A 57,671-nucleotide genomic window follows, 5' to 3' on the forward strand; every position below is an offset into this window, starting at 1 on the left:
TTAGAAAACTAATGTTGCAATGCTTTCTAGTAGTAGCTAATTCCTTTAAGTTGAAAATCCTCTAAATAGTAACATTGTCAGATTAATTAACTGTAAAATTAGTTGAATTTCATATTTGGAGATACCATTTGAACAAATTCGGAGCCATTGTACTTCCCTTTTGGGACAGTTTTAAAAAAAGATTTAAGCAAAATAAAATTTTTGCCTTTCTACTTTTTCTATTTTGCATAAAATGACCAACTTAGCAATAAAAGTCGTTAGATTTTCTGACGGTTACGTTTCGGAATCATCATTTTTCTTGTACATTATACACAATGACATACATTAGAAGAGGTGGACAAAATGAGGTTACTAGACATATTAAACCTGCCAACCTTTCAAGAAACGACTGTAGTTGCAGGGGAACATGGATTAACGAAAACCGTTCAATCTGTCAACCTTATGGATGCTCCAGATATTATTCACTATTTAACTGGTGAACAATTATTGCTCACAACGGCATATTCCATAAAAAACAACCCAAATGCACTTATTGAACTAGTGAAACAAATGGCAAAACAAGGTTGTGCAGGGCTTGGGTTAAAGACAAAAAGATTCATCGAGGAAATTCCGGTTGAAGTGATTGAAATAGCAAACGAACTACATTTCCCAATTATCGAAATCCCTTTAAATTACTCTTTAGGCGAGATGTTAAATGAGGCATTAGGATGCATTCTAAAGGAACGAACGCATGAACTAAATTACGCCCTTACTATCCACCGTGAATTTACTGATATCGTTATTTCAGGTGGAGGCTTCTCAAACATCATTGAGAGTTTAGCATCGATATTAGACCTTCCTGTTATTCTATTAAATTATCGTTTAGATATCATGGCCTATTCTCACGATATCGACAAAGAGGCTTTCTTTGATATTTATTGGTATATTCACGAGCGTATTCACCAAGAACACCTTGATACATACAAGGTGTTAACACTCCCAAGAGAAGACGGAAATAGCAAGTTTACAGATTTCTCTATTTATCCAATCAGTACGACCAATCAACAAAAGGGCTATATTATTATTTTTGGGAAAACGTTGTCAAATGAATCTTCCTTTACTCTCGCCGTTGAGCAAGCTGCCAATGTCATTTCATTTGAATTTATGAAACTTCACGCACTTGAACAACACTCTAGAAGATTAAAAAATGAATTTTTTGCTGACCTTGTTGATGGAGCGATTCCAAATGAAGAAGAAATTATTAACCGAGGAAAATCCTATGAATTAAATAAGTCTCTTCAATACATTTGTATCACATGCAAAATGGATGATTCTTCTGACTTTTATCAAGACTCACATCCTCTTCAAACGGAAAAAGAAATTAGTTTAAGAAGAGATCGAATTTACGAGTTGATGGAATCCGGATTAACGAAGAAATTTGAGAACTGTATTGTTTTTACAAAAGGAGATCTATTTACAACGTTACTAGGCTTCGATTTTTATAATGATGAAATTGAAAAAGCAGTATTAGGTTCGATTAGCGAACTCCAGTCCGATCTGTTTCAAGCTCTAGACTCGTCGATGTCATTTGGCATCAGCAACTATATAGAGAACTTAAAAGACATCCCAACCTCTTTCCAAGAAGCCGTTGATGCCTTACGAGCTGGTTACAGAGAAAACAAAAAGCGGTTTGTTAAAACATATCGTATTAAAGAGCTGGCAGAAATCTTTAAAACGATCCCCTCGCAAAAGCTTAAAGAATTTTATAAATCAACTTTACGAGAGTTAGCCTATCCAAAAGATAAAGAAAAAGAAGATCTCGTACAAACGTTATCTGTCTTTCTAAACAACAATTGTAACATATCAGAAACAGCCAAAAGTCTATTTATTCACCGAAATACGGTAATTTACCGCATCAAGAAATGTGAAGAAATTCTCGGAATTGAGTTAAAAGGCGCCGATGAAACACTAACGCTCAGAATTGCCCTTTTCATCCGCTCATTTTTCAACAACCGAATCGAAAAACAAAAGATCTAAATATACATTACTTGTTTCAATATACTTATATTGATATCGTTCAAAATTGCCTTACCTTTTAAAAAACAATGACACTCCCTAGCTCATCTCTTTAGGGTCGCGTCATTGTTTTTTCATTAAAGCCTTTTGATAATCTGCTAGCGTATCAATATCAAAAAGAATATTAGGATCATCAATATGAAGACAGTGTTTTTTTACTGAGCTTAGTAACCCTTTACCTCCTTTATCACCTGATAGCGTGGAGAGATCTAATGCTTTAACATTCCCCCAAAAAACAGGATGACCAGGTTGATTTTCATAGAAAGGTCTAATAACAAATGGACTCGTCATTCGTTTCTCCTTTTTATACCCCTCCTCAAACACTGTCTTAATAGTCTCAGCCTTTAGAAACGGCTGGTCTCCTAAGAAAAACATTGCTGAGCGGAACGTAGAATCAATGTTTTCCATGGCCGTTAAAAACGATGTACTCTGTCCAAGGTGATACTTATGATTGATAATCCAGCTGCAATGTGACGAAGGAATTGAAATACGTTCCATAATGTCATCTGCCTTATGACCTATGACAATCATTACTTTTTCAAAAGACTGAGCTACAACGTTACGAATCACATGCTCAAGCATACACTTCCCATCTAATTGCAATAACTGTTTAGCTGTACCCATACGAGTTGATGAGCCCGCTGCTAAAATCACTGCACAAACATCCTTATTTTTCAAAAAGTCCCTCCCTCTTTAATCCAATTGACTTTTCATTCTTTTTTCTTTTTTTATTTACTGCCTTCTTTTGATTTCTCACCTTTATCAACTCACCGACAATGCTAATACTGATTTCTTCTGCTCCCTCAGCATCAATATCCGTTCCAACTGGAGAGTGTATCCATTCAGGTACTTCACCTTGGTACAGCAAGCGTTCTGTCCTTCTTTTAGGTCCGAGTATCCCTAAATATTTCGGTTGGTCCTTGATAAAAAAAGAGACGATATGCCGATCACGAATGAAGCTATGCGTCATGATTAGAACATAACTATTTTCCTTAATGGAGTTTTTCGCTAAGAACGTTTCAGGATGTTCAGTGACTAATAAACTAGCTTGTGGAAAATTGGAGACGTTGCACCTGCTCTCTCTCGGGTCGATGACAATCGGACAGAAATCAAACTCTGCTACTCTTCTTACAATCGGTTCTACATCTGGACCTGCTCCAAAAATATAAATTATATCTTTCGATTCATGTAGTTCGAAAATGAAATGAGTTTTTAATTCAACATTGAATCGGTACTCAAATACCCGATCATCTTTGTAGAATTGTTCAACATCCTTACTTAATAATCGCGCAAATTGAGGTGAACAACACGAACCAACCATTTCTCCATCCGTTGTAAAGAAAAAACGTGCGCCTTCCATATCCCCACCCACACCTCTTACGGAAATGATAGGGTCTCCTTGATCAAACGTAGCTAGAACTTGAGGCCATAGTAGCGAGCCATCACCACCTACTTCCTGCCAATAAAATGGTTCTACCAAAACTTTAATTCTGCCATTACACCCCGCACCCTGGCCCCAACCAAGATCATCTTCTGAATGCAAATCGTATGTTAGCGTTTTTGAGCTTTTTTCCGAAATAACATTCATAGCGTGGATCTGCAAGTCCTCCTCCAGACAGCCACCACTAATCATTCCAAACTGCTTACAATTTCCCATAAACAGCATTTTTGCTCCCTCATGGCGATATGCTGACCCCTCCACCTCAATAACAGTCGCTAAAGCGCATGTACTATAAGGATGTTCGTTTAAAATTCTAAGATATTTATAAAATTCTTTCATAACATTCCTCTCCTTTAGCGAATCTGCTATGAATTATTAGTTATTATCAGAACTTAATCTCCTTATCACACGGTAGATTCCACCATAACCAGTACACCGACATAGATTACCAGACAAACCTTCTTTCAGTTCTTCAAACGTCGACTCAGGGTGTTCATTTAATAATGCTTTTAATGAAACAATCATTCCTGGAGTACAGTACCCACATTGGAATCCCCCTTCTTCTAAGAAAGCCTGTTGAATAGGGTCTAGTTTCTCCTCACTAATTCCTTCTATTGTTTCTATTTTCTTTCCTTCGCACTGATAAGCCATAGTCAAACACGAATTCTGTTGTTTTCCATCAACCATAACCATACATGCCCCGCATCTACCAATCTCGCAAGAAATTTTCGTACCGGTTAAATCTAAATCAGTCCGAATAATATCTACAAGACGTCTCGACGGGTTTACATTAATATTTACTGATTTTCCATTTAATTCAAAAGACAGGCTGTAATCAGCTACTTCTTCAATCTCAATTGGTTTTACTTTATGACTCATTCCATCCCCCTCCTCCATACTATTTATCTACTAAGAAAAACCGCCAACGGTCTTTTCTTAGTCCTTGAATAGCTTTCATACTTCTTTGGAACTACTTTAATATTCGCTCATATTTTAAAATTCTGATCTTTTGATAAAAACTTAACCTTAACTGCTATGAAGGTGTCTTTGCTATTTCCTCTTCTAAAACAGGCAACTGTTGCAAGAGCATTTCTGGCTTAAGGGGCAATTCAGTAACCCAAACCCCTGTTGCCTGTTTAATCGCAGAAACAATGGCAGGAGCTAAAGCGACCGATCCCACTTCTCCAACCCCACGTGGACCAAATGGATCACCTTCTGGAAGTTCGTCAATCGCTTTTACATAATGGGCTTCCGGCACGTCGAAAATAGTTGGAATTAAATACGTATCTAAGTTTTTCGTAACGTATTTACCAGAACTCATCACTGCATCCTCTGTAAGCGTGAATCCAAGCGCCATAACGCTTCCGCCTTCAATTTGACCTAGATACCCCATTGGATTAATGACAGGACCGGCCGCAACCGTGTGGTCAATTCTTTTCACAACAACCATTCCTGTTAATACATTAACCTCCACTTCGGCAATAACCGATGTACTCGTATAAAGATAATGCCCTCCCATTATTGGGTCTGGTGTAACAGGATAGTGAAATTCCGTCGTACATTCAAAGTCATTAGTGCCATTTGCTAATTGCATATATGTGATGACCTGTTTTAATGGCTTTTCTTTATGAGGGGATTCAGCCCATATGCCACCTAATCCTGTTCGTAACGCTTCTTTCGGATAACCTGTTAGTTGACTCGTTTTTGAAAACAAAGCTTCTAAAAACGGTCCTTTTAGGCGATTAAGTGCTTGCCATACCATATTCGTCGTTCTTGATGCCGTCGAGGAGCCACTTGGAGGAACAAGGTCGGTATCCCCGATAATGATATGAATGTCTTCCTTGCTGCACCCGAAATGATCGAGCATCAAAATTTCCAATGTTCCTAAAAGCCCTTGCCCAAATTCTTCGTGACCGAAGGCAACTTCAATCTTTCCTTCTTTATTTAATCTGATCGTTCCACCAGCATGATCAGGTATTCCATAGCCTAAACCTGACCCATGCATCGCAAGTGAAACTCCTATTCCACATTTAATCCATGGTTTCGTTGAATCACTGCTTGCTTCTCTCTTTTCCCAAAGCGGGGACTGTTTAATAGCTTCCCATACTTGTTCCGGACCATTTGTTGGAACAATTCGTTGTCCCATCGGACCAAGATCGGTGGCTTTCCGTAAATTCTTCTTTCTTAACTCCCAAGGGTCGATGTTCATTTTTTCTGCAAGTCGATCCAACTGACCTTCCAATGCAAAAATAACTTGATTCCCACCGAAGCCTCTGAATTCACCAGACACACCATTATTTGTATATACAGCCTTGCCTTTCACATCAACATGAGCGATACGATATGGTCCTACAGCATGTTCTGTTGCAAAGTTTAAAACTGGACCTCCAAGTGTGGAATAAGCACCAGTATCTGAGAGGATCGTAACTTGGTGAGCAATAAGCTCCCCTTCAATGTTCATACCGGTTTTCATCGTCACTTTCATCGGATGTCGTTTTAATCCCGCTACTACTGACTCCCATCTTGAATAGTGCATTTTGACTGGTTTTTGACAATGAAGGGCTAGCAATGCACCATATGGTTGAACATTCAGCTCATCTTTTCCACCAAATGATCCTCCAATTGGACTTGAAATTACCCGAATTCTTTCCTCATCCATATCTAAAATACGAGACAACTGCATTCGATCTTTATATCCATGCTGCGTTGGAGCATATACAGTTAACTTTCCATCTTCTGGAACAAATATGCCACCCTCTGTTTCAAGGTACGTATGCATTTGCCTCGGAGTCAAATACGTCTCCTCGACAACATACGCACATTGTCCAAACCCGACTTCAAGATCCCCTCGGGAATAATCGGTTTGATGAAGGATATTGCCATCTTTGTGCAGCAATGGGGCTCCCTCTTGAAGAGATGCTTCTGGTGTATCAAGTATCGGCAATTCCTCATAATCTACTTGAATTAATTGAAGAGCATGTTCAGCTGCTTCCTCAGATGTTGCAGCAACAGCCGCTACTGCATCTCCTTCAAACCGAACAACATGCTCACAAAATACGGGCTGATCAGGAGTACTAATTCCAAAGCCATTTAATCCAGGAATATTACGATACGTTAGAACAGCGATGACACCAGGTGACCTGAGAGCTGCCGACATATCAATTGAGAGGATCCGCGCATATGGCACTGTACTTCTTAACACTCTTCCATACAACAGATCAGGAAACTTCATATCCGTTAGATATCTTAGCTTACCTGTTACTTTCTCCGCTCCATCTGGTCTTACTTTCCACTTATCACCACTTGAATTACGATCCAGCCACATTGATGCAACCCCCTCCTTGAGTTTGATCCCATCTAGTAACCAATTCACTCACTAACAGATTGGCTACAACTGATTTCTTATAATTTGAAGAAGCAAAAGCATCCGTAATTGCTTCAAACTCGTTCATAATCGATTTATGAATGATTTTAAGCAAATCAGTTGAACAGCTCTGATTCTGAAGTTCTAATTCTGTTGCAGAAAGTCTTATAGGGACAGGTCCTCCACTTGCTGCAAGTAAAACATTTCGAAATATCCCATCATGGTCAACGGTTCCTCTACTAGCTACAGTAACTAGTGAAGCCGTAAAAGTTTCTCTCCTTCCGACTTTCGTAAAGAAAGAGAAATCGCCTTTATTCTCTTTGTCCTCCACTTCAATCACCACATCAACTAAAATTCGGTTATCTCTTTTAAAATTATTTGCTTGTAGTGTAATGAGCCATTGTTCCAGTGATTCTGTTTCAATAGTTTGACCATTAAACCATCGCAATTTTGTATTAAATATAAGAAAAACAGGAAGAGTGTCTCCTGCAGCTGTATAAATATTTCCACCAATAGTCCCTTGATTACGGATAGACGGAGCTGCAATGCGATGACAAGCCTTTACAAGTGGAGATAAATATTTCTGTATAATTTCACTTTGAATACAGCTTGCTAAAGTGACTTGTGATCCGATAACGATCTCTCTTTTACCAAACGATAACTGTTCTTTCACTTCTTGCATTTCCGATACCTTTTCCAAGCTTATAAGATTAGAAGACATTTTTCGTAATTTTGCCTCCCATTGTGCACGTAACCAAGTCCCACCTGATACAAAGCAGTATTCTCCTGGTTTAAGATTATTCTGGATCTCCCATGCTTCATTTAAGTCAGCTGGACTCCAGATTTTTTGCGTTGTCACCATTTCCAAAAACACCTCTTTCTCTAAATGAATCTATTAAGGAAATCAATGTTATACACGCATTATTTTTTTAAAAAATTTCGCCATATTTCAAATGATAAGGTAAGAAGCTCACTGCGTCATTGTTCACACTACCTGAAATTTAATTGTCATATTGTTAATAAGAACTAAATTAAAAGGCTTATAATTTTGTAAACCAGTGAAGCTTTGAAATGCTTTCCTGCTGCGTCACCTTCTTGTTCACTTTTTCAAAAAAAGTGCCAATCCTTTCATACAATGTCACATTTCTTCACTATCATTTTTTTGAAGCATTTAACCATCAAGTTACCTTTCATATTTCTCAAGTTAAAGCAGTTAAAATACCTAAGTCGATTAATATACTTTTATCTATTTTGGATGATTTAACTAATTCAAACAGTTAATTCGGGAGATAAACTCACATGGAATTTCTTAATAGAGTTGTATAATAACTGTCAACACTCCTTAGTCCAACTAAATGGATATTAATCAAAATAGATAAGATGACAAATCTGTCTCCAGTCCAAATAATCAATCATTGACTGAAAAATTCCTGTACTTGATTAATAACTTATTTATCTCTTCACCAATTAATGAACGAGTAAAAAAACCACTTTGGAATACAGTCAGTATTCCAAAGTGGTTTTTTTTAACTTAGTACAACTATTTACAATCTAAAATACTTTCGTCAATTCCCATTTTTTCAATTTAAACCTACTCATTTTAGATGCTCCGAATCGGATCGTCTCGTTATTTGGTGCTGGGTAAAAACGAGCGGTAAAGGTTTCTTCTCCGCCATTCACAAAGATTTCAAGAGAAGATGTATCAATAAATAGATGTAGCGAGTGTAGATTCTCAAGATAACATTGACGCTTTTCCACTACCCCATCAACATAACTTTGTCTTTCAAGTGTAATCGTATTTTGTTTTTTTGAATACGTTACTCTAGCAGCTCCGCCAATTGTTAGATCAAACCAACCGTCTGAGACGACGATGTTCTCTAATATCAATTCGACAGCCTTCCCGCTCACACCCTCAAGCTGTAGGGATTCATGCTGCATTTCCACCTCATGTTCAATTGCTATTCCTGCCCGTAAATCCTTCAGCTCTTGTACCGGGACTTGAAAAACCTTTCCATCTATGAGTTTCAACTCACGAGGGATTGTCATGTTGTGTAACCACTGATGTCCAATCGTTGGATGGTCTTGTTCATCTTGATCTGGCACACTCATCCACGCAAACAATAGTCTTCTCCCCAAATGATCCTCTGTCGTTTGAGGAGCATAGAAATCAAAACCTCTATCCAACTCCTCAAATTCACCATGATCATAAGTACCGTTGCTTGGATTAAACGTCCCAATTACATAACCAGCTTGATATACATTTTGATATTTCATTCCCTCAGCCTCTAGTCCTTGAGGAGAGAAAATCAGTACTTCCTTATCATCCAGTCGGAACAAATCGGGACACTCAAACATATAACCAAAATTCTTAAGTTCTCCTGATCCTCCACCAGTCAAAATCCCGACATGAGTCCAATCAACTAAATCATTTGAACGAAGAAGCGCAACTGCCCCTTTTAATTCAGTCGTTTGAGCCCCCACTACCATAAAATAACGTTCATCTTGTTTCCAAACTTTAGGGTCGCGAAAATGCGCCGTATATTCTGTTGGTAATTCGACAACGGGCCCCTTTTTTTCAAATTGAATGCCATCTTCAGAAATCGCAAGACATTGGTATGATTCTCGATCCCCATTGTCATCCTTCACGTTTCCTGTATAGAAAACGTACATGTTTCCTTCATGTTCAATGGCACTTCCGGAATAGCAACCATTTTTTTCATACCATTCTGAGGGCGTTAGAGCCACTTCTTCATGCTTCCAATTCACTAAATCCTCAGAAGAATAATGACCCCAAAATTTTGCTCCATGTCCCGTTTTAAATGGCATCCATTGGTAAAAAAGATGATACGTTCCATTCCACTGAATGAAGCCATTTGGGTCATTTAATAATCCGACTGGAGGCATGATATGATAATGCAGGCGATAGGAGTCCTGTTCTACCAACTCCTTATGCTTCGTTACCTCTTCAAAGGCTTTGCGACGGAATTGATCATCACTCAACATCATTCACTCTCCTACTTCCTGAAGATGATTTTGTACTTCCTCAAGTGTAGGAAGTGCAGTCATAGCCCCTTTCGTTGAAGCAGCTAACGCTCCAGAAATAGAAGCAAACTTAGCCATTTGAACAGCCTCGTCTAGTGAAAGGGATTCAATATCTCCTTCGTACTCATTTAACGAATACAACATACCTGAAACAAATGCATCCCCAGCACCAGTCGTATCGATTGCTTTCACTTCCATAGCCGGGACATGTTGATGTCCTTCCGAGGTATAGACATAACTACCCTCTGCTCCTAACGTAATTAACATAAAAGGTATGTTATATTGATTTAATTTTTCAACACCTTTATCGATATCTTTTTCACCCGTAATAAATTCTAATTCCTCTTCTGATATTTTCAGTAAATCAGCCTGAGAGAGCATGGACTTAATCGTTTCTCTCGCTTGTTCATTTGTGTCCCAAAGGCTTATGCGTAAATTCGGGTCATATGAAACAAGCATTCCTTTTTCTTTCGCTATTTTCACGGCATGATGAGTAGCTTCTTTTGCGGGGCTGCTAATCATTGAGATTGATCCAAAGTGCAAAATTTTGTGGTTTTCAAAATCATCTTCAACTATCTCATCAGCGTTTAAAAAGCGATCTGCACTTGGGTCTATGTAAAAATCGAAGCTTCGTTCCCCGTCTTCTGCATTTGTGACAAATACAACGCCAGTCCGCACTTCTGGCGTTAATAGCATGCGATTCGTATGTACTCCGTAATGATGAAGTGTGTCCCGTAAGAACTTCCCTAACACATCATCTCCAACTTTCCCTATAAATGTTGACTTCACTCCTAATCGAGCTACACCTACAGCAACATTGGCAGGAGCCCCACCAGGGCTTTTTTGATAGGACGTGTTGGTCTGATCCAACGGTATAAAATCAATCAGTGCTTCACCTAAAGTAATAATCCCTTTTTTCATCATCATTTTCCTCCTTACTCTTGTTCTACCTATATTATCATCTCTTAGATAGAAAATAAAAAAAAATTTAAAAAAGAGAGTATCTCAGGAAAGATCTGCCCGATTACCTATCCATCGGGATCAGATCCTTGAGTATTGAGCTACCCTCTAAGTTTTTTGATTCATCAATCGACTTTAGACCATACTTATTTTGTTTCTTCTTTCCACCCAAGCAAAAGAGTTGCAATAAAAGCACCTACTATTGCAATCAAAAACCCAATTCCATAGTTCAGTGGATCTTGAGCAATTGCAAACAGTGGGATACCAGTTAAACCAATTCCATTAGCCATCACTTGAGTGAAAACAACATATGCTCCCCCAAGAGCACCTCCAATAGCTGCCCCAATAAATGGACGACGGTACTTCAAGTTTACACCGAAGATCGCCGGTTCGGTAATTCCAAGAAAAGCAGAAACAGCTGCTGGAAGGGCAATTCCTTTTGTTTTTTTATTTTTCGTTCTAAAGAATACAGCTAAAGTTGCTCCACCTTGGGCTACATTAGCCATCGCCCATATCGGTAGCAAGTAATTCCCACCGATTTTCGCTAATAATTCCGCTTCAATCGCATGAAAACTGTGATGAACTCCTGTTAATACGATTGTTGAATAAAGTCCTCCGAATATAAGTCCCGCAATAGGGCCTGCTGTATCATAAATAACACCTAATACTGAAGTTATTCCATTACCAAGAGAGCGACCTAATGGACCTATGACTAATAATGCGACAAAACCTGTCAAAATAATCGTTAAGAACGGGGTTAAAAGTAAGTCAACTACATTTGGAATAACCTTACGTAACCCTTTCTCGATTTTCGACATAATATACACAGTTAACAATACTGGAATAACAGTACCTTGGTAACCTAGCATTTCTACACCAAAACCAAAAAAGTCTAATGTCGTTGGCTCTGCACCTGCAAGTCCCCATGGATTTAGAAGTGCTGGATGTGTCATAATACCACCAATAACAGCCCCTAAATAAGTGTTTCCGCCAAATTCTTTGGCTGCACTAAATCCAATTAAGATAGGTAAAATAATAAAGGCGGCTGATGAAAACATGTCCAACATAACAAAGAGACCACTTTCTGGGTCAACCCAGTTATACGTATTCATCATTCCAAGCAGACCCATCAACATACCTGCTGCAACAATGGCTGGAATGATTGGAACAAATATGTTTGAAAGCGTGCGTGCGAACCTTGCAAAAGGGTTCATCTTTCTTTTAGCTGCATCACTATGAGAAACCGGTGCCTTCTCTTCCTCTTCGGATACACCTACAAGTGGACCAAAATCTGCAAACACTTTGTTTACCGTTCCTGTCCCAAATATAATTTGGAATTGACCAGAACTAGAAAAAGCTCCTTTTACTCCGTCTAGTTCCTCTATTCTTTCTTTGTTAATTTGACTTTCATCCGAAATAACAAGACGAAGACGAGTCGCGCAATGTGTCGCACTAACGACGTTATCTTTTCCACCTAATAGAGAGACAAGTTGTTTTGCAACTTCACTATGATTCATGATGTATTCCTCCTATAAACTTTATAAAATGAAAAAAGACCTAAAATATATAAAGTACACATGGGTAATTCGAGAGCGAACTACCCATGTCGCTTTATACATTTTAGGTCTTGCCTGCTTCACCAGTTACAATCCTACGATATGATATTTTCATTAGCTCTTATCTTACATTATGTAAACGTTATCGTCAACATAAAACGACAAAATTCTAACTGCCTATTTTTCATTTACCAACCTTTGGATGTGTAAAGAAATATAGGCGATTTCAGATTCTGGAAATGTAATACCGTATTCATTGTATAAGTATTCTGCTACCGCTTCGGAACATTCGTAAGCGGTTTGATATTTTAATTTGATAAGGTTAAGCATATCTTCATCAATTGGGTCAAACTCACTTCCTTGCTCGATCCGATTTATCGCAAAACGCAAATGTGTAATTAACCTTTGATAATTGATACTTGATTCCTCAATTTTCACTTTCATTGTCGTTTCCACTTGCTCAATAAAATCACGCAAAATCGTAGCTTTTTCCATGGAATCACTCATTGAATGCCCACCTATTTTGGCTGTATGAATATGAAGAGCAATATGTGCTACTTCATCTAAAGGAATTTCAACTCCTAGATCCTTTTTTATTTCCTCTTTTGCCCAAAAACCGATTTCAAACTCTTTTTTATAGAGAAGCTTAATTTCGTTCGTTAATTTGTTTTGAATTGTAAAGCCTTGTTCAAGTCTTTCTAATGCAAAAGAGAGATGGTCTGTTAAGGCGATGTGAATATGATCATTTAATGGTTCTTTTAAATGACCTTCCGCATAACTTATGATTTTTTCTGCAAGATCTATATGTGTTTCAGGTAACGTAGCAAGTAGCTGTTGAAATTTTTCAGATGATTGTTCATGTAAAACAAAGATTTTCTCTATTTTACCTTTTGGAATAATGTCATTCTTTCTTTTTTGAAAAGCAATACCATTACCCATTACAATTTTTTCATTTGGCCCATCAATGACAACCACAGCATTATTGTTTAAAATTCTAAAAATACGCATATAAATCCTCCGGTTAAATGATATTTATCATGTTACCACATAATAGCCTGAAATGAACGTTCACCATTTGAAAGTGGGTCGCCTTTAGTACCACTTCTTGGAATATACAATGTCCCTACTTATACAATAATTAATGAATAGATAAAAAATAAATAAGGTGCTACTATCTTGTAATATCACGCTTTCTATATCCTATAAATCCTACTACTATTAGAACGGCGGCAATACAAGTTAGCATAAGAACACTTGAACTATCCATCTCTTCCACTGGCAATTGCGGTACATGGCCGAAAGGTGATAGTTTTCCCATCCATTCAGGGAATTGTAGTAATCCACCTAAATAAACGACTAGAAACGAATAACCTAAATACAACCAAGAGAAACCTGTTAATTGTGGGAAGAAGCCAATAAACAACACAGCCAATCCAACCATCATCCACATAGCCGGTAAATAAACCATTGCTGCTTCAAACATCATCGGAAACAAAATAGCTTCATCCATCACTGCTATTGAAGCAGACCACAACCCTAATAAAGCTAGAAATAGCATCACAGAACCAAAGAACATCGATAAAATCAAATAACTCCCCATCACTCTCATGCGAGATACCGCACGAGATAGTAAATGGTCCATACGCTCTTTTTTTTCCTCGGCTTTTAGTTTTAACATGAACATCAAAGCTGGAACTGTACAAATCATCGAGATTACAGACATGAGCATCGCTAAAAACTGTTCGGTTAACGATAGTCCCTCAACAGGTGACAGCATCTCACTCATCATTTCATTATTAGTAAAAAATGATTCTAAGTCACCAAATACAGAGCCATAGGATACTCCTAACACATACATACCAATCGCCCAAGCAATGATACCTGTTCGCTGTAGTCTAAATGCAAGACCAATTGGACTTTGCAACAAGCGTGATGCATATTTCCTACCCGGTTTAGATGGGAAAAATCCTGATTCCAAGTCACGATTTTCATTTAAAAATAAGGTGATAACGACCACGACTATTGCAGCTCCAACTGTTAAAATAACCGGCCACCAATCATTATTCACATATACCTCTGTTTTCAAAATCCATCCAAAAGGAGAGAACCAAGAAATTGTTTCATTGCTTACATCCCCAACTGCACGAATGAGATAAGCGACTCCTAATACCGTAAAGGAAAAGCCAATCGTCCATCTAGAATTTTCAGACAGTTGAGCAAAGAGAGCGGTGATGGCTGTAAAGAAAATACCGGTAGCCCCTAAAGCAGCTCCGTATAAGAGGGAGCCTTCTAAATCCATACTTTCAATTTGAAGACTAGATAGTCCAAAGCCGGTTAATAAGGATAACACTACATTTGCACTAACCATCACAATGATCGTCGCACTCACATTTGACAGACGGCCAACAGGGAGTGAACGGATTAACTCAATTCGACCTTCTTCTTCATCTGCCCGTGTATGACGGGTAACGATTAAAATACTCATGAGCGCAACCACAATTGCCGTAAATAGCAACATTTGATGAGCCATCATCGGGCCAGCTGTATAATCGTCTAAGCCGTACCCAATCCCAATCATTGCTGTCATCGCAGGGTTCCTCATCGTTTCAGCGATCGCTTGTCTTTCCTGTTCAGATGAATATAAACCTGTAAATGCCGAAGCAGTTACGATCGTAATTAATAAGAAAGAGATTAACCAAATCAGCAGACGAATACGATCACGACGGATAATGAAACGAGCCATTGTTCCTGTTTGACTGAACAGCTGCTTCCACATTATGATTCACCCCCCACTCCTGTATTCAAAGTGTGTACTGCTCCTTCATAATGACGCATAAATAACTCTTCTAATGTAGGTGGCGAACTCTCTAACTTGATTAGTCCGAACTGACTAACATGCTGCATCACCGTATCGAGTTCTTCTGCATCTACTTGGAAAGAAAGACCTTGATCTTTCTCCGCTATATCATGAACTCCTTTTAAATCATATAAAGCATTAATTGGTCGTTTCGTCTCGACAAGTAGACTCGTTCGTGTTAAGTGACGTAGCTCATTCAACGTTCCTGTTTCGATAATTCTTCCTTGGCGAATAATACCAACTCTGTCACATAGCCGTTCAACTTCTGATAAAATATGACTAGAAAGTAGAACACTTTTCCCCGCTCGTTTTGCATCCATCACACAATCTTGGAACACTTTTTCCATTAATGGATCAAGACCTGATGTCGGTTCATCTAAAATATATAAATCGGCACCAGAGGCAAAAGCAGCGACTAACGCCACCTTTTGTCTGTTTCCTTTTGAATAAGTTCGACATTTTTTTGATGGGTCTAAATTGAATTTTTGGATTAATTCTTTTCGACGATTTTTGTTAGTTGCCCCGCGCAATTTCATAAATAAATCAATGACTTCTCCACCTGTTAAATTAGGCCAGAGATTCACATCACCTGGCACATAGGCAATTTGCTTATGAATATCAACCGCATCTTTCCAAGCATCCTTGCCAAAAATCTTTACCTCGCCTTCAGATGCTTTTATAATCCCTAGTAATATCCGAATGGTCGTTGATTTCCCGGCTCCATTGGGGCCAATGAATCCATACACTTCTCCACTGCTCACTTCCATGTTCACACCATTTATCGCGGTAAACTTACCAAATCTCTTTGTCACATTGACTGTTTTTACAATCGGCATGTCAAATCCCCCTCTTTGGATCCAATTTTATTTTTCAACTCTCTACTGATACATTCTTAAAGATCAAGCTATAATTATGAAATATTTTAACTTATATAGTTCATAATATACAAAAAACAACCCATCAGGCAAGAGTTTATGAACTATATCATTTGTTTTATTACATAATTTTCATTACACTAACATTGAGGTGAAAGAATTGGACGGATTTAAGCGACGTAAAGAGCAAAAGAAGCGAAATATATTAGAGGCTTCATTAGCCTTATTTATGGAATATGGCATTCAAAAGGTTTCGATTTCAGAAATTGCCAAACAAGCTAATGTCTCACAGGTGACAATCTATAACTACTTCGAAAATAAACATACGTTAATCCATGAAGTGTTTCTCTATTATATTGATAAAGCATCAAGTGATTTTGAAAAAATCGTACATGATAACATACCTTTTCCCGAGAAAATAAAGAAAATTATCTTTAATAAAAGGGAAATAGCAAATCAAATTCATATGGAGTTTTACCAATATATGATGAAAGAGTATTCAACCGAAGGCAATTATATCGAAAAAATATATGTCGAGAAGGCAGTCCCCTACTTTACCCAGTTATTTAAAGATGGCAAAGAACAAGGATATGTTGATCCAAACTTATCGGATGAAGCGATTCTGTTTTATGTCCAAATGCTAAAAGACTATATACAACGAGAAGAGGTTTATCAAAAAATATTGCCTTTGACAGAGGATATTACGAGCATTTTCTTTTATGGGATTATTGGAAAAAAGGAAAAAGACGGGTCGTAGGGGTTAATTTATAAAGGGAATCAAATGATACAGCAATATGACAACCTTCCCTATTTTCTAATTTTTAATAGAGGGTGTCGAACGGGCATTTTTGTATCTTTTATTTTCATTGAAACTGGTCTTATTATACACAGACAAGACGGTCAATCGAACGACAACAAAATTTCACACGATAGTTAGTACCACTTAACATGTTAGAGAAAGCCTCATCAGAGGATTGGACACTTTGGCCAATCAATGAGAATGACTGTAGCAAGTTTAATGCTAATTGCTACCTCTAAGTTTCAAAGGATTTTCAGCATTAGATAACCGGGTATAGCATTATACACCTTCAAAAAAGTAGAGGAGGGTTCTAAAGATGAATCGAAATGTTGATATCGAGAGAAAAAGTGTGTAGAAAAGAAAAATGATGTAAGCAAAGTAGCCTCTACCTTATCAAATATGCTTTCTACTTAATCATGCTCATAGTTCTATTATGGTTTTTAGTCAACCATGTCTTCCCATTATTTTAGTAAATTGATAAAAACCGTTCGAATTGACGAACGGTTTTTATCTTCGGTGTCTTAGTTAGCAGCCATTTTAGGATAGAGTAAAAGCTACTACTATTAACTGAGACATTTATCTTCTACAACATAGCTTTCATTTCATGTTTATCTCTATATCTAAAACTCAATCTTTTCTAAGTACAGCCCACCTGCATCAGCCAGACGACCTGTTTGTATTCGTTCTTTTGCATGTAAGATACTTGGTATCATTTCAGCCTCTATTTCACCTAACCCAACTTCTATCAATGTTCCGACCATCTTTCTAACCATATTATAAAGAAATCCATTGCCCCTCACTCTAATTTGAATGAAGCCATCATTTTCTTCTATATCAATAGAATGTATGTTACGCACCATTGACTTTTTCTTAGACTTGGCATTTGAAAACGCTGTGAAGTCATGTTCGCCTGTAAAATATTGACTAGCTTGTTTCATTTTTGCGATATCTAGCTTCTTCTCAACATGCATGCTGTACTTTCGCATGAAAGGATTTGTATAATCTTCGTTCCAAATCTTATACAAATACGTTTTATCCCCTGCATTATACCGAGCATGAAAACGTTCAGGAATGGTCGTAACCTTGGAAATGCTAATATCTTGCGGTAAATATCGATTCAAATAAGTCTTAATTTCGGACTCATCCAAATCCGTACTGGTCTTAAAATTCGCTATTTGAGCAAGTGCATGTACACCCGCATCTGTTCGGCTGCATCCAATAATTTCTACTTTTTTTCCTACCATCTCCGTTAACACGTTTTCAATTTTCCCTTGGATCGTATTTTCATTATTTCCAAGTCGTTGCCAACCCTTATAGCGTCCACCATCATATTGGATGGTTAATTTATAATTGTTCATCATTTTCTCCTTTTATGACTCGATCGTTTTCTAATCAGAAACATCCTGACAACATTACAATATCCACGTTTTTATATATTTAAGCCCGTTTTTTTCGGTGTTTCCCTTTAACAGCCAATCCCACCCACGTTTATGGAATACTAGTGATTTGCTAAATATTTAAGATTTCCCTAATTTCTTGTTCAGTTAATGTTGATATTGCTTGGTCTCCTGGTTCGACGACTGTTTCGATTAGTTCTTTTTTATTTTGTTGAAGCTCATAAATTTTTTCTTCAATCGTACCTTGTGTGATTAACCTGATAACTTGTACGACATTTTTTTGGCCAATGCGGTGGGCTCTTCCTGCTGCTTGCTCCTCAACTGCTGGATTCCACCAAAGATCATATAGGATGACCGTATCCGCGCCCGTTAGGTTGAGTCCTGTATTTCCTGCTTTTAAAGAAATTAGAAAGATATCAACATCCCCTTGATTAAACTGATCAACCATTTTAACCCGTTCTTTAGGTGCTGTTTGACCGTCTAAATAAAAGAAATTCAAACCAGAATTGGTTAACTGATCACGAATAATCGAAAGCATACTCGTAAATTGTGAAAAAATCAACATCCGTCTGCCATTCTCTACAGCATTACTGACAATATCTAGTAATTGCTGAAGCTTTCCTGAATCCCCTTTGTAATCTTCTAAAAACAAGGAAGGATGGCAGCATAATTGGCGAAGTCTTGTCAAACCAGTCAAAATTTTCATACGGCTTTTTTGAAAGCCTTCCCCTTGAATTGATTCTTTGGTTTCCTTTTGGATTTTTTCCAGATACGCCAAGTACAGCTCTTTTTGCTGCTTCGTAAGCTCAGAATAGTTGACCGTCTCAATTTTGTCAGGTAGTTCCTTTAATACGTCCTTCTTCACCCTACGCAATAAAAACGGGCGAATCATTCTTGCCACCTTTTCTGTCTCAAGCTGGCGAAATGCCTTCTGATTAGGGAAGAAGTCTGGCATTACCGTTTGGAAAATGGACCAAAGCTCATCAATTGAATTTTCTATCGGTGTCCCGCTAAGTGCAAAACGTGATTCTGCTTGAATATCTCTTGTCGCCTTAGCAGTTTTTGTTGCATGATTGTTAATCACCTGAGCTTCATCTAAAATAAGCGTACTAAATTGAAGCTGATTATAGGAATAAATATCCTGTCTTAATGTCGGATACGATGTAATCCAAACATCCGGCAACATATCACTTTGCAACCTTTCAATCCGTTCTTGCGGCTTCCCAATTATTACTTCAGCTGTTAATGTTGGAGCGAACTTTTGAAATTCATTTTTCCAGTTATAGACGAGTGATGCAGGCGCTACAATCAACGCTGGCTTAGCGTCTTTGTTCACATTTCTATCTGATAAAATAAATGCAATACCTTGCAAGGTTTTCCCAAGACCCATATCATCTGCCAGAATGCCTCCGAGACGGTAATGCTTTAGTGTTTTCAGCCATTGGAAGCCGTAGCTTTGATAGTCTCTTAATTCAGCCTGTAGCAAATCAGGCAAGTCACAATCAAGCTCTTCAGGGTTTTTTAAACGATTTAACAGCCGGCGAAATTGCTTTCCATACTTAGCATAACTTCCTTTTTCCTTATCAACCATTTCATCAAGCTGTATCCCTCTATACATCGGAAGCTGTATCACTTCCTTTTGCAGTTGCTTTTGATTAATTTTTAACTCTTCAACCATGTTCTGAATGGTTTGAAATTCTTCAGATTCAAGTGAAACGAACGCACCGCTTGGAAGTCGGTAATATTTTTTCTTTTCAACAACAGATTGCAGAATATTCCTGATCTCTTCCTGCTCAATTCCTGCCATATCAAAGCTTACCTCCAGCCAATTGCCCGAAGAATCTACATCGATATTAGTAACTGGTGCGTGCCTGTCTGGTAAAACTAATGACTTAACGGAATTGGTCAAGAGAATTTCCGCTTTATTCTCAAGGCGCGGGAGAATTTCATATAAAAAATCGAAAATATCTTCTTCACCTTCTACATAAAGTAGTTTTCCATTGAACCTTAAGGAAGTAGATTCGACCACATCCATTATTGACTGTTCTTTCTCTGCATCCCTCATTAAAATAGGACCGCCTTTATCCTGAGCCGTTTGTTCAAATGGATTTATCTTATCTTCACCGTAATGGAATTCCAATGAAGCATGAAGTAGATCATCAATACTGTCGACATATAACTTTGCTTGCAGAGGAAATTTCACAATTTTGTTTGAAACACTTTCAGTAATTTCCACTTTACCGATCTTGTCAATTTTCGGCACAACTTGAGAGATAAACGGTTCAATTTGGTCATTAGTAATTGGCAGTAAAGGGCTATTGGACTTGTCAATTAATTTCTTCAGTTCCTTAATAAGTAATTGCTGTTCATCTGATATTTTATAAAAATTATTATTTAAAATGATATATCCGTATAAGTCCAAATATTTAAAAGTAAGCAGCTCTGTTAAATCCAATTGAAATTCATCTACTCTTCCTTTATCTAATTGAATAGAAAAGGGCAGTTCAGATTGATAGATGTTGATTTGATTAAAAGCTTCACCACCAACCTCCAAGCGAATCGATCTGTTTTCAAGCTTTGTCAGAAGCTCATCCGTAATCATCGGGGGGATACTAAGCGCTCGTTCATCCGATGATCCTGAGCTTCGATAAAAACTAGCTTGGAGTTCCTGGTAGATTTCCCCGTATTTTATTGCATCCTGCAAAAGATTAATAACCTCTTGATCTTCCTCCGTAAACTCTTGTTCTGTTGGATCATAGGTGAAGTTTTTTGTGAAAGGATACTGCACCTGATTTTTAATTACCTTGAGAAATTCCTTTATATTCTTCACAACATAGGTTCGCTTTTGGCCTACCTTCATTTCCAATGATAAAAATTGTTTTGATGAGTAATACGTCTTATTTAATTTAATAATCCATTCTACTAGTAAAGGAGACTTTATGATCCCTGTATCCTGTTCCATTCTCCCATGCGAAAAACTAGAAATGGTTTGAATAAACTGATTAGTAAGCTGCTTTACATAGATGGCTTGTCTTTCTTCCCTTTGTCTTTCTAGTTCCTGTTGACGCAGTTGAAAATTGTCCTGATGTTTTCGTTTCCTATCAAGTAAACTTTGGTTATGAATTTGAGAAGAACTTGTTATAATCGTTCTCCCTTGGTTACTTTCATAAATTTTCAGCATTACCGCTGCAATATGTTTGCAGGGTTCCCAGTATTGATCATATGCAGGACAGTTACATTTTGAAGAAATACCAATCTCATCTTCCTCAATTGTTACATGATAGGACTTTGACCCTCTTACTTTTGCTGCCCAAATATTTCTCACGGGATCATGATATAAATCACTAACACGACCTTCACGATAGTAACCAAGCCCACGACGGTAGACAGCATTCGTAAATATATCTTTTATGTCATCCTTTGTTAATTGATCGATCATAAGGTTACCTCCACTTAAACGTTAAAGGAAATACTATTCATACTTTCCAATTATCTATTATTTTAGACTGTTATACTAGATTTGTAATCAAAGTAATTTAACAATGATTGAAGATAGTTCGACAATATGAACAACTACATCATATTTACTTTTATCTCCGTTAAAATAAAAAAGCCCCTTGAGAGGGACTTGTATTTCTGCATTTTCCTTTGTATCTAATTTGTAAAGCATGTATGGTTCCATTAAACTTGAAAAAATAGTCATACGGGGGTGGAGAATTGAATCTGGGTGTTGAAATATCAATTGAGTTTGCTTTCGTAAAGGGCGCATTTGTTTTTCATTATAGTTCGTAATCTCTTCACCTTGGTAAAAAATTTCCCCTTCATCGATGGGTATCAATTTCAGTAACAGTCGAGACAATGTTGATTTTCCACATCCACTTTCACCAACAATTCCTAATGTCTCACCTTCCTCTACTTTAAAACTAACTTTATCTACTGCCTTATGCTTTTTTAAACCTAGAAAATCGCCACTTTTAAATCATGAGTAATTAATAGTAAGCCAACTCCAGTATCACTAACAATGTTTCGAAATAAAGAAACAACTTCACCTCGCAAAACTGCATCAAGACCTTTTGTAGGCTCATCAGCAATGATAAAATGTGGCTTTCCAGATAAACCGATAGCAGCTAACACACGTTGTTTCATTCCACCACTTATTTGAAATGGACATCTATTAACGATTTCCTTTGGTTGTGGCAACTTTAATTTAGAAAGTAGATTTATAATATATGAATGTTGCTCGTTTCTTTGATATTTATGGTGTAAATAAACAGAATCTTTAATTTGTGAACCGATTTTTAGCACTGGATTCAATGATGTAGTAGGGTTTTGCGGTATAAGGCCTATTTCTCTCCCTCTTATCCTACGAAATTGTCTCTCAGAAAATTCCAGCAAATCTTTATCTTTATAATATATATTTCCAGATACGTTTGCGTTTTGAGGAAGAAGACCTAAAATTGATAGACCTAAAATCGACTTTCCGCTCCCCGTTTCACCAATAATTCCTATAATTTTATTTTTCGTTACATTTAGTGATACACCATCGACCGCTTTTACTCTACCTTCTCTTGTTTGAAAGGAGACGTATACATTATCGATTTTAATAGCTTCTGACATATGTATCCCCTTTCTTATATATTTCTTCTTAGTGGTTCAGTCCGAACGTCAAAGTAATCACGTAATGCATTGCCAATGTAACAGCAATAATACACATTCCAGGCAAAAGAATTAAATGAGGATAACTTCGAAAATAAGGACGTGCATCATTAATCATGAAACCCCAATCAGGAGTTGACGGCTGCAAGCCTAATCCTAAAAAGCTTAATGCTGCTGGATAAAATCGTTCTGCCAATTCTGACAGTAAATAACACGATAATAGGACCAACCATATTAGGAATGATATAATGAATCATTATATACCGTTGCTGAGCACCTAATGAACGGATTCCTTCAATAATAAATAAAAAAAACTCATTCCCGAAAAGAGAAAGAGCATAGAACGGCAATGTATTAGTAACCATAAAATTATGATTTTATTATATATAATCCTGCCATCTCAATTTCTCACCTCCCCGAAGAAATGAAACTTTTTGGAAAAAAAGGCAGGTCTCCTGACTCGTGCTTCTTTTTACTCGGAGCCTTCCCACATAAGCACCGTTAAGCTACTTATACAGTGGTAACCTCATTTCATCCACACTTACAGTTGCGGGGACAGTTCTGGACTTTCACCAGATTCCCTATTTAGTCTAATTAGACACCTTAAATTCCTAAACGTATTAAATTTTTAAAACCTCGAAATTAGTAGAATTTAAACGATTTTTAAATAATTTGATGCTAGCTTAAAAGTCATAAAAATTCAACAATCTGGACCTAAACTAAAAAGGAACGTACTCTCATATGAGATATACGTTCCATATTATGGAATAAAAATGCAAAAAGACAACATATTCATTTGAAAATGATTTAAAATAAGATTGTAGTATTGAAGAGAAACAAGTGAAAAGCTATCATATGAAATCTCTTATTCTTTAATTCTGTGTAATAGTTAGACCCTCAATTTTTATTCCTTAAGTAACTAAATGCCCTGATTTATTTATTTTTGTAGTTAAATACCTTTCATTATAAGAATTTGTACTGCACCACACTGGGATACGCTCTTTGATTTTGATACCTTTACTCTCAAGCTGGCTCCTCTTATCAGGATTATTTGTAATAATGGATATAGGAAGTTTTCTTAAATGTTTCAAAACAATTGCAGCTTCATCATAAATACGTAAATCGTCTTCGAAGCCAAGAGCTAGATTTGCTTCTACTGTATCTAAACCATTTTCTTGCAATAAATAGGCCATAGCTTTGTTGAATAAGCCGATCCCTCTACCCTCTTGGTCAGCTAAGTAAAATATAGCTCCTGTACCTTTCTCCGTAATTATGCTTTTTGCTTCTTTAAATTGTTCACCGCAATCACAACGTTTACTCCCAAACACATCACCTGTATGACAAATACTATGAAAACGAACATTTGCATCTTCTGCATTAGAAAATTCACCATAAGTTAAAACCGAGGAATGTTGTTGGTGTGCTAATGGCACACTTTTAATCCTATCTAATAACTCCTTAACACTTTCAATATCATTTTCAATATTGATCCATGTAAACCAAGAAAAAGTATAAATCTTACCATGCACATCAAGCGGCATTTTTACAGGACCAATTAGTGCAATCTTTTTATTATCTTGTTTAATTAAGTTAATCTTTGATTCTAATAATCTAAACGTATTTACATCCATTTCTCTACATCCTTTACTCTATGAATTGAATTTCTACATAAACTTCTTTATAATTCAAATCGTAATAATTACGATTTATAACTCTTTATTATAACTCTTTTGAAATGTGGTGCAAAGAAATGAACTCTATTAATTTTAAACGACATCGACGTCTACGCTCATCTGGGACTATGCGGGATTTAGTTAGGGAGACAACATTAACAGTAGATGACCTCATTTATCCTCTATTCGTACATGAGGGTAAAGAAATAAAAAAAGAAGTTCCTTCCATGCCAGGTGTCTATCAACTATCATTGGACTATCTCGATGAAGAAATTGAAATAATAAAATTGCTAAATATCAAAGCAATTTTATTATTTGGAATTCCACAATATAAAGACCAACATGCTACCTCAGCTTATGATGAGAATGGAATTGTTCAACAAGCAATCAAAAAAATAAAAAGTATTGATAAAAACCTACTTGTCATAACCGATACTTGTATTTGTCATTATCAATCAGAAGGACATTGTGGAATTCCACAAAACGGAAAAATTCTAAATGACTTCTCCCTCGAAATTCATGCCAAAGTTGCATTATCTCAAGTAAAAGCAGGAGCAGATGTCGTTGCACCTTCTAGTATGATGGATGGATTTGTATCTGTAATTCGAAATACTTTGGATGAAAATGGTTATCATGATATTCCAATTATGTCCTATGGGGTAAAATATGCATCTAGTTTTTACGGACCATTTCGTGACGCAGCAAATAGTTCCCCTCAATTTGGTGATCGAAGAACGTATCAAATGGATCCCGCTAATCGACTTGAAGCCTTTCGAGAAGCTAAAGCTGATATTGAAGAAGGAGCAGACTTTTTAATTATTAAACCTGGAATTTCATATCTTGATATTCTACGTGATATGAGAAATACATTTCCCGTCCCCTTGATTGCCTATCAAGTAAGTGGAGAATATTCTATGATTAAAGCAGCGGCAGAAAAAGAATGGATTAACGAACAAGAAGTTGTTCTAGAAAGTATGCTGAGTATGAAGCGTGCAGGGGCTGATATGATGGTTACCTATTACGCAAAAGATATCGCTACATGGTTGAGTAGGCATGATCATGACAATAAACGAAAGTAGCAAGCAATTAAATTTTTTTGTAAACAAGGTGACTGTTATGAATTATTAACAGCAATTGACAATCGTTTAAGCTTATACTCACTAATCCTTATTACGTTGGTGACTTAGTACAAAATCGTTCAACTACAGTCAGTGTTACAAGTAAGAAAAGGAGACAAGATGAACAGGAAGATCAAATTATCGTTAAAGATACGTATGAAGCGATAATCTCACGCGATGTTTTTAATGCTGTCCAGCAGCAATTGAAAATTCGTACTAAGTTTATAACGGCACCAAAGAAGCATCTTTTTACAAATATTCTATTCTGCTCTGATTGCGGAAAAGGAATGTGGTACCGGAGCAACCGAAAGGATTATGTATGTGGCAATTATGCACGGCACGGTAAAAAGGCATGCAGTAGTCATTCGATTAAAGAAGATTTACTCAAAGATACTGTATTAACTGACATTCAAAAGTTAGTAAAAGAAATTTATCAAGAGCAATACGTTAAGCAGATAGAAGCTCAATCAAAGAAATCGAAGCAAAGCCTTCAAAAGCAACTCGATAAAGTCGAGAAGCAAGTCAATATAATAAAGGGTCGAAAAAGAAAATACATTACTATGTTAGCCGAAGAGATTATTACTCAAGAGGAATACCGCGAAATTGTTGAAGCTAATAATATTGAAATTAAAGCGTTAGTCGAGAAAAAGACCGATTTACTCACAGCAATGGCAAGTGAAAAAACAGTGGATAACATAGAGTTGTTAAAATAAGAATTACTTCAATTTCTAAACTTTGATGAGTTAACACCAGAAATTTTAAATCGTTTAATTAATCGTATTGAAGTAAAAGCTGGTGGAACTCCTATAATCCACTATCGTTTTTCAGCTCCAAAAATCAAATAAACACAGCAGAATCCCCTATTTCGGGGCTCCTGCTTCTTTTAAAACTATCTGCGAGACACACTCAACGTGTGTCGAATGCGGAAACATATCCACCGGCTGCACTTCCTTCGTCTTATACCCACCAGCCTCAAGGAACTTCAGATCTCTCGCTAATGTAGCTGGATTACAGGACACATATACAACCCGCTTTGGTTTCATTGATAAAATCGTCTCAAGTAACTGTTCATCACAGCCTTTACGAGGAGGGTCAACAACAATGACGTCTGCTCGTATTCCTTGTGCGTACCACCAAGGCATGACCTTTTCAGCCTCACCTACAGCAAAGTCTACATTAATAATACCATTTAATTTAGCATTACGTTTGGCGTCTGCGATCGCATCAGGGACGATCTCAACTCCATATACATGCTTCGCCCGCTCAGCAAGAAACAGAGAAATCGTGCCAATTCCACAATACGCATCAATCACTGTTTCTTGTCCCGTTAAGTTGGCATACTCAAGTGCTTGATCATACAAGACCTTTGTTTGATCTGGATTGACTTGATAAAACGAACGCGCTGAAATGGCAAACTTAATATCACCAATGTAATCATGGATATATTGCTCACCCCAGAGTATCTTTGTTTCATCACCAAAGATTACATTTGTCCGCTTGGAATTGATGTTTTGAACAATTGATTTTACATTCGGGATATTTGCGCGAATTTCTTCGATCAGATTCGCCTTATTCGGGAGTTCTTTCCCTCGCGTCACGAAAACAACCATCACTTCATTTGTCACTTTTCCTTTACGGGCTACGATATGGCGTAGTGTTCCGCGGTGCTTTTCTTCGTTATAAGCACGAATGCCGTATTTGTTGGCGATATTCTTGACGACACGGATGATTTGATCATTATCCTCATGTTGGATCAGACATTCATCCATGTTGATAATGCGATGGCTTCGTTCTTGATAGAAACCTGCAATCACAAGGCCTCCCTCTTCTCCAACTGGCACTTGTGCTTTATTGCGGTAACGCCAAGGATTGTCCATTCCGAGTGTTGGATGAACCGTGACATCCTTTAATCCACCGATTCTTTCAAGAACATCCTTCACTTGCTTTTGCTTTGACACGAGCTGTGCCTCATAACTGAGATGCTGAATTTGACATCCGCCACATTGATGGTAGATTGGACATGGCGGCTCGGCTCGATGTTCACTCGCTTCTTGAATCTCAAGCAAGCGTGCAAAGCCATAACCTTTATTTAATTTGACAACTTTAATGTCAACTACTTCCCCTGGTAATGCTTTTGGTACAAATAATGTATATCCATTTACTTTCGCTACTCCAGCTCCTTCATGGGTTAAATCTTCAATGGTTACTTGGAGCTCGTCATTTTTTTTCACTGGTATTGGCTGTTTCGTCATTAGTTTCCGTCCTTTTTCACTCTATTCATGCTCATTATTGTACCATACAGAAGGAATTCCTCGAAATTCAAAGCTGCGTAACCGCCTTATTGAATAACTAACCGATCAAATGGAATCGACCGTTTGTTATTTCGGAATTCTCCCGGAGATATCCCGACTACTTTCCAAAAAACTTTGTTAAAATAATTATCGTTTACGCACGGTGACTGGTTACCAACATATCGCTAAGCAAAGAGCGGAACCGCTGGCTTGTTTAAGTCAAACGACAAGTGGATAACAGTCGTTCGACGCGCAACGTGTGGAGCCATTGCCACCCTTGAGTAGGCTTTCCTACTTCATTGACCCCCACACAAAAAAAGGGTCTAACCTATATGCGGTCAGACCCTTCTCCATACTATTACACCATGATTTTGCACATATCATTTGTAAATTCAACTGGATCATGTATTGGCAATCCTTCAATTAAAAGGGCTTGATTGTACAATAAGTTTGTATAGAGAGTTAATTTGTCCTTATCGTGTTCAAACGCCTCTTTTAACGAGTTATACACATCATGATTGACATTGATTTCTAGAACCTTGTCTGCTTTGACATTTTGGTTATCAGGCATCGCTTGAAGGATTTTTTCCATTTCGATCGTCACTTCGCCCTCTGTTGTTAAACAAACAGGGTGTGATTTTAATCGTTTTGATACTCTTACATCCTTTACTTTTGCTGATAAAATGTCTTTCATATAGTCAAATAACTCTTTGTTGTCATTCTCTTGTGTCTCATCGTTTCCTTGATCGTCTGTTTCAATGCCAAGATCTCCACTCGATACTGATTTGAATTCTTTCTCTTTATAGTTTAAGACCATTTTGATCGCAAATTCGTCTACATCCTCAGTGAAATACAAGATTTCATATCCTTTGTCTGAGACAAGCTCTGTTTGCGGTAGCTTTTCAATACGTTCATACGATTCACCTGAAGCATAATAAATATATTTTTGGTCCTCAGGCATTCTTGATACGTATTCATCTAATGTTACTAGTTTCTTCTCCGTTGAAGAGTAGAACATCAATAAATCTTGCAATACGTCTTTATGACTACCAAAGTCACTATAAACTCCGTATTTTAACTGTCTGCCAAAGGAGTTGTAAAACTGCTCATACTTTTCTCGCTCATCTTTTAGTAAGCTTAGTAATTGACTCTTGATTTTATTTTTAATGTTTTTCGCGATTAGTTTTAATTGACGATCATGCTGCAACATCTCACGAGAAATATTTAGTGATAAATCTTCTGAATCAACCATCCCTTTCACAAAGCTGAAATAATCAGGAAGTAAGTCAGAGCACTTATCCATAATCAAGACACCGTTTGAATAAAGCTCTAAGCCTTTTTCAAATTCCTTTGAATAAAAGTCGAACGGAATATTTTCTGGTATAAACAAAATCGCGTTATATCGAACTGCCCCATCGACACTGATGTGAATATGTTTGAGAGGTTTGTCATATCCGTAATGTTTCTCAGAATAAAAATTCTCATAATCCTCAGCAGTTAATTCATTTTTATTTTTACGCCAGATCGGCACCATGCTATTAATCGTTTGCTCTTCTTCGTAATCTTCTAATTCATTTTCGCTGCCTTCTTTAGCACGCTGTCCCGTCACATCCATTTTGATTGGATAGCGGATGAAATCTGAATACTTCTTAATGATCGCTTTTAAGCGGTGTTCTTCTAAATACTCATCAAATGTATCATCTTCTGTGTTCTCTTTTATTTTGATGATGATCTCAGTACCAATAGATTCTTTCTCGTGCACGTCAATCGTGTATCCATCTGTCCCGTCCGATTCCCACTTGTAGGCTTCATCACTTCCTAAAGCCTTACTAATGACTGTAACTTCATCAGCCACCATAAAAGCAGAATAGAACCCAACTCCAAACTGGCCGATAATGTCATGCCCGTCTTTCAGTTCATTTTCTTTTTTAAACGCCAATGACCCACTCTTGGCAATGGTCCCAAGGTTGGTTTCAAGTTCTTCTTTTGTCATTCCAATTCCAGTATCAATTAGTTTCAAAATACGGTTGTCTTTGTCAGCCTCTACCTTAATATAGTAGCTGTCTTTCTCAAAATTCAACGAATCATCCGTTAATGCTTTGTAATAGAGTTTATCAATTGCATCACTTGCATTTGAAATTAACTCTCTTAAAAAAATCTCTTTTTGTGAGTAAATCGAGTTAATCATCATTTCTAATAATCTTTTTGATTCTGCTTTAAACTGTTTTTTTGACATTGAAATCTCCCCTTTCGTTTGAAACTACGCCCTTTTTTATTAGCGCAGTCAGTTTCGTAAATGAGATGTTCTATGTATTAGCACTCGAGCTTTCCGAGTGCTAATCCTACTACTTATTTTACATATACTGTTTTATGTGTCAATATCTTAGCGCGTATTTGCGAAACAAAAAGGATCAGACCACGACTAATGATGTGAGTTCTGACCCTTTTTAACAACTTCTTTAAGCATGTTGTAACACATTATTCTCAATTTGCTTCAGTTGATAGAAATAGCCTTTTGAATCCATAAGCTGATTAAATGAGCCTGATTCAACAATCTTTCCTTGATCCATAACAATGATATGATCCATTCTCTCTAATTCAGCAAGACGGTGGCTAATGAGGACAACCGTATCTTCTTTCGCCTTTTGAAACAGCAAATCATAGAGGTGTCGTTCCGTCCACGAGTCTACAGAAGAAGTAGGCTCATCAAGCAGCCATAAAGAAGAACCCTTTGCAATCGCTCGTGCCATCGCTAGTCTCTGCCGTTGACCACCTGACAAATTCTCTCCTTTTTCCATAACTTTATCTGATAGAGAAAATCTAGACAATTGAACGTCAACTAATAACTGCTGTAACTCATCATCTGTCCACGTGTCTGTTGATAATAAGAGATTGTCTTGAATCGTCCCGAAGAAAAAGTGATTCTCTTGAAGAACCACGTTCGCCTTTTGCCAGAGGCTTTCTTGGTCAAAATCTTTAACCGGTACCCCGCCCAAGTAGATTTCCCCTTCACTAGAAGGGTACAGGTTCAAAATGAGCTGCAACAAAGTTGATTTACCAGATCCGCTCGGTCCAACAATTGCGGTCTTTGAACCAGCAGGCAAATACAGACTCACATCATTCAATGCTTTGCGATGCTCACCAGCAAAGGTTAAGCTAACATGTTTTAGTTCAATAGACGGGACTTTTTCACATGATTTGTTCTCTTTTTTAGCGATGGTTTCCGTTTTTTTCTCTTTTTCAACTACTGAATACAGTCGTTTTGCTGCTCTTTCACTGTCTTCATAGTAGATTGGAAAAGCAGCCATCGGGGTTGAGTGTTCAAACACAGTCAAACTCATCATGACAAGCATCGCTAAGAAAACACCATCTAGCTGATCACTTGCCACAAGATAGGCTCCTGTTACGAGTACTGCCCATGTAATAAAGAGCGAGATAGCCATATTAACAGACTGATTGGCAATGGACCGGGTCCCATCTTGTTCCTGCTCTTTAATATAAGCAACAGAAGCAACTACCAATTGTCGCTCTTTCTCTTTTAGCTTTTGGTGAATCTTCAATTCTCGAAACCCTTGAAACCACTCTGTCACTTCTGTTGATACGTGCGCCCGTTTTTCACGAAGTTTACTACCTAGTTTTTTCTGCTTGTTAGCAAACCAAGCGGGAATAACGAAGCCAGTTAGAAACAAACCGACCGTTAGCAAGATCACGATCGAAATCGAGTAAAAACTGACAAAGAAGATCGTACTGACAAATATCGTAACCATAATAATTGGTGGATACACAACACGCAGGAAAAAGTTCTGAAGACTTTCCACATCTCCGACAATTCGAGCTAGAAGATCTCCACTTCGATAGGTTTGAAATAAACTACGCTCTTTTGACTCAAGCTTTTCATAGAAGTAAACGCGTAAATCACTTAGCATCGTAAAGGTTGCCCGGTGAGAATAGTAGCGTTCAGCATAACGACTGCCTGCACGCAAGAAGCTACTTATTTTCACAACAGCAACCATTGTGATCAACACATAAAGCGGAGGTTCGAGTGCAGCTCTGGAAATTAAATACCCGTTCGCAGCAAACAAACCGACCGCCGTCATTCCAGCAATATATCCAAAAACAATCGACAAGATGACATCTTTCTTCTTTTTCATAATAAAACCGGTGATGGTAAGCAGTTCTTTCATCTCTTTTCCTCCTCCCTTTGTGTAGAGAACAGTTCCTGATATGAAGAAATTGATGTCTTTAACTGCTCATGTGTGCCTTGTGCACGTAACGTTCCTTCTTCAAGAAAAAGAATATGGTTTGCATCCTTAATCGTTTGCAACCTATGAGCAACGGTAATGATTGTTGACGTTTTGGAAAGTTCTTGAATGGATTGTTGAAGCAACTGCTCTGTGTAGAGATCAAGCCCTGATGTTGGTTCATCAAATAACACAACCGAAGGATTCTTTAGAAAAGCCCTGGCGAGTGCGACCCGCTGTTTCTCTCCACCTGACAGGCCTCTTCCCCCTTCTCCAATAACAGTGTCAAACCCATGAGGCAAAGACTGCACCATATTAGCAATGCCCGCTTTGCCAGCAGCTTTACGAATCTCATCCTTCGTTGCAGAAACACCAAGAGCCATATTCTCCTCAATCGTCCCTGCAAATATATAAGGGTGTTGCGTAATATAGCTGATGTGACCAAACCATTCCTCCTCCAGATAATCAGAACGCTTGCGGCCATCTACTAGAACTTCTCCGGATTCAAGGTGTAATAGACCTGCTAGCACATGTAGCAATGTCGTTTTGCCAGAACCACTCTTACCAACAATCGCAACTTGACCGTACGGAGGAATGGAAGCTTGAATGTCTTTCAAAGTAAATTCGGCTGAATCATATTGAAACTGAAGATTTTTCAATTCGATTGACCGAGGAACATTGGGCATCTTCTCGCTCCCCCACCTTGTTGAAACTTCTCCCTTTTCAAGTTCTTTCTCAATTTTCACCGCTGCTCCCATACTACTTCTCCCAGCATGAAACGCACTACCTAGCTCTTTAAGCGAAGTGAAAAATTCAGGAACTAGTAACAGAATGAAGAAAGCGGTGAAAAAGGAAATTTGATTGAATACAATAAGTCTGAGACTAAGCTCCAACGCAACAAGTCCTATACTAAGCATCGAGATAAACTCTAGCATTAATGAAGATGTGAAGGCCACTTTTAATATCGTCATCGTCGTATCGCGAAAATCTAAGCTACTCCGCTTAATGACGTCTTTGTACTGTTTGGATTTCCCATACAACTTCAAACTCACTAGTCCTTGAAGCGTATCAAGAAACCGTCCAGAAAAAGCTGCCAAACTATCAAGCTGTGCCTCTGACTTACGCTGCGTTAAACCCCCAATGATCGCCATAAATAGTGGGATAAATGGGGCAGTTACTAAAATGATGAGACCCGAATACAGATGCTGACTAAACACAACTACTAAGATGATAAGTGGCACAATTGATGACAGAATCCGTTGCGGGACATATTTACTGAAATAACTATCAAGCTCATCAACCGCATCCATCATCACACTGACTTTCTGACCCGATTGCCCCTTATAGGATCCGGTTAAAGATTGACTAGAAAAAGATCCTAGTAATCTTTTTCGGTAGTCCGCTTTGACATTCGTAGCCATTGTTACACCGATTTTCCCGTTCCAATAGGATAGAACTGCTCTAGCTAAGAGCACCCCCAATAATCCGATTAACATTGGTAAAACTTGATCAAACGTTTGTTTAGTTAGAAAAAGATCATCAACAATCGAAACGATCATATACGCTTGCAAAATGACTAAAATCCCTAAGACAAATGCCAACAGAAACAGCGTATAATACCGACTCTTTTGTGCAGATGCCAGCTTCTGAAGTGACTTCATCGGTTAATCCTCATACTTCGTGTTTTTAGCAGCCACGAAAAAGGAAAGAACCATTGCTAGCACGACAACAAGGAGCGGTGCATAAAACAACAGAAAATTGTGCATGTTTAGCTCCCTCCCTATACTTTGCCTTTTTGAATGTAAGGTTTGTTCATAATAAACAGCTTAAACACTAAATACAACGATGGAATAAGTAATAAAAGCCCCAAGATAAACACGGTAATAAGCGCGTAAGCCATCGTTTCATTTGTGAAACCATCATAAATCGTTAAATATGGATACAATAGATATGGATAACGTGAGATCCCGTAACTATAAAATGCGAGTGCAAATTGTAAGACAACGAAGATAAATGACCAGCCATAGTGACCTTTTTTCAAATACCACAAACTTGTGATAAAGCATAAAAACGATAGTGCAAATAGCCACCAAAGGGATAGCAACCCTTCATAATGAGATGGATTATGCCACTTCATCTCAATAATAATTCCTAGTGCTGTCACAATCGTCGGAAAGCTCCAAATCCATGTGTATCTTCGAAATAAATTTAATGCCTTAGCATCTTTGGCAACAGAAGAATAGTAAGCTAAGAAACTTGCTGAGATAAATAAAACACTTACTAAACTAAGCAAAACAATCGACCAGGCAAACGGACTCGTAAACAGCGCAACATAATCTAGTTCAATGCCGCCCACTACTGTCTCACGAATAAATCCACCCTGAGACACAATTAAAGCAGTAGATAGCGAAGCTGGAATGAGTACGCCTGTTACTCCATACATCAACGTATAGCCAACATGCCCCTTCGTCCCATACGTGCCAAAAGCATAATAACTTCCCCGTAGCGCTAGTAAAATAATCGAAATACTAATCGGAATTAATAATACCGTACCAAAATAGTACGCGGTACTAGGAAAAAAACCAATCATACCGACAAAAAAGAATACTAAGAACACATTCGTAATTTCCCATACAGGAGACAAATAACGCTGAATGATTGTGTTTACGATATGATGCTTTCTAGTCAAAATCGTAGAGGCATTAAAAAATCCAGCTCCAAAATCAATCGACGCAACAATGACATAGCCAAACAGGAATAACCACAATACCGATATCCCGATAAATTCAATCGTCATTTCGCAACACTCCTTTGTTCGATCGACATTTCCTCCAGCTCACGCTCAACTGGATTCCTTCTGAACATACGCGTCAATACAACGGCTGTTCCAATTAATAAGATGATATACAACAACGCAAAGGCAATGAACATAATACCGACATAAGGCGAATCAGTTGCACCTTCAACTGTTGTCATAAACCCACGCATAATCCACGGTTGACGTCCCATCTCTGCAAACCACCAACCGGCTTCAATCGCAATCATTGCTAAAGGACCTGAAAGGACAAGCATGAAACGAAAAGGACGTGTTTTGATAAATCCCCAATTACGTGTAAGGGCAATCCAATAGACTAAAGAAAGCACGGTTAGCCCAATCCCAATTGAAACCATAATGTCAAAGAAGTAATGAATCTCATAAGGTGGGTGTAGTTCTTCAGGTATGTCATTTAATCCGGTCACAACTCCAAACGGGTTGCTGTGTACGAGAATACTAAGCGCATATGGAATTTTAATTGCATACTTCACTTCATTCGTTTCTGTTAACACACCATAAAGAACTAGCGGCGCTTCTCCTTCTGTTTCAAAATGCCATTCAGCTGCTGCTAGCTTTTCAGGTTGATATTCTGCAAGATATTTACCTGACAAATCACCAACAAGCGCTGTCGCAATCGAGAAAATAAGCGCAACCTTCATCGTTAACGCAAGTGCCTTACGGTGATACTCATGGCGGTTTCCTTTCATTAAATGAAAAGCCGCAATCGATGCAAGAATAAAAGCAGTAGTCATATAAGCAGATGATAAGACATGGGCCACCTTCGTAGGCATAGCCGGGTTAAACATTGCAAGTAAAGGCTGAATATTCGTTAGCTGTCCATCAACTAACGAAAAGCCTTGCGGTGCATTCATAAAGGCATTAACAGACGTTATAAATAGAGCAGACATCGCTGACCCTAAAACAACCGGAGCTAGCAAGTAAAAATGAGTCTTCGGATTTTTGAACCGATCCCATGTATATAAGTATATTCCAAGGAATATCGCTTCAAAGAAAAATGCAAAAGTCTCCATAAATAGCGGTAGCGCAACAAGCTGACCTGCAAACTCCATAAACCGCGGCCATAGAAGAGCCAATTGCAAAGCAATGGCTGTACCTGTTACGACCCCAACAGCCACACTAATGACATATCCACGTGCCCAACGTTTTGCAAGTAAAAGATAATGTTCATCATTTCTTTTTAATCCGAGCCAATGGGCAATCGTTATTAATATAGGAACACCGACACCAACTGTTGCAAAAATCACATGGACAGATAATGTCAACATCGTTAAATAGCGACTAAATTCAACTGATTCCATCTTTCTCCCCCTCTTCATTCGTTTCTTTTTGGAGTTATAGATATTGTATATGCGAAATGTATGTGAAGCACATCACAAATTAAACGATTTTGTTACAAAAGAGTGAGAATTTAATGACAGTACATATTTATTGCAATCATTTTACTTTCAAGCATTCATGAAAAAGGGATCTTACAACAAAAAAAGCAGAAGGTCTCCTCCCACTTTTAATAAACGAATTTTATTTCTATTCGGTAAAATACTCATCCGCACCCCGTATTTAGTTTTATCGATATAAAACCTGGTTCACCATTTAAGACAATTTAGGAATAGAAGATACATTTGGTGCAATCTTTAAGAATAACCGCAAATTTTCTCGATGGTCCAACTTGCCAATATAAGCATTCGTCATGTTTTGTAGTCTGCTTTTAACTGGTTTCGGATTCCCCATCAAATACAAGGAAAGTTCAAGCAAATGTACTCCTATATCAATAAGTGGACCGCCTCCGGATTCTGCTTTTTGTGTAAACCACGTTCCTTATCCAGAAATGCCCTTGTTACGAAACCAACTTGCTTTTGCATACTATATGATACCGAGTTCTCCTCTTCCCACTTGGTCTTTTACCTGATCACTAAGGACTCCTAGTGCATTTTATGTGGATCTTGACCAATTTGCGTGTCTCTATTTGAGTGATCAGAATTTCTTTAGCATCGCTTTTATTTATCACTATCGGCTTTTCTAATAGAACATATTTCCCTGCATTCTATTGCAATAGGAGCATGGTATTTATTTGGAACACCAATAAATACCGCATCTAGCTCTTGGTCACTTATTAAGTCATCGGCATTCGCTTGAACAGTAGATATGTGATATTTCTCAGAATGTTTTTTGAGTGGTAAATAAAAATCGATAATTGCCCTAATTTAAACATCATCATTTTCAATCCATACCAATATCAGTCACACTTACGGAAGTTTTTCAAGTCCCTTAATATAGTATGCTAATTGACTTCGTCCACAACGGATTAAAGATCACCAAGCTATAGCAATACTTATCTTTTAATTACTTACCACATTAAAGCGATTACATTAATATTTGGATAATATTATCAATTTTTTGTATTTCACACGTAAGGTTTAGTTAAATATAATTGGTTTAAGTAAAGGATGTATTCCAACTAAAGGTAAAAATTAAAATGGTTACAGATAAAATCTCTCATGTATTTTAGGGGGTGGTAAAGTTGAATGAGGTGTTGCTTGGTTGAAAAGACTTTCAATAACAAATACCAATTCTATTGACAAAAAAATTAGAAACAGACGTATTAATTCACGGGTGGCGCAGGGGCTATGACCAGCAATAACATTGCTTCAGGTGAAAGAAGAAAAGGAGTTGACGACCTATAACGAAAGCTGATCTGATTAAATGCTATAAGCGTAAAAAATGAATAAAATTTTTGCTATATGCGAGATGGATATACATTTTGTAACATTGCTGAAAATAATGTTCGTAAAGCGATTATTCTAGGAGGTAGTATATTGGAAGCTGATCTGAAAATATATGATATCACAATTGTAGGAGGAGGACCTACAGGCCTTTTCACTGCGTTCTATGGTGGCATGCGAAATTTATCTGTGAAAATTATTGAAAGTTTACCCCTGCTTGGTGGCCAACTATCTACCCTATACCCTGAAAAATATATTTATGATGTAGCCGGTTTTCCAAAAATTCGTGCCCAAGAATTAGTCAATCAGTTAAAAGAGCAAATGTCGCAGTTCAATCCAACAATTTGTTTAGAACAAGTGGCTCAAGATCTTAATATCCAAGCAGATGGAGTCATTAAACTCACTACTAATAAGGAAGAGCATTTAACACGAACTATCATTCTCACCGCTGGAAATGGTGCCTTTCATCCAAGAAAAATTGAACTCGAAGGAGCAGAAAAGTTTGAGAATGAAAACCTCAATTATTTCATTGATGACTTGGATAAATTTCGTGATAAGAAAGTAATGGTTTGTGGTGGGGGCGATTCTGCAGTTGATTGGGCATTAATGCTTGAGCCAATTGCAGAACAAGTAATCCTTGTTCATCGGAGAGATAAGTTCCGAGCCCACGAACATAGTGTCGCACAATTACTCTCTTCAAAAGTTAATATCAAAACACCATATGTACCTGTTGAGTTCTTAGGTAATGATAATAGAATTAATACAGTAATCTTAGAAAAAGGTAAAGAAGGTATCAAAGAAATAATTGAAGTTGATGAAGTAATTGTAAACTATGGTTTCGTATCTTCTCTCGGCTCTATTAAAGATTGGGGTTTTGAATTAGAAGGAAATTCTATCATTGTTAATTCTAGGATGGAAACCAATATTCCAGGCGTATATGCAGCAGGCGACGTTATTACATTTGATGGAAAAGTGAAGTTGATTGCAACTGGACTTGGTGAAGCTCCAACCGCTGTAAATAACGCAAAATCTTACTTGGATCCAAAAGCAAAAGTTCAGCCGCTTCATAGTACGTCTATATTTTCTTAATACTGAAAGGAGCTAAACAAATGGCTATGTATACTATTATTGATAAAGATACTTGTATCGCTTGTGGTGCCTGCGAGGCAGCAGCGCCAGATATTTATGACAATGATGATGAGGGAATTGCATTTGTTATTCTGGATAACAATAAAGGTACCGTAAATGTTCCAGAAGAACTTGAAGAAGACGTTCAGGATACGTTTGAAGGCTGCCCGACTCATTCTATCAAAATTGCTGATGAATCATTTGATGGAGACCCATTAAAATTTGACCGATGTAATATAGTTTAATTTTAGGGCTAAAATATTAACCTTTGAATTACTTCCTTGATTTACAGATCTAGGATCTACTTCCGGTAAGCTTAATTACACAATTCAATTTCTTAGGTGCTATTTTTTAAAAACACGCTAAAAAGCGATGGATCTCTAGATTGTACTTTAAGACGACTAAGTCGATCCTTAAACAAATACAACAATTACTTAGAAATCAACTATCACAATGGATTACAGGTTTACCAAGCTATATTAGACTTACCTGCCTAATTTGGTCTGAGAAAGTTGAGTAATTACTTTAAAAAGGAAAAGGATCCTTTACAGTCCTTTTCCCGTGTTGTTTTTCGTTTCTATTAATTCTATATTCACTTAAAGATCTTTTTTAGTTTCATCTATTGGTTTTCTTAATAACTCTCATTATAACTTACAATAATCACTAAATGTTAAGTTAAGTGAAGGTAAGAAAGAAAAAGGGAGTGAATACCGATGTCATTACCTAACGAGAAAACACAAGTTCAAGAACAAGAAGTTATTAGTCCGAAGAAAATTAGTTATATGCAAAAATCCCTTCAATTACTACCAGGGTTAATGTTATGTACGATAATAATGATCCTTAGCTCTTATTTCGCGAAATGGTTTGGCACAGGTATAAATAACTACCAAGGACTTCCATTAAATAATCCAAGTGCCATCTCAGGAATATTCGTTGCCGTTATACTTGGTTTATTCGTTCGAAATATTATTGGATTACAAGAAGTATTTAAAAAGGGAATTATGTTCTCTATTAATGCGATGTTAAAGCTTGGAATCATTTTGTTAGGGATACGTTTAAGTTTTTTCGATGTTATAAAATTAGGAGCATGGGGAATTCCAATTATTATTACTTGTATTGCTTCTGGGCTGCTCATTACGTTATGGATTACAAATAAAATGAACGAATCGCACCGCTTAGGTACATTAGTCGCTAGTGGAACAGCTATTTGCGGAGTAACGGCAATCGCAGCTATTTCCCCTAGTATTAAAGCCAATGATGAAGAATTGGCCTATGCAATTGCTAATATTACACTTTTTGGTTTAATTACCATGTTACTTTATCCATATATCGCATTTTATTTATTTCATGCTGATCCAATTCAAGCCGGCTTATTTTTAGGAACCGCCATCCACGATACAGCACAAGTAACAGGTGCTGCCTTAATGTATCATCAGATGTTTCATATAGAAGAAGTAATAGAAACCGCAACCATTACAAAATTAACACGAAATGTATTCATTATTGCTGTTGTTCCTATTTTAACGTACCTCAATAGAAGCAAAATCGTAAATGAAGCGGAACAAGTGAATCCAGTGAAATGGTATCAATTAATGCCTCTATTCGTCATTGGATTTATAGCACTCACGATTATTCGCTCGATAGGCGATGCTGGAGTTGCTAAAGATGAGCTGGCTTTCGGACTTATTTCCTCCCCACAATGGACTGCAATTCACCATAGTTTAAGTACGTTTGGTTCTTATTATTTACTAGGAATTGGAATGGCTGGGGTTGGATTATCTACAAGATTGGGTATTTTTAAAAGCCTTGGAATTAAACCTTTTTACATAGGAATGGTAGCCGCCCTTTCTGTTAGCATTATTAGTTTAATTATGGTTTATTTAATCAGCGGATTTATTACGATGTAGATTGTAAGAGTGCGTAAGTCTAATCGTTTCACCGAGATTCTGTCCTTCGACCTCACGACTTTTCGCAAAACGGACAAGGCCAAGTTTGGTAGGTCAATCCTTTTTCTATTCTTTGTATTTTTCATTCCAAAGAGCGAGGAAACGATTGAAAACAAAACGGGTACAGCTTGTTAATGAGAGTCGTCTGTTCTTTGTTTGGGTAGAGTCGTAATTGCTAGGCTTTTTTGACCAGCATTCTTATAATACCACTCCACCACACAATCACGGCTATAGAATTGAATGTATTCATCAATCGTCTTAGAAAGCTCTTCAAACGTATCATATTTATGTAAATAATATTTTTCACACTTGAGGGTACCCCAGAAAGATTCCATTGGTCCATTATCAATGCATCTTCCAACACGTGACATACTTTGCTTCATCTTCGCGTTATCTATCGTCCGTTTAAATCCAAGAGAGGTATACTGAAATCCTCGATCACTATGTAAAAGAGGATGTGCTTCCGGAGAAATAGCTAGGGCTTCATCAAGTGTATCAAACACAAGCTGATTATTGTTAGAGTGTCCCAAGACGTAGCTAACAATTGATCCATCATAAAGGTCAAGAATGGCACTCAGATAGGCCTTTTGTGATGAGCCATATTTAAACTCAGTTACGTCTGATAGCCATTTTTCATTTGGTTTATCAGCCTTAAATTCTCTGTTCAACACATTTTCTGCAACATGTTGTGGAGAGAATGAATATAACGTTTTTCTTTTTACGAATGACAGACTTTAATCCAGCTACCTTCATTAACCGATAAATTCTTTTATGATTAAGCTTCTTGTTAAATTTTCGGTTCATGTACAACATCATACGACGGTAATCGCTTCATCTCAAGATTAACTTTTTCTTCTGAAGAAAGCTCTGCTTCTACTTTATTTCTTCCACGTTTATCTCTAAGTGCTTCATCTCCACCATTTCATACTTCTTAACCCATTGATATACTTGTTGATAAGAGACTTCGTAAGTCTCAGTTGCTTTCTGATAATCTTTACCGTTCTCTATACAATATAAAGCCACTTGAATTCGTTCTTCTCAAGTCGTTGATCTACCTTTAGTCATAGATTGATTTCTTCCTTTCCCCGTATCCTTTATCTCTCTATGACTATTATACTTCCTAATCCATTTCTTGAGGACAGACTTATCCGATAGTTCATACTTTCTTGTAATTTCCCGAAGCGAGTATTTTCCAGATTGATAACCTCTTATTGCGGCAAGCTTTAGTTCTTTGGAGTACTTTTTCCATGTAGAGGATTTTTTAAGACCTTCTGAACCATATTTATCGAATTTACGTCTCCATTCCATAATGGTAGATTTATGCATATTGTAAATTTTGGTGATTTCATTTAATGAGTATTGTCCACCCTCACAGGCTTTCAAGATTTCTAATTTATCTTCTGCAGAGTAACCTCTTTTAAGCATAAAAAATACTCCCCTTTAAAGTAGCAGATTTTTATTTTTTAATCTGTCTACCACCTTAAGGGGAGCATATCACTTTCTTAGAAGTTAGCTGGTTCCTTCTTGCTACTTTTATTTAAATGTCGAGATTTATAGCGAATTGTGCATTATCTTCAATAAATTTCCTTCTTGGCTCTACTTGATCACCCATTAATGTTTCAAAAACCTTTTCTTCATAGTTAGTATCTTCTAAAACAACTCGATGAAGGGTTCTTTCGTTAGGGTCCATTGTCGTTTCCCACAATTGAGTGGGATTCATTTCACCTAACCCCTTATAACGTTGGATCACTTTCTTTAAATGTTTATCTCCGTTTCCAGTTCCAGCTAAAACCTTGTCTTTTTGCTCTTCATTGTAAACATAAAAAACTTCTCTTCCGACTGTAACTTTATAAAGTGGAGATTGAGCGATATAAATATAGCCATGCTCAATTAACGGTCTCATATAACGGAAAAAGAATGTAATAAGTAGTGTCCGGATATGAGCACCATCTACATCCGCATCTGTCATAATAATAATTTTATGGTACCTTGTTTTCTCTATCATAAACTCTTCGCCAATGCCTGTACCAAGGGCAGTAATCATCGCACGAATTTCATTATTAGCTAAAGTCTTATCTAAAAGTCCTTTTTCCACGTTAATAATTTTTCCACGTAATGGTAAAATCGCTTGAAAATGGCGATCACGTCCTTGCTTAGCCGAACCACCAGCAGAATCACCTTCTACAATAAACAGTTCACTTATTGACGCGTCTTTCGACGAACAATCAGCTAGTTTTCCTGGTAGAGCACTAACCTCGAGTACATTCTTTCTTCTTGTAAGCTCCCTCGCTTTTTTAGCTGCTTCTCTTGCTTTTACAGCTGATACCGACTTATTGACAATTTTTTTAGCACTCTCAGGATTTTCCTCGAGATATTTCATGAATTTTTCAGTAAAGATTGATTCAGTTATCCCTCTTGCTTCATTGTTTCCTAATTTTGTTTTCGTTTGCCCTCCAAATTCTGGATCTGGTAGTTTTATACTAATGATGGCCGTCAATCCTTCTCTAACATCATCACCTGTTAAATTGGGGTCTGTCTTTTTTAAGAGATTGTACCTTCTGGCATAATCATTAATCACACGAGTAATCCCACTTTTAAAGCCAATCTCGTGATAACCTCCTTCGTGTGTACGAATGTTGTTAGCAAATGAATAAATAGCACTCGTATAACTATCATTATATTGAACCGCTATATTGACTGTCATCTCATCCTTTTTCTCACTACATATGAAAGGTTCCGATACACCGTCTTTATTTTGATTTAAGTATTCCAAAAACGACAGAAGCCCTCCATCATATTTATAAAAGATTTCTGTTTCATCTCGATCATCTATTAACGTAATGCTAATCCCTTGATTTAAAAAAGCTAACTCACGTAATCGATTTCTGATTACATTAACATCAAATTCAGTTGTCTCTAAAAAAATCGTTTCATCTGGTTTGAATGTAATTTTCGTACCCGTTTCTGTCGTAGTGTTAATTACTTCTAGGTCATTTTCTGGTATCCCAAATAAATACCGCTGCCAGTAAACCTTTCCTCCTCGCTTCACTTCAACTTCTAACCATTCAGAGAGGGCATTCACTACAGAAACGCCCACTCCATGTAACCCACCTGATACTTTATAGCCTTCATTATCAAACTTACCACCAGCATGAAGAACCGTTAATACCACTTCCACTGCTGGTCTACCTAACTTTTTATGGATACCGACGGGAATTCCTCTCCCGTTATCTGTAACAGAAACAGAACCATTCTTACAGATATGAACCGTTATTTCGTCACAGTAGCCAACAAGCGCTTCATCAATACTATTATCAACAACTTCCCATACTAAATGATGAAGACCTTCACTACTTGTCGAGCCAATATACATACCTGGTCGCTTCCGTACTGCTTCAAACCCTTCTAGCACCTGAATTTGATTTTCATTATATTCTTGCTTCTCGATCATTTATATCACCTACTCTTGAAACTGATTCTGAATCGAATATCTTTTCAAATTATTCATTGTCCTCTACACCGAAATAATGAATGATTGTTTGAATGAAGTGCCATCCGATGTAATTAACCATATACAAGCAATCAAAACCAAAACAATATTATGGGTACCTCCAAGCATTCCAATAGTCTCCATGCTCGTTTTCCTGATTGTGTCCCTTCCTTGATATCGGTGGGTAGGACATGTTTGAAATGCGCTTGCCCAAACTCACTAATTTTACTGAGCCATGGCAGCAAGTTGCTTACTTCGATCGATAACAAATTGTGCTACATACTCAAATTGCTTTACTTGTACAGTTGAATCTCTGTATACTCCTTGTCCATTAACGTGTGTGGATCCACTAGTTGCGATTGCCACTTGTGTTAACAACCTTGTCTCTAATGATTTTGCGACCGCTTCCCCACCACCTTGGCCAAAGATATATTCTTTTTTTCCATCTACCCCTTCAAAATAAGACATATTTTCTATAACACCAACAATTTCGTGTTCTGTTCTTCGCGCCATCGTCCCCGCTCGCTCAGCAACTAAACTTGCTGTTTCATGAGGAGTCGTAATAATAATTTCTTTACAAGAAGGAAGTATTCGATGTAAATCCAAGGCAACATCCCCTGTACCTGGTGGTAAGTCAATCACCATATAATCAAGTTCCTCCCAGAAAATCATGTCAAAGAAATTTAGTAGCATCTTGCTTAACATCGGTCCACGCCAGATGACAGGGTCATTCTCTTTCACAAAAAATCCCATTGATGCTACCTTGACTCCAAACTTCTCGACTGGAAGCATAATGGAATCAATCACTGTCGGTCGTTGCTCAATTCCCATTAATGATGGAATACTAAATCCATATATATCAGCGTCGATGATTCCAACTTTTTTCCCTTGTTTTGCCAAAGACACGGCAAGGTTAACCGTACAGGTTGATTTACCAACGCCTCCCTTTCCACTTGCTATTAATAAAAACTCCGTTTTACAATCTTTTGCTAGAAGTGGTGAATCACTCGTTATTGGCTTTTGTGTTTTTTTAACTGAACTTTTCTCAACAGGTAACGTTACATTGTTCTTTCTTGTTTCCTGCATATATTTCGCTAGTTTTGCACGCTCTTCATCTGTCATTGTTCCAAAATGAACATCTACAGTTGTTGCACCAAGATTTTTCAACGCTTTTTCAACATCCTCTTTAATCGTTATTTTTAACGGGCAACCAGAAATCGTTAATACAACCTCAAGGCGAATATCATTTTCTGTCGATATTTCGATGTTACGCACCATCTCTAACTCAACTAAGCTACGGTTTAGTTCTGGATCCTTTACACTGTTTAATGCGTGAAGTACTTGTTCTTGTTTAATCAATGAACTCACCTCTTCTATATAAATGTTTTATTAGAACTATAGTACTAGACAGAAACCTTTTGCTTTTCTTCAGTTACAGATTTTTCTACCCCTAATCCAAAACTACTTAAAATATCACTGCGAATTTCGGAAAAATGTTGGTCTGTTCGAATTCGAGGTCGCTCAATCGCTACATCTACAATTTGCTTTACATGTCCGGGACGTGCACCCATTATCGCAATCCGGTCAGCTAAATAAACAGCTTCTTCCACATCATGAGTGACAAATACGATTGTAATTTTTTCTTTTTGGTAGACGCGAATCAATTCATCTTGCAACTTCAGACGTGTCATCGCGTCAAGCGCCCCAAACGGTTCATCCATTAACAAGGTTTCTGGTTTCAAACAAAGAGCACGAGCCAATGCAACCCTCTGTTTCATCCCTCCTGATATTTGAGATGGATATGCATTCGCTACATCCGTAAGGCCAACTAAATCTAAATAATGGTCAGTTATATCATTTTGTTCTTGACGAGATATTCCTTTGTTTTCTAATCCAAATTGAATATTTTTTCGAACGGTCCTCCAATGAAAAAGTGAATATTCTTGAAAAACAAATCCTCTACTGGTGTCTAACCCTTTTAATACCTTTCCGTTCGAGCGAATCTCTCCTTTAGTAGGCGTTTCTATTCCCGCTATAAGTCGAAGTAATGTACTCTTACCACAGCCTGATGGTCCAAGGAGGCATAAAAACTCACCTTGATGAATAGACATGGAAACATCACTTAACGCTTTCAAATATGTTTTACGATTAATGTTGAAATATTTAGAAACATTTTTAATTTCAATACTCAAAACGATCACTCCCTAATTTAAAGGTTAAAAATAGCTATGCTTTTTTCCAACGAATGACGGATCGTTCAATAAATCGGACAAATGCTGTCGAACCAAACCCAAGGGCCCCTATCGTAAACATCCCAATAAAGGAACTTTCATATTTTAATAAGTTGTAAGATGTCCAACTAAAATACCCTATACCATGCTTTCCCGACATAATTTCCGCTGTAATAACCCCCATCCAAGAAGCCCCTACACCAACAACTAGTCCTGTGAAAATTTCTGGTGCCATTGACGGGATATACACTTTCCAAAATACACTCGAATTTTTACACCCTAAAATTTTCGCCGCATTAATTAAATTCGGCGACATTCGTAGTGTTGCATCACGAACACTAATTAAGATCGGAAAGAACGCACCGATATACGTAATGAAGATGATTCCACCTTCGATTGTTGGAAACAACAGCATCGCTACAGGTAAATAGGCAATGAGAGGTACGGGTCTAAACACTTCAAAAATAGTAAAAGCCGTATCAGTAGCGCGTTTTGATAACCCAATCCAAATCCCTAACGGAACAGCAGTGAGAAACCCAAGGGAAATCCCAATAAATACACGGGTTAAACTCATAAGAATATCATTGTAATACCTTCCCCCATCTTGAGCGGTCAATAAAGTAGACCATGTTTGTAACACTGAAATAGGAGAAGGCATATTACCAAATTGTAATGGCCACATCAAATTGATTTTTACCAGTAAATCCCACGCTATTAAAAAACCTAAAATTGTTACTATTCGTAATGTGTAACGAGCATATTGCCTATCGAGTAAATTCGGTAATGATTTTAACTCTAGAGTGACATCTGTTACCTTAAATAAACTCATTAAAATCCCCCTTTCTTTGATATGACATACAGTAACTTACCGGCTCATCCAGTCAATCCACTTACCTCCATTCATTTCTTGCTCTCTTAAATAGGTTAATTCCATTTCTTCAGCTGCTTGCTTTAAGTATTTGTCATCGATAAATTGTGTTAAATCTAATTCACCCTCAAGCATTCCTTGATCGGATAAAAATTGAAGGGATCCATTTAACGTTTCAATGTCATGAGCATAAATTCCAGAGTCAAAATGAATCGTTTCGACCATGATTTCAGTTACTTCAAGTGGGAATTCACTTTCTTTAGCAAAAATTTCAGCTGCTTCTTGTGGGTTAGCTAAAATAAACTGGTGAGATTCAATTAATGCCTTTAAAAAAGCTATCGCATAACTAGGGTTTTCTTCAACCCAGTCTTTATTAGCTACTACCCCATCAAGATAATCAATCTTCGTTAATTCACCATCAAATAAAATTGCGCCTTGTCCCCGGTATTCCATAAAGCTTGGCCAAGGCTCCCATGTAGCGTGTCCATCAATTTTCTTTTCTTCAATACTTTGTAAGCCAACAGACACACTATGATCCACCACTTCTACTTTTCCAGAAAGCCCATTTTGTTCTAAGGCTGCTAAAAGCATACGATGAGCACTCGAACCAAAAGGAGTTGATACACTAAGACCTTCTAAATCATTAATGGAATTCACACCTTCATTCGGCACGATGATGGATTGATTTTTTCCAAATTCCCCTTTTCCATCAAACGCTAAGAAAACAGAGTTATAATTGGGGTTTGTCACTCCAACAATACCGTTTGAAAGAATTGGCATATCTCCCATAAAGGCTAGTCTCATATCTCCGCCAACCATGGAATTATTGAGTGGTGGTCCAGCTGGTGAATCAAACCATTCAATCTTAAAATCCACATCAGGCTCTACATCTTTTAAATGCTTTTCATAAAATTGTTGGTCTTTCATAATCAATGCACCCCATGTTTGTGCCGTTGGCGATTGATGACCAATCATGATCGTGACCGATTGATTGGACGAATCTGACGTATTATCACTAGTAGAAGTTGATGCTACTTCACTTTCAGATGAGCTACACCCTGTAACTACAGTTAAAAAACATATGGTTACGGATAAAAGTTTCATTTTCATATATCTATTCAAACTTTTTCACACCTACCTTTATAATCTACAAGCTTCATTTCCTTCCGTTACAGGGCATCAATAACATTTTATTGCAAAAAGTAAAACCTCACTCAGGACGGACGGGGATTTGCTTCCCCCTTCGTCTTGACTGTAAATCTCTAAAGGGAAGTTTAATCAGGATAAAAAGAACTGTAGCTATAAAAGTCAGATGTTTCTAATGCATTCGGATAGATTTTTTATAATATTCTGACTATTTTACATATACGACATCTCTTTTACAAAAGCTTATTATCGGACTAAATAAGGGATATTTACTGTTACAGCATCTACCGGACAATCGGTTTCACATGGTGTACAATACCAACATTCGTCATATTTCATATACGCTTTTTTCTCATCATCTAAGGCGAGAATTCCCATCGGACAAACTTGGACGCAAATGTCACACCCAATACATTTTTCGCGATCAATAATAACTGCAGCGTCAACGCGTTGTTCAATTAAGTTATTGGAAAACTTACTCATTTTACAGCCACCTCCGGTTGAATAATATACGGCTCTAGTTCACGCGTAAAGATGTTCATTTCTCCATTTTCACCTTTCTTAATATTCACTCTTTTCTTCCAATTTTTGTCGTCTTTCTCTGGGTAATCTAAGAAGTAATGATAAAATCCCCAACGGCTTTCTTTTCTGAATAATGATGCTTTCGCCATCATTTCCGCACAATCTAATATCGTATGCACTTCGAGTGCACGACCAAGTTCATGAGGGTCTCTTGCACCTATCATCGGAAGGTCCTCTTCACGTAAGTGTTGAAAACGAGCGAGAGCAATATCAAATTTATCTTTATTCTTTGGTGGCATCATATATTGTGTCACCGTTCTTCTTACTTTATATTCCACTTGGTTATGCGGTACACCATTTGGATTCTTTAATGGAGCATAAATTCGTTCTCGTTCTTTCTCAATTTGAATTTCATCTGGCTCCATACTCGCGACAGTTTTTACATATTTCGCTGCATTTGTCCCAGCGATTTTCCCAAAAGTCATTGCCCCTAGCAAGTATTGATGCGGTACACAGGCCATATCACCGGCTGCATATAACCCTTCTAACGTCGTTTCTGCTTCATGATTGACAAACACACCAGATGCACTATGTCCACTACACAAGCCCGGTTCAGAAATGTGTAGTTCTACCATGTGCTTTCGGTAGTCTTGGTTTCTACCTGCATGAAAGCGATCACGACTTGGGCGTTCATTTAAATGTAGAATTCCTTCAATTTTTGAAATAACTTCTTCATCTAAATGGTCCATCTTTAAGTACACTGGCCACTCACCTTTATTGGATAGTTCCCACATACGCATGATCAGATCGCCACTCCAGTAGTCACACCCAGTTACTCTATCTCCTTGTGTATTTGCTGTATAACCCCCATATGGTCCAGCAACGTATGCACAGGCTGGGCCATTATAATCTTTCATCGTTGGATTGATTTGGTAACACTCGATACCGGTTAGCTCTGCTCCTGCATGATAAGCCATCGCAAATCCTTCACCTGTATTGGTTGGATTTTCATACGTTCCGTACAAGTACCCTGAATCGGTTAAACCCATTCGTCCTGCTGCTCCAGCTGTAACAACAACGGCTTTCGCTTTGACTATAACGAAATCTCCTGTAAAAACATCGAGTCCTAAAGCTCCAATGACACGGTTACCATTTGTTAATAAACGTGTCGCCATGACTCGGTTTACGACACGACATTTATGCTTTTTCACTTGTTTTGCTAATATCTTCTTTAAATCACTTGCATAAGGCATCGGGAGAACGTAACGCCCTTTCCGGTGAACACGATGGACAACGAACTCACCTGTTTCATCTTTTTCAAAATCTACGCCCCAACTATCTAATTCTTTAATAACGTCGTAACATTCTTCCGCTTGACGTAACAACGCTTTTTGGTTAACGATCCCGTCATTGGCTTCGGTAATTTCTAGTACGTATTCTTCTGGGGTTGCCCTCCCTGGTAAAATTGCATTATTTAACCCGTCCATCCCCATTGCGATGGCCCCACTTCGGCGAATATCTGCCTTGTCCAATACGAGTACATCGATTGTTGGGTCTGCTTGTTTTGCTTTAATAGCAGCCATTGTCCCTGCGCTACCGCCACCGATAATTAACACGTCTGTTTCATATTTTCTCGTTTCCATTCTTTGTGCCTCCTTTTAGTTTGCCCGTAGAATTGTTATTTGTTATTGAAAATCTTATCAATCAAGCAATACCTCATTCAACTTCACCACTCCTGTACCACTTTATTTTTACATTTTTTGTAAAACCCCCTTTACTTAAACCAATTATATGTAACTATACCTTACGTGTGAAATACAAAAATTTGATAATATAATCCAAATATTAATGTAATCGCTTTAATATGATAGATAATTTAACGACACCTTTGATAAACCAACGGATTATCTGTAAGATTTATATTAAGTAATTTAATCATGGTTTCTTCTTAACACATTCGGTAGTTGCGGCGTAGTTTAAAAAAATTAAACAATTCCTCACTTTACCGAAATCGTCATTAATGAATGAAAAAATGAGGAAAATGCAATGCGTTTTGTGAATCTGACCAATGAACAACTCTAATCGGGATGAAAGTGTGGGTCATTGATCACCGTGGGCCGACTAAAATAAAAGCGCTCGGGATTAATATTCTGTGCAATCAATAACCACTGTATAAAGAAGGAGGTTTACATATGAATTTTAATCAATTAGAAGCATTTCTTGCACTAAAAAAAATGGGGAATTTTACAAAAGCCGCGGAATTACTTTATATTCCACAACCAACTCTTTCAAATCGAATTAGTCAATTGGAGCGAGAGGTTGGTGAAACTCTATTTATTCGAGGCAAAAATAGCACTTCTTTAACCGAAGCGGGACAATTTTTTGCAACTTTTGCTATCCATACAATTGAAAGCATGAAAAAAACACAACGTTCTTTACAAGATTATAAGTCAAACAAAAAAACGAATTTTCACATTGGATTTCCAATTGTTTTTTATAATGATGTAATTCCTAACTTAATCCCCAATTTTGTTCAAAAATGTCCGGATGTAAAGTTTTTATTCAGTCAGATGAATTCAAATGAAATTGTCTCTGCATTAAAAAATAATGTGATTGATTTAGGAATTACATCTAATAAAGTTAAAAATGAAAAACTCTCTTTTATTGAAATCGATGAACAAGAGATATCTATTATTCTATCTCCCTCACACAAACTTGCTAAAAAAAGGTCTCTCTCTTTAGAAGAAATAGGTACAGAACCACTAATTACGTTTAAATCGGGTACATTATACCATGATTCTCTTACTTTAATCTTAAGAGAACTAGATATCCCTTATAATATTATTTCTGAGATTAATGATATTAAAACAATTAAAGAACTTATTAAACGAAACGCAGGAATTAGTTTGCTACCAAAAGGATTTGTAAAAAATGACTTGTTAATGAAAAAATTGATTAGTAAATCTATTGAATATTCACCATTTCCTAAATACAAAACGTATTTAGCTTATCGAAAAGAGGACTCGGAGAAAATTCCTTTTTTGTTTACAATTTTGATAAAATTAATGGAATACTTTGGTTCAAGTCAGATGAGGGTTATACAGCGTGACTTTCCGAAAGTAGCTGTCTCTTACAAGTAAAAAGTAAATAACTTTGCAAGAAAAAATACATAAGGCTTCTTTGTCTATGTTAGAGACCATAGATAATAAGATTACCGAAGAACGCGATAAGCTGGCTGTTACAAGCCCTTCTCATCCAAATGTTTGAGACACTTCATGCAAAAGGGTCATAGTCATGCAGCAATTTGTCAGCCCCTGTCGGATGTCGACGCTCTTCCATCAGAGCGTCAAACTTTTCTCCCAACCTATTTTCTTAGTCGAGGTAGAGGACTTTATTTTAAACAACAGGAAAAAACGAATGAAGGACAAGAAAGAAAAAATCGCGGCGATTTACCAAAGCTGAGAGGTAAATAGAAAACAGTCAATTGTTATATCGTTATTAGTTCTGTCCTATTAACTCTATTGACCTTGTTATTATAGTCGAGAGAATAATCGAAAATAGCTGTATAAGTCAAACAAGCTATCCCCACAAAGGAATAGCTTTCGATTGACATCGCAAGGTTGATCATTACTAAACTTAAAAAATGGGGGGTCTCGATAATTTAAGCTATCCCACACATAGGAATAGCTCCTACTATCTCCTCTGTTTCCTCTCCTTTGGAGTCAGCATTTGAAAGTGCTGATACAAGTTTACAAATTCTGCTGGTAGCGATCCACCATGCTCCCCATCTAAATTTAGTTGCATATCTCCTTCGACATGTACTTTAATTCGATTTGCATGAACATACATCACTTTTGAATGATGAATATGCTCCCCGCGAAGAGCAAGTGTCGCTAAATGTAAGAACTCAGGAAAAGAGAGTTTCTTTACAAGAATAAAATCAAACATTCCATCCTGAAGAGAAGCATTTGGAGCTAGCTTCTCAAAGCCACCGACAGAGTTCGTGTTCGACACAAGAAACATCATTATTTCACCTTCAAATAATTTACCATCATACTCAATTTTGACCTTCCGTGGTGTAATGTATGGAAGTTTTTCAAGCCCTTTTATATAATAGGCTAGTTGTCCAACAGCGGTTTTGAGTTTGCTTGGAACTTCATAGGTTAGCTCCGTTAACATCCCACCTGCTGCTATATTAATAAAATAACGATCATCAACACGCCCAATATCAATCGGTTCATAGTGCTCTCCACAAAGAACATCACATGCTTTCTCAATATCACGTGGTATGTGAAGGGCTCTCGCAAAATCATTCGTCGTCCCAGCAGGAATCAAACCAAGTCTCGGTCTATTTTCTAAGTCAGCCAGTCCATTGACTACTTCAAATATTGTTCCATCTCCACCGGCCGCAATCACCAAATCATATCCATTTTCTCCCGCTTTACGTGCAGCTCGTTTCGCACACCCTTCTCCTGTCGTTGCATGAGTTGATGTTACATATCCAGCCTTTTCAAGTCGTTCTAGCACATAAGCTAAATTTTTACGAATTTGTTCACGCCCAGATGTCGGGTTATAAATAAGTCTGGCAGTTTTCATAGTAGATCCCCTATTTCATAATAATCTCCACATCTTCATAACCATTACTACTTGTATTGTACCTTAGTTAATCATACTTCAGCAAACGTTTCATTTTTGACTTAGAAAAACCGTAAGCCGCGGTCCTTTTCTTCGAGTAGGTTTTCATAGTTCATTGATATTCACAAAAATTATATGTTACCCACGTTTTCATTCCAACTAATCAAAAAGTACCTTGTCTAGATAATAACTTTTCCCCACAGAAAAAAATCTGTTCTCTCAAAGTATTATGAGAGAACAGACCTATCACCTTCAGTTAACGCTTCGCAATTTCCTCAAGTAACAGTTTATTAACCATAGGAGGATTTGCCTTTCCTTTTGACGCCTTCATAATTTGTCCGACAAGGAAGCCGATCGCACGGTCTTTCCCGTTCTTGTAATCTTCAATGGACTGAGCATTGTTATCGAGAACCTCAGTTACCATTTTAAGAAGCTCCCCTTCATCAGAGATTTGAACAAGTCCTTTGTCTTTTACAATTTGCTCAGGGTCTCCACCTTTTTCAATTAATTCCTTAAAGACTTTCTTTGCAATTTTAGAAGAGATTGTTCCTTTTTCAATTAGGTTAATCATTTTTGCTAAGCCTGCAGGTGTAAGAGCTACTTCTTGAAGCTCTTTTTGTTCTGCATTTAAGTACGCTGATACTTCACCCATTAGCCAGTTAGAAGCTTGTTTTGCTCCGGCACCTTGTCCAATTGTCTCTTCAAAAAAATCAGACATTTCTTTTGTTAATGTAAGTACTATCGCATCATAAGCTGGCAATTCAAGTTCCTCAACATAGCGCTTCTTTCTTGCATCCGGAAGCTCAGGAATTTCAGAACGGATACGCGCTTTCCAATCCTCATCAATATACAAATCTACAAGGTCAGGCTCAGGGAAATAACGATAATCATCCGATCCTTCTTTGACACGCATTAATAGCGTTTTATTCGCTGCTTCATCAAAGCGACGCGTTTCTTGTTCGATAATCCCACCGGAAAGCAGAACTTGTTCTTGGCGTTTTTCCTCATACTCAAGACCTTTGCGAACAAAGTTAAATGAGTTTAAATTCTTAAGCTCAGCTTTTGTTCCAAATTTCTCTTGTCCAACTGGGCGAAGGGAAATGTTCGCATCACAACGAAGCGACCCTTCTTCCATTTTACAATCTGAAACTCCAGTATATTGGATGATCGCTTTAAGCTTTTCTAAGTAAGCATAAGCTTCTGCAGGAGTACGAATATCTGGCTCTGAGACAATTTCAATTAACGGTGTACCTTGACGATTATAGTCAACAAGAGAGTAACCATTGCCAGAGTGCGTCAATTTCCCTGCATCTTCTTCTAAATGAAGACGGGTAATGCCAATCCGTTTCTTTTTACCTTCTACTTCAATTTCAATCCAGCCATGCTCACCAATCGGCTTATCAAATTGCGAAATTTGATAAGCTTTTGGATTATCTGGATAAAAGTAATTTTTACGATCAAACTTTGTATCTGTTGCCACTTCACAATTTAAAGCCATAGCAGCCTTCATCGCGAATTCAACAGCAGATTTATTTAACACAGGTAAGACTCCTGGGTAACCAAGATCGATTACACTTGTATTTGCATTTGGCTCAGATCCGAAGTGGTTCGGACTGGCTGAGAAAATTTTCGATTCTGTTTTAAGTTCTACGTGGACCTCAAGTCCAATAATTGTTTCGAAATTCATCGCAGTCTCCCCCCTTACAACTTAGGTTTTTGTGTGTGATAGTCTGTTGCTTGCTCAAATGCATGGGCCACACGATAAACTGTACTCTCGTCAAAATGCTTACCAATAATTTGTAAACCTAGAGGCAATCCATCTTTAAATCCACAAGGAATCGAAATTCCAGGCACACCAGCAAGGTTAACCGGGATCGTTAAGATATCATTTGCATACATCGTTAATGGATCTTTTGTATTCTCACCAATTTTGAAAGCTGGCGTTGGTGTTGTTGGCCCAACAATAACATCATATTTTTCAAATACGTTTTCAAAATCTTGCTTAATTAGCGTACGCACTTGTTGTGCTTTTTTATAGTAAGCATCATAGTAACCAGAACTTAATGCAAATGTCCCAAGCATGATACGACGTTTCACTTCATCTCCAAACCCTACAGCACGTGTTTGCTTGTACATTTCAAGAAGGTTCTCTGCATTATCGGTACGATACCCATAACGAACGCCATCAAAGCGAGAAAGGTTCGCTGAAGCTTCTGAAGAAGAAATCAGATAATACGTTGCAAGTGCATATTTGGAGTGCGGAAGAGACACTTCTTCCCATGTGGCCCCTTGTCCTTCAAGAACTTTTAATGCATCTAAGACCGATTGTTTGACTTCCTCTTGTACCCCTTCACCAAGATACTCTTTTGGAACAGCAATCTTTAACCCTTTGACATCACCCGTAAGAGATGACAAGAAGTCAGGCACTTCTACATTTGCTGAAGTTGAATCCATTGGATCAACACCTGTGATTGTTTGAAGAAGATATGCATTATCTTCAACATTTCGAGTAATCGGTCCAATTTGATCTAGTGAAGAAGCAAATGCAACCAACCCGTAACGAGATACTCTTCCATATGTAGGTTTTAAACCAACGACGCCGCAGAATGATGCCGGCTGACGAATCGATCCACCCGTATCAGAACCTAAAGAAAAAGGAACTTCCCCTGCTGCAACAGCAGCCGCTGAACCGCCACTAGATCCCCCCGGTACTGTCTCTAGATTCCAAGGATTTTTTGTTTCTTGTAAAGCTGAATTCTCTGTCGAAGATCCCATGGCAAATTCATCCATATTTAACTTCCCAATTGTAATCGACTCGGCATTCTTTAGCTTTTGAACAACGGTAGCATCATAAATAGGATCAAAGTTTTCAAGGATGCGACTTGAGCATGTTGTACGAAGACCTTTCGTTACAATATTATCCTTAACGCCTATTGGCATACCAAATAAAAGCCCACGCTCATTGCTTGAGCTAAGTGCTTCATCTAGCTCCTTCGCATAGGCACGCGCCTTCTCTTCGTCCAATGTAACAAAAGCTTTTACTTTATCATCTACTTCAGCTATACGCTTGTATGATTCATCAACAAGATCAGAGACTTTGACTTCTTTCTTTTGAAGCATTGTATGAAGCTCTGACATCTTATGGTCAAATAATGACATGAAGCTTGTCCTCCCTACTATTCTATAATTGATGGTACACGTATTTGACCATCTTCATGATCCGGTGCATTTTTTAATACATCTTCAATCGGTAAACCTTCTGTAGATTTGTCTTCACGCAAGACATTCTTCATATCAAGAACATGTGTAGTCGGTTTTACACCTGTTGTATCTAGTTCATTTAACTGCTCAGCAAACGTAATAATAGCATCAAGCTGTTCTGTGAACATTTTTGCTTCTTCTTCTGTAATAGCAAGTCTTGCTAAATGAGCTACGTGTTTTACTTGTTCCTCTTGGATTCGTGACATTTACCTTTCACCTCCGAAAAAATTCGAGCATTTTGACAATATGATTAATAATACCAAATTCGACACCTATAGGCAACAAAGCCCAATAATCTCATCATTCTAAGAGAAAAAACCTCTCTTGGATTCCAAAATACCAAGAGAGGGAAAAGTCTTATCGTATTGATTGGTCAAATTCTTCTTGTATCTCAGCTGACGGTTCTTGACCGAGGAAACTGACGACCATGATCGCAATCCAAGCTAAAATAAACCCTGGAATAATTTCATATAAACCTAGTACCGGAAATTGATCTGCTGTTAAACCGAACCAACGGTCTAACTCAGCCCAAACAATAACTGTGACTCCACCAACGACCATTC

At 37.5% G+C, this 57,671-nt stretch carries 46 protein-coding genes, 4 pseudogenes and 1 riboswitch (1 of these 51 running past the window's edge); of the genes and pseudogenes, 8 read left to right on the plus strand and 42 right to left on the minus strand.

What is annotated here, in order from left to right; all coding sequences use genetic code 11:
* The first annotated feature begins 342 nt into the window (after window positions 1–342).
* The gene (locus SAZ04_RS04540) at window positions 343–2,016 is read left to right on the plus strand and encodes a PucR family transcriptional regulator (protein ID WP_332691719.1); all 1,674 of its coding nucleotides are present in this window, start codon (window positions 343–345) and stop codon (window positions 2,014–2,016) included.
* Window positions 2,017–2,118: 102 nt separating this feature from the next.
* On the opposite strand, the gene SAZ04_RS04545 is transcribed toward SAZ04_RS04540, so the two are convergent.
* The 11 genes from SAZ04_RS04545 to SAZ04_RS04595 all read right to left on the minus strand — a co-directional run bounded on the left by SAZ04_RS04545 (window position 2,119) and on the right by SAZ04_RS04595 (window position 16,111).
* Entirely contained in the window at window positions 2,119–2,733 is a 615-nt protein-coding gene (locus SAZ04_RS04545) for a nucleotidyltransferase family protein (protein WP_332691721.1), read from the minus strand.
* A complete protein-coding gene (locus tag SAZ04_RS04550; protein ID WP_332691723.1) occupies window positions 2,723–3,835 on the minus strand; it encodes an XdhC family protein in 1,113 nt (370 codons plus the stop codon). The genes SAZ04_RS04545 and SAZ04_RS04550 overlap by 11 nt, the downstream gene beginning before the upstream one ends.
* A 36-nt stretch (window positions 3,836–3,871) precedes the next feature.
* Window positions 3,872–4,375 (minus strand): xanthine dehydrogenase subunit E, encoded by a 504-nt coding sequence (gene pucE / locus SAZ04_RS04555; protein WP_332691725.1) that lies wholly within the window; start codon window positions 4,373–4,375, stop codon window positions 3,872–3,874.
* A gap of 154 nt (window positions 4,376–4,529) precedes the next feature.
* The gene (pucD, locus tag SAZ04_RS04560; RefSeq protein ID WP_332691727.1) at window positions 4,530–6,821 is read right to left on the minus strand and encodes a xanthine dehydrogenase subunit D; all 2,292 of its coding nucleotides are present in this window, start codon (window positions 6,819–6,821) and stop codon (window positions 4,530–4,532) included.
* Window positions 6,805–7,722, minus strand: coding sequence for an FAD binding domain-containing protein (locus SAZ04_RS04565; protein ID WP_332691729.1), 918 nt, complete (start codon window positions 7,720–7,722; stop codon window positions 6,805–6,807). Before SAZ04_RS04565 ends, pucD begins: the two co-directional genes overlap by 17 nt.
* 689 nt (window positions 7,723–8,411) lie before the next feature.
* A complete protein-coding gene (locus SAZ04_RS04570) occupies window positions 8,412–9,863 on the minus strand; it encodes a sucrose-6-phosphate hydrolase (protein WP_332691940.1) in 1,452 nt (483 codons plus the stop codon).
* Between the two features lie 3 nt (window positions 9,864–9,866).
* Window positions 9,867–10,823 carry a carbohydrate kinase family protein gene (locus SAZ04_RS04575; protein WP_332691943.1) on the minus strand — a complete coding sequence of 319 codons (957 nt, stop codon included), beginning with the start codon at window positions 10,821–10,823 and terminating at the stop codon, window positions 9,867–9,869.
* Window positions 10,824–11,008: 185 nt separating this feature from the next.
* Window positions 11,009–12,379 carry a sucrose-specific PTS transporter subunit IIBC gene (locus SAZ04_RS04580; protein ID WP_332691732.1) on the minus strand — a complete coding sequence of 457 codons (1,371 nt, stop codon included), beginning with the start codon at window positions 12,377–12,379 and terminating at the stop codon, window positions 11,009–11,011.
* 216 nt (window positions 12,380–12,595) lie between these two features.
* Window positions 12,596–13,426 (minus strand): PRD domain-containing protein, encoded by an 831-nt coding sequence (locus SAZ04_RS04585; protein ID WP_431308957.1) that lies wholly within the window; start codon window positions 13,424–13,426, stop codon window positions 12,596–12,598.
* Between the two features lie 163 nt (window positions 13,427–13,589).
* A complete protein-coding gene (locus SAZ04_RS04590) occupies window positions 13,590–15,194 on the minus strand; it encodes an ABC transporter permease (protein ID WP_332691735.1) in 1,605 nt (534 codons plus the stop codon).
* On the minus strand, window positions 15,194–16,111 hold the full coding sequence (locus SAZ04_RS04595) for an ABC transporter ATP-binding protein (RefSeq protein ID WP_332691738.1): 918 nt from the start codon (window positions 16,109–16,111) through the stop codon (window positions 15,194–15,196). The genes SAZ04_RS04590 and SAZ04_RS04595 overlap by 1 nt, the downstream gene beginning before the upstream one ends.
* 199 nt (window positions 16,112–16,310) lie before the next feature.
* Between SAZ04_RS04595 and SAZ04_RS04600 the strand changes: the two genes are divergently transcribed.
* Window positions 16,311–16,907 carry a TetR/AcrR family transcriptional regulator gene (locus SAZ04_RS04600; RefSeq protein ID WP_332691740.1) on the plus strand — a complete coding sequence of 199 codons (597 nt, stop codon included), beginning with the start codon at window positions 16,311–16,313 and terminating at the stop codon, window positions 16,905–16,907.
* Window positions 16,908–17,569: 662 nt separating this feature from the next.
* On the opposite strand, the gene truA is transcribed toward SAZ04_RS04600, so the two are convergent.
* The 6 genes and pseudogenes from truA to SAZ04_RS04625 all read right to left on the minus strand — a co-directional run bounded on the left by truA (window position 17,570) and on the right by SAZ04_RS04625 (window position 24,633).
* On the minus strand, window positions 17,570–18,307 hold the full coding sequence (gene truA / locus SAZ04_RS04605) for a tRNA pseudouridine(38-40) synthase TruA (RefSeq protein WP_332691949.1): 738 nt from the start codon (window positions 18,305–18,307) through the stop codon (window positions 17,570–17,572).
* A gap of 151 nt (window positions 18,308–18,458) precedes the next feature.
* Window positions 18,459–21,785, minus strand: coding sequence for a DEAD/DEAH box helicase (locus SAZ04_RS04610; RefSeq protein ID WP_332691743.1), 3,327 nt, complete (start codon window positions 21,783–21,785; stop codon window positions 18,459–18,461).
* Between the two features lie 87 nt (window positions 21,786–21,872).
* A pseudogene (locus tag SAZ04_RS23340) lies at window positions 21,873–22,268 on the minus strand (ATP-binding cassette domain-containing protein); the annotation flags it as partial.
* 35 nt (window positions 22,269–22,303) lie between these two features.
* Window positions 22,304–22,963: an ABC transporter ATP-binding protein gene (locus SAZ04_RS04615; RefSeq protein ID WP_332691746.1), complete on the minus strand. Its 660-nt coding sequence runs from the start codon at window positions 22,961–22,963 to the stop codon at window positions 22,304–22,306.
* Window positions 22,964–22,991: 28 nt separating this feature from the next.
* Complete coding sequence (locus SAZ04_RS04620) at window positions 22,992–23,198, minus strand: hypothetical protein (RefSeq protein ID WP_332691749.1); 207 nt, start codon at window positions 23,196–23,198, stop codon at window positions 22,992–22,994.
* A gap of 232 nt (window positions 23,199–23,430) precedes the next feature.
* A riboswitch (cobalamin riboswitch) is annotated at window positions 23,431–23,623 on the minus strand.
* A 290-nt stretch (window positions 23,624–23,913) separates the two neighbouring features.
* Window positions 23,914–24,633, minus strand: coding sequence for a GTP cyclohydrolase II (locus SAZ04_RS04625; RefSeq protein WP_332691752.1), 720 nt, complete (start codon window positions 24,631–24,633; stop codon window positions 23,914–23,916).
* Between the two features lie 119 nt (window positions 24,634–24,752).
* Here SAZ04_RS04625 and hemB point away from each other — a divergent pair, with 119 nt between their 5' ends.
* Window positions 24,753–25,754: a porphobilinogen synthase gene (gene hemB, locus SAZ04_RS04630; RefSeq protein ID WP_332691754.1), complete on the plus strand. Its 1,002-nt coding sequence runs from the start codon at window positions 24,753–24,755 to the stop codon at window positions 25,752–25,754.
* A gap of 74 nt (window positions 25,755–25,828) precedes the next feature.
* A complete protein-coding gene (locus SAZ04_RS04635) occupies window positions 25,829–26,506 on the plus strand; it encodes a recombinase zinc beta ribbon domain-containing protein (protein WP_332691953.1) in 678 nt (225 codons plus the stop codon).
* Window positions 26,507–26,653: 147 nt separating this feature from the next.
* On the opposite strand, the gene rlmD is transcribed toward SAZ04_RS04635, so the two are convergent.
* The 8 genes and pseudogenes from rlmD to SAZ04_RS04675 all read right to left on the minus strand — a co-directional run.
* Complete coding sequence (rlmD, locus tag SAZ04_RS04645; RefSeq protein ID WP_332691756.1) at window positions 26,654–28,045, minus strand: 23S rRNA (uracil(1939)-C(5))-methyltransferase RlmD; 1,392 nt, start codon at window positions 28,043–28,045, stop codon at window positions 26,654–26,656.
* A gap of 397 nt (window positions 28,046–28,442) precedes the next feature.
* Window positions 28,443–30,320 (minus strand): molecular chaperone HtpG, encoded by a 1,878-nt coding sequence (gene htpG, locus SAZ04_RS04650; protein ID WP_332691758.1) that lies wholly within the window; start codon window positions 30,318–30,320, stop codon window positions 28,443–28,445.
* 223 nt (window positions 30,321–30,543) lie between these two features.
* The gene (cydC, locus tag SAZ04_RS04655) at window positions 30,544–32,268 is read right to left on the minus strand and encodes a thiol reductant ABC exporter subunit CydC (protein ID WP_332691760.1); all 1,725 of its coding nucleotides are present in this window, start codon (window positions 32,266–32,268) and stop codon (window positions 30,544–30,546) included.
* Complete coding sequence (gene cydD / locus SAZ04_RS04660) at window positions 32,265–33,986, minus strand: thiol reductant ABC exporter subunit CydD (protein ID WP_332691762.1); 1,722 nt, start codon at window positions 33,984–33,986, stop codon at window positions 32,265–32,267. Before cydD ends, cydC begins: the two co-directional genes overlap by 4 nt.
* 3 nt (window positions 33,987–33,989) lie before the next feature.
* The gene (gene cydS / locus SAZ04_RS23345; protein WP_431308958.1) at window positions 33,990–34,091 is read right to left on the minus strand and encodes a cytochrome bd oxidase small subunit CydS family protein; all 102 of its coding nucleotides are present in this window, start codon (window positions 34,089–34,091) and stop codon (window positions 33,990–33,992) included.
* Window positions 34,092–34,105: 14 nt separating this feature from the next.
* A complete protein-coding gene (locus SAZ04_RS04665) occupies window positions 34,106–35,122 on the minus strand; it encodes a cytochrome d ubiquinol oxidase subunit II (protein ID WP_332691765.1) in 1,017 nt (338 codons plus the stop codon).
* Window positions 35,119–36,459 carry a cytochrome ubiquinol oxidase subunit I gene (locus SAZ04_RS04670; protein ID WP_332691768.1) on the minus strand — a complete coding sequence of 447 codons (1,341 nt, stop codon included), beginning with the start codon at window positions 36,457–36,459 and terminating at the stop codon, window positions 35,119–35,121. Before SAZ04_RS04670 ends, SAZ04_RS04665 begins: the two co-directional genes overlap by 4 nt.
* Window positions 36,460–36,751: 292 nt before the next feature.
* Window positions 36,752–36,961: pseudogene (locus SAZ04_RS04675) on the minus strand (Gfo/Idh/MocA family protein); the annotation flags it as partial.
* A 1,013-nt stretch (window positions 36,962–37,974) separates the two neighbouring features.
* Here SAZ04_RS04675 and SAZ04_RS04680 point away from each other — a divergent pair.
* The 3 genes from SAZ04_RS04680 to SAZ04_RS04690 all read left to right on the plus strand — a co-directional run bounded on the left by SAZ04_RS04680 (window position 37,975) and on the right by SAZ04_RS04690 (window position 40,916).
* On the plus strand, window positions 37,975–38,970 hold the full coding sequence (locus tag SAZ04_RS04680; RefSeq protein WP_332691771.1) for an NAD(P)/FAD-dependent oxidoreductase: 996 nt from the start codon (window positions 37,975–37,977) through the stop codon (window positions 38,968–38,970).
* A gap of 20 nt (window positions 38,971–38,990) precedes the next feature.
* Window positions 38,991–39,254 (plus strand): ferredoxin, encoded by a 264-nt coding sequence (locus SAZ04_RS04685; RefSeq protein WP_332691774.1) that lies wholly within the window; start codon window positions 38,991–38,993, stop codon window positions 39,252–39,254.
* 468 nt (window positions 39,255–39,722) lie between these two features.
* A complete protein-coding gene (locus SAZ04_RS04690; protein ID WP_332691777.1) occupies window positions 39,723–40,916 on the plus strand; it encodes a YeiH family protein in 1,194 nt (397 codons plus the stop codon).
* Window positions 40,917–41,004: 88 nt separating this feature from the next.
* On the opposite strand, the pseudogene SAZ04_RS23350 reads toward SAZ04_RS04690, so the two are convergent.
* From SAZ04_RS23350 to SAZ04_RS04735, 12 genes and pseudogenes are all read right to left on the minus strand, one after another.
* Window positions 41,005–41,151: pseudogene (locus tag SAZ04_RS23350) on the minus strand (helix-turn-helix domain-containing protein); the annotation flags it as partial.
* A gap of 79 nt (window positions 41,152–41,230) precedes the next feature.
* Window positions 41,231–41,626, minus strand: a pseudogene (locus SAZ04_RS23355) (transposase); the annotation flags it as partial.
* Window positions 41,607–41,771 carry an IS3 family transposase gene (locus tag SAZ04_RS23360; protein WP_431308959.1) on the minus strand — a complete coding sequence of 55 codons (165 nt, stop codon included), beginning with the start codon at window positions 41,769–41,771 and terminating at the stop codon, window positions 41,607–41,609. The gene SAZ04_RS23360 and the pseudogene SAZ04_RS23355, both read right to left, overlap by 20 nt.
* A 57-nt stretch (window positions 41,772–41,828) precedes the next feature.
* Window positions 41,829–41,978, minus strand: a complete 150-nt coding sequence (locus SAZ04_RS23365; RefSeq protein WP_431308960.1) for a helix-turn-helix domain-containing protein — start codon at window positions 41,976–41,978, stop codon at window positions 41,829–41,831.
* 15 nt (window positions 41,979–41,993) lie between these two features.
* A complete protein-coding gene (locus SAZ04_RS04700; RefSeq protein WP_332691780.1) occupies window positions 41,994–42,380 on the minus strand; it encodes a helix-turn-helix domain-containing protein in 387 nt (128 codons plus the stop codon).
* A gap of 112 nt (window positions 42,381–42,492) precedes the next feature.
* A complete protein-coding gene (gyrB, locus tag SAZ04_RS04705; RefSeq protein WP_332691783.1) occupies window positions 42,493–44,406 on the minus strand; it encodes a DNA topoisomerase (ATP-hydrolyzing) subunit B in 1,914 nt (637 codons plus the stop codon).
* A gap of 264 nt (window positions 44,407–44,670) precedes the next feature.
* Complete coding sequence (locus SAZ04_RS04710) at window positions 44,671–45,804, minus strand: Mrp/NBP35 family ATP-binding protein (protein WP_332691786.1); 1,134 nt, start codon at window positions 45,802–45,804, stop codon at window positions 44,671–44,673.
* Between the two features lie 44 nt (window positions 45,805–45,848).
* Window positions 45,849–46,637: an ABC transporter ATP-binding protein gene (locus SAZ04_RS04715; protein WP_332691789.1), complete on the minus strand. Its 789-nt coding sequence runs from the start codon at window positions 46,635–46,637 to the stop codon at window positions 45,849–45,851.
* A gap of 34 nt (window positions 46,638–46,671) precedes the next feature.
* The gene (locus tag SAZ04_RS04720) at window positions 46,672–47,505 is read right to left on the minus strand and encodes an ABC transporter permease (RefSeq protein ID WP_332691792.1); all 834 of its coding nucleotides are present in this window, start codon (window positions 47,503–47,505) and stop codon (window positions 46,672–46,674) included.
* 36 nt (window positions 47,506–47,541) lie between these two features.
* On the minus strand, window positions 47,542–48,666 hold the full coding sequence (locus tag SAZ04_RS04725; protein WP_332691795.1) for an ABC transporter substrate-binding protein: 1,125 nt from the start codon (window positions 48,664–48,666) through the stop codon (window positions 47,542–47,544).
* Between the two features lie 270 nt (window positions 48,667–48,936).
* Window positions 48,937–49,173, minus strand: a complete 237-nt coding sequence (locus SAZ04_RS04730; RefSeq protein ID WP_332691798.1) for a 4Fe-4S dicluster domain-containing protein — start codon at window positions 49,171–49,173, stop codon at window positions 48,937–48,939.
* Entirely contained in the window at window positions 49,170–50,855 is a 1,686-nt protein-coding gene (locus SAZ04_RS04735) for a fumarate reductase/succinate dehydrogenase flavoprotein subunit (protein WP_332691801.1), read from the minus strand. The genes SAZ04_RS04730 and SAZ04_RS04735 overlap by 4 nt, the downstream gene beginning before the upstream one ends.
* A gap of 549 nt (window positions 50,856–51,404) precedes the next feature.
* Here SAZ04_RS04735 and SAZ04_RS04740 point away from each other — a divergent pair.
* Window positions 51,405–52,352 carry a LysR family transcriptional regulator gene (locus SAZ04_RS04740; RefSeq protein WP_332691804.1) on the plus strand — a complete coding sequence of 316 codons (948 nt, stop codon included), beginning with the start codon at window positions 51,405–51,407 and terminating at the stop codon, window positions 52,350–52,352.
* Window positions 52,353–52,905: 553 nt separating this feature from the next.
* On the opposite strand, the gene SAZ04_RS04745 is transcribed toward SAZ04_RS04740, so the two are convergent.
* From SAZ04_RS04745 to putP, 5 genes are all read right to left on the minus strand, one after another.
* Entirely contained in the window at window positions 52,906–53,808 is a 903-nt protein-coding gene (locus tag SAZ04_RS04745) for a diacylglycerol kinase (RefSeq protein ID WP_332691807.1), read from the minus strand.
* 295 nt (window positions 53,809–54,103) lie between these two features.
* Window positions 54,104–55,534, minus strand: a complete 1,431-nt coding sequence (gene gatB, locus SAZ04_RS04750; protein ID WP_332691810.1) for an Asp-tRNA(Asn)/Glu-tRNA(Gln) amidotransferase subunit GatB — start codon at window positions 55,532–55,534, stop codon at window positions 54,104–54,106.
* Between the two features lie 14 nt (window positions 55,535–55,548).
* Window positions 55,549–57,006 (minus strand): Asp-tRNA(Asn)/Glu-tRNA(Gln) amidotransferase subunit GatA, encoded by a 1,458-nt coding sequence (gene gatA, locus SAZ04_RS04755; protein WP_332691814.1) that lies wholly within the window; start codon window positions 57,004–57,006, stop codon window positions 55,549–55,551.
* Between the two features lie 17 nt (window positions 57,007–57,023).
* Window positions 57,024–57,314: an Asp-tRNA(Asn)/Glu-tRNA(Gln) amidotransferase subunit GatC gene (gene gatC, locus SAZ04_RS04760; RefSeq protein ID WP_332691817.1), complete on the minus strand. Its 291-nt coding sequence runs from the start codon at window positions 57,312–57,314 to the stop codon at window positions 57,024–57,026.
* Between the two features lie 151 nt (window positions 57,315–57,465).
* Window positions 57,466–57,671, minus strand: the final stretch of a protein-coding gene (gene putP / locus SAZ04_RS04765; protein ID WP_332691820.1) for a sodium/proline symporter PutP. It continues 1,294 nt past the right edge of the window; 206 of the gene's 1,500 nt are visible here — the last part of the coding sequence; its start codon lies beyond the right edge, outside the window; the stop codon is at window positions 57,466–57,468.

It is taken from the genome of Halalkalibacter lacteus, assembly GCF_036663595.1.
GTDB classification, from domain to species: Bacteria; Bacillota; Bacilli; order Bacillales; family Bacillaceae_D; genus Halalkalibacter; species Halalkalibacter lacteus.

Bases quoted from the DNA above. Each gene is read 5' to 3' on its own strand.
- SAZ04_RS04540 (WP_332691719.1), top strand. From the start codon at position 343: ATGAGGTTACTAGACATATTAAACCTGCCAACCTTTCAAGAAACGACT.
- SAZ04_RS04550 (WP_332691723.1), bottom strand. From the start codon at position 3,835: ATGAAAGAATTTTATAAATATCTTAGAATTTTAAACGAACATCCTTAT.
- pucE (WP_332691725.1), bottom strand. From the start codon at position 4,375: ATGAGTCATAAAGTAAAACCAATTGAGATTGAAGAAGTAGCTGATTAC.
- pucD (WP_332691727.1), bottom strand. From the start codon at position 6,821: ATGTGGCTGGATCGTAATTCAAGTGGTGATAAGTGGAAAGTAAGACCA.
- SAZ04_RS04565 (WP_332691729.1), bottom strand. From the start codon at position 7,722: ATGGTGACAACGCAAAAAATCTGGAGTCCAGCTGACTTAAATGAAGCA.
- SAZ04_RS04570 (WP_332691940.1), bottom strand. From the start codon at position 9,863: ATGTTGAGTGATGATCAATTCCGTCGCAAAGCCTTTGAAGAGGTAACG.
- SAZ04_RS04575 (WP_332691943.1), bottom strand. From the start codon at position 10,823: ATGAAAAAAGGGATTATTACTTTAGGTGAAGCACTGATTGATTTTATA.
- SAZ04_RS04580 (WP_332691732.1), bottom strand. From the start codon at position 12,379: ATGAATCATAGTGAAGTTGCAAAACAACTTGTCTCTCTATTAGGTGGA.
- SAZ04_RS04585 (WP_431308957.1), bottom strand. From the start codon at position 13,426: ATGCGTATTTTTAGAATTTTAAACAATAATGCTGTGGTTGTCATTGAT.
- SAZ04_RS04590 (WP_332691735.1), bottom strand. From the start codon at position 15,194: ATGTGGAAGCAGCTGTTCAGTCAAACAGGAACAATGGCTCGTTTCATT.
- SAZ04_RS04595 (WP_332691738.1), bottom strand. From the start codon at position 16,111: ATGCCGATTGTAAAAACAGTCAATGTGACAAAGAGATTTGGTAAGTTT.
- truA (WP_332691949.1), bottom strand. From the start codon at position 18,307: ATGAACAATTATAAATTAACCATCCAATATGATGGTGGACGCTATAAG.
- SAZ04_RS04610 (WP_332691743.1), bottom strand. From the start codon at position 21,785: ATGATCGATCAATTAACAAAGGATGACATAAAAGATATATTTACGAAT.
- SAZ04_RS04615 (WP_332691746.1), bottom strand. From the start codon at position 22,963: ATGTCAGAAGCTATTAAAATCGATAATGTATACGTCTCCTTTCAAACA.
- SAZ04_RS04625 (WP_332691752.1), bottom strand. From the start codon at position 24,633: ATGGATGTAAATACGTTTAGATTATTAGAATCAAAGATTAACTTAATT.
- hemB (WP_332691754.1), top strand. From the start codon at position 24,753: ATGAACTCTATTAATTTTAAACGACATCGACGTCTACGCTCATCTGGG.
- rlmD (WP_332691756.1), bottom strand. From the start codon at position 28,045: ATGACGAAACAGCCAATACCAGTGAAAAAAAATGACGAGCTCCAAGTA.
- htpG (WP_332691758.1), bottom strand. From the start codon at position 30,320: ATGTCAAAAAAACAGTTTAAAGCAGAATCAAAAAGATTATTAGAAATG.
- cydC (WP_332691760.1), bottom strand. From the start codon at position 32,268: ATGAAAGAACTGCTTACCATCACCGGTTTTATTATGAAAAAGAAGAAA.
- cydD (WP_332691762.1), bottom strand. From the start codon at position 33,986: ATGAAGTCACTTCAGAAGCTGGCATCTGCACAAAAGAGTCGGTATTAT.
- cydS (WP_431308958.1), bottom strand. From the start codon at position 34,091: ATGCACAATTTTCTGTTGTTTTATGCACCGCTCCTTGTTGTCGTGCTA.
- SAZ04_RS04665 (WP_332691765.1), bottom strand. From the start codon at position 35,122: ATGACGATTGAATTTATCGGGATATCGGTATTGTGGTTATTCCTGTTT.
- SAZ04_RS04670 (WP_332691768.1), bottom strand. From the start codon at position 36,459: ATGGAATCAGTTGAATTTAGTCGCTATTTAACGATGTTGACATTATCT.
- SAZ04_RS04685 (WP_332691774.1), top strand. From the start codon at position 38,991: ATGGCTATGTATACTATTATTGATAAAGATACTTGTATCGCTTGTGGT.
- SAZ04_RS04690 (WP_332691777.1), top strand. From the start codon at position 39,723: ATGTCATTACCTAACGAGAAAACACAAGTTCAAGAACAAGAAGTTATT.
- SAZ04_RS23360 (WP_431308959.1), bottom strand. From the start codon at position 41,771: ATGATGTTGTACATGAACCGAAAATTTAACAAGAAGCTTAATCATAAA.
- SAZ04_RS04700 (WP_332691780.1), bottom strand. From the start codon at position 42,380: ATGCTTAAAAGAGGTTACTCTGCAGAAGATAAATTAGAAATCTTGAAA.
- gyrB (WP_332691783.1), bottom strand. From the start codon at position 44,406: ATGATCGAGAAGCAAGAATATAATGAAAATCAAATTCAGGTGCTAGAA.
- SAZ04_RS04720 (WP_332691792.1), bottom strand. From the start codon at position 47,505: ATGAGTTTATTTAAGGTAACAGATGTCACTCTAGAGTTAAAATCATTA.
- SAZ04_RS04730 (WP_332691798.1), bottom strand. From the start codon at position 49,173: ATGAGTAAGTTTTCCAATAACTTAATTGAACAACGCGTTGACGCTGCA.
- SAZ04_RS04735 (WP_332691801.1), bottom strand. From the start codon at position 50,855: ATGGAAACGAGAAAATATGAAACAGACGTGTTAATTATCGGTGGCGGT.
- SAZ04_RS04740 (WP_332691804.1), top strand. From the start codon at position 51,405: ATGAATTTTAATCAATTAGAAGCATTTCTTGCACTAAAAAAAATGGGG.
- SAZ04_RS04745 (WP_332691807.1), bottom strand. From the start codon at position 53,808: ATGAAAACTGCCAGACTTATTTATAACCCGACATCTGGGCGTGAACAA.
- gatB (WP_332691810.1), bottom strand. From the start codon at position 55,534: ATGAATTTCGAAACAATTATTGGACTTGAGGTCCACGTAGAACTTAAA.
- gatA (WP_332691814.1), bottom strand. From the start codon at position 57,006: ATGTCATTATTTGACCATAAGATGTCAGAGCTTCATACAATGCTTCAA.
- gatC (WP_332691817.1), bottom strand. From the start codon at position 57,314: ATGTCACGAATCCAAGAGGAACAAGTAAAACACGTAGCTCATTTAGCA.